The organism is Campylobacter canis, assembly GCF_045504005.1.
Taxonomy (GTDB): domain Bacteria; phylum Campylobacterota; class Campylobacteria; order Campylobacterales; family Campylobacteraceae; genus Campylobacter_A; species Campylobacter_A canis.
The window spans coordinates 1-57,671 of the sequence record NZ_JBJJXH010000004.1 but is presented as its reverse complement, the minus strand read 5'-3'; the positions used below and the strand labels follow the sequence as shown (position 1 = coordinate 57,671).

The following is a 57,671-nucleotide window of genomic DNA, read 5'->3' as shown; positions in this document are numbered from 1 at the left end:
TAGCAATACTATATCTTCGCTTGGAGCGGCAGGTGCTGCAGGAGCAGGTTCTTCTTTTGGTTTTTTAAGTGAATTTATAGCCTTGATAACACAAAAAATACAAAATGCGATTATTAAAAAATCAACCGTAGTTTGAATAAACGAACCGTAATTAACCGTTACGGCAGGCGCTTCGCCGGCAGCTTCTTTAAGCACAAATTTAAGATCGCTGAAATTTACTCCTCCGGTTAAAACTCCAACGATAGGCATGATCACGTCGCCAACCAATGATGAAACAATCTTACCGAAAGCCCCGCCGATAACGACACCCACAGCCATATCAAGCACGTTACCGCGCATCGCAAATTCTTTGAATTCCTTAACGAAACTCATTTAGTACTCCTTGTGATTAAATTTTATTAGATATAAAATTCGATTTAGTTTTAAGACGCTAAATGAAAATCAAACTAAATATTGCGTTATTATAAACAATTTTGTTTAACACATTATTTACATACAAAATGCTATAATCAAGCCCAAATCAACTTAAGGAAATGCTCAATGTATCGTTTTGCACCCTCTCCTACAGGAGATATGCATCTTGGAAATTTGCGCGTAGCCATATTAAATTATCTTTGCTCTTTACAAGATAAAAGTGGCTTTATAGTGCGCATAGAAGATACCGATAAAGAAAGAAATATAGAAGGAAAAGACCAAGAAATTTTAGAAATTTTAACTAAATTCGGCATTAAATGGGATCAGCTCTACTATCAAAGCGAAAATTTAAAATTCCACCGTCAGCTTGCTTCAAAACTAATGATAGATAAGCGAGCGTTTGCCTGCTTTTGCACCGAAAGCGAACTGGAAGCTAAAAAAGAAAACGCTAAAGCCAAAGGCATAGCATATCGCTATGACGGCACTTGCGAAAGGATGAGCGATGAAGAGGTTTTAGCCTGCGAAAAGCCTTTTGTAATCCGTATGAAAAAGCCAAAAGAAACGATGAAATTTACAGACGCTATCAAAGGAGAAGTAAGCTTTGAGCCTGAAAATGTCGATAGCTTTGTCATCATGCGTGCCGATAAAACCCCCACTTACAACTTCGCCTGTGCAACCGACGATATGCTTGAGGGCGTTACTTTCGTCATACGCGGAGAGGATCACGTAAGCAACACACCTAAGCAAGAGCTTATCAGAGAGGGGCTTGATTACACGAGTAAAATTCGCTACGCACACTTGCCTATCATCTTAAATATAGATGGTAAAAAGATGAGCAAGCGCGAGAACGAAAGTAGCGTAAAGTGGCTGCTTTCTAAAGGATTTATGCCGGAAGCCATAGCAAATTACATCATATCGCTTGGCTATAAAGCTCCTGTGGAAATTTTTACTATAAAGGACGCTGCACAGTGGTTTGACATCTCTAAAGTCTCGCCAAGTCCTGCAAAATTTGATATAAAAATGCTTGAACATATAAACAGAGAACATATCAAACTAGCTAGCAACAAGCGACTTGCCGCACTTAGCGGATTAGATGAAAATTTAGCGGATCTAATCAAATTTTACACCCAAGAGGCAAGCTTGCTAAATGAGATCAAACAAAAGATAGAGGCGATATTTGCGCCAAAAAACATTCCTGATGAGTTTAAAAACGAGTGTGAAATCATAAAAAGCGCTGCAAATTCATTGAATTTAGATGAATTTCAAAGCTTTGACGAGTTTAAAAAGGCTTTAATGAGCGCTACAAATTTAAAAGGCAAAAGCTTTTTCATGCCGCTTAGAATTTTGCTTACAAACGAACAGCACGGACCTGAGCTTAGCGAGCTATTTCCGCTCATCAAAGGCAATTTAAAGGAAATTTTAAAATGATTTTATCAACTCTCATCTCGGCCATAGCAAGTATTTTACAGATGGTTGTGCAAATTTACGTTTGGGTCATCATCATCTCGGCTATCGTTAGCTGGGTAAGACCCGATCCTTACAATCCTATAGTCCAGCTTCTTTATCGCTTAACCGAGCCCGTATATGCGCTTATAAGGCGCTTTGTGCCGACCGTATTTGGGGGCATAGATCTAGCGCCCATCATCGTGCTTTTGGCTCTTAAATTTATAGAACTATTTTTCATAAGGCTACTCTTTGAATTTGCTGCTTCGCTTTAGCCTTACCTTGGCCGCATTGAGCGCATTTGCTTTTGGCGGAGTAAAAGATTTTGAAGAGATAAAGGATAAGCCAAAGGGTTTGGCAAAAGATTACTATATATACCGATTAATCAGCGAAGGCAATTACACTAAAAAGCAAGTTGAAATTTTAAATGAAGATATTTTTAGGCGCTCTCCTACGATGCTAAAAGTGCTTGATACTATCATAAAGCCTAAAAAAGTCGCTTCAAACTGCGATAGCGTAAATGCCACAAACATAATGGACGCAAATTTAACCTGCCAAAGAACTCTGCTTAGAGTGCCTTTTATGATGAAGATAAAACAGGCCCAGAGGACGCTTCTAGCCGATAAATTTGATGATATAGATAAAAACGTCGCAAGAAGGCTAAGAGCGCTTAACGCTAAAAATGCCGCTTTAAAATTTGCCGATCAAAACGACACGGACGCGTTTATAGCGCTATTTAACTCAAGCAGTCAAAAAGACAAAGAGAAATTTAACGTCAAATTTGAGCCTCATTTTATGAATTTACTTTCAAACCAAAAATCATTTCAAAAGATCGCAAGCAGTCTTGTGATAGATAAAAAAATGGCTAAATTTAGGGAAAATTTCTTAAATATCGATGCTAACACTTCAACCCAACAGCACTCTTATATGCTAGGGCTTAACGCTATCTTGCTTGATTCGCCACATATTGCGCTTAAATTTTTTAAACAAGCCGAAGAGAGCTTTCAAAACCAAGGCGCAAAGGATGCCGCAATTTTTTGGCAATACCTCATAACTAAAAATCAAATTTTGCTTGAAAAGCTAAACAAAAGTAGCGACATAAACATCTACACTTTATACGCAAACGAGCTAACGGGCAAAGAAATTCCAAAAGTTTTTTCGCCGACACCTACCAAGCAAAAGCTCGAAGACTACGATATCAAAGATCCGTTTTTATGGCAAAAAACCTTTGCTATCGTAAAAGAGGTAAATGCAACTAAAGCTCTTGAATTCGCAGAGCTTTTTAATACCAAAGAGACACTTGGGCAGCACGCTTACTTCATGGAAAAAGCAAGCGGATATAAAGATCACTACTTTGTCATGCCGTTTTTAGAAGAACTTGAGGATATAAACGCAACCAGAAAGGCTACGATTTATGCTATCGGAAGGCAAGAAAGCAGGTTTATCCCATCTGTCATATCTACATCTTACGCGCTTGGAATGATGCAGTTTATGCCGTTTCTTGCAAATCACATCGGAAAAAAAGAGCTTATGATAGAGGGCTTTGATCAAGACGATATGTTTGATCCAAGGGTTGCTTTAAAATTTGCAGATCACCACTTAAACTATCTTGAAAAATTCTTGCACCATCCGCTCTTTATAGCTTATGCATATAACGGCGGTATCGGCTTTACCAAGCGCATGCTTCAGCGCGGAGATCTATTTAACGAAGGAAAATTTGAGCCGTTTTTATCGCTTGAGCTTGTGCCCTATGCCGAAAGCAGGCACTATGGCAAAAAAGTGCTCGCAAACTACGTTATATACTCGCACCTGCTTAATTCCAGTACATCGATTTTGAAACTTTTTGAAACTCTAAGCTTACCTGATTTGACGGATAAATTTCGAAAGAGAGATTAAGTCTATCCAAACTCTTTTCAGGTGCGCTTACTTCGATATATTTTCCCCACGGCATTTGAAAGGTGATGAGCTTTAAAAGCTCGTCATTTTCGTCTAAAATTCTGGTTTTAATACCGCTTATGTCGTTATTTAGACTAAAACTTTTTAAATTTACGTCAGCATCTTTTGGGTGTATAGCGATTATAAATTTCTCATCTTTATTTTCTTTTATAAGCTCGCTATGAACGGGGTTTAGATAGGTTCCTAAGACTAAAATTTTAAGATTTTTTTGGATTATTTCACTCTTGCTCGTATAAGCCAAAAGCTCGTTTTTAAGAGGTTCGTGAATGACAATTTTATTAGAACACCCTAAAAAACCCGTCATAAGAGCTAAGCATATCAGTAAATTTTTCATAATAATACCTTGAAATTTTTTCTTATTTTATCTTTAATTTGGGTAATTTTTGCTTTAAGAAAGCCTAAATTTGTTATAATCTTACGAAAATTTAGAAGTTGGAAATAGATGAAAAGATTGGCAATGGCGTTTTCAGGACCCTCAAATAGCGGCAAAACTACGCTTATATTAAAGGTGGGGCAAAAATTTATAAAAGACGGACTAAAGGTAGTTATCATTAAGCACGATCCGGGCGACAAGGCTCGCTTTGACGTAGAGGGCAAAGATAGCTATAGATTTAGCGAGATAGGTGCGGATGTGGTTGTGCTAAGCCCCACGCGCACGACATACTTTTCAAAAGAGCAAAAGAGTCTTGATGAAGTAGTGTCTATGGTGGGCGAATTTGACCTACTGTTAGTAGAAGGGCTTAAAACCCTACCGCTTCCTAGGTTAAGCGTGTTTAAAGACGAGATAAACGCTGAATACATCGGATTTTCAAACGCTATTGCAAGCTATAAAAAAGAGTGTGAATTTGATATTTTAAATATGAATTTAGACGATATAGACACTATTTGTGAGTGGATTTTACAAAACGCAAAGGCTTTATGATGGAAAGAATTTTTGAAACGATTAAACAAATCGCCGTTAAGATTGCAGAAGAGATAAAATTTGCCGATCTTGGCTACACCGATCATGCAAACGCTACTGGAGACACCCAGCTTAAACTTGATGTGCTAAGTGACGAGATAATCACGCGCGAATTTGCAAATTTAGAGTGCGTAAAAGCGCTGGTTAGCGAGGAAAAGGACGAAATTTTAGCGCTTAACGAAAATGCAAAATTCATCGTAGCATACGATCCGCTTGACGGCTCAAGCTTGGTTGATGTAAATTTTGCTATAGGCTCGATATTTGGCATATATGAAAACGAACTAAAGCCTGAAAATTTAGTAGCTTCGGCATATAGCGTCTATGGACCACGCCTTGAGCTGGTTATCTGCACGGATAAGCCAAAGCTTTATAGACTTAACAAAGAGGGCAAATTTCAATTTATCAAAGATTTGCAGCTAAAAGAAAAAGGCAAGCTAAACGCCACGGGTGCCACTCAAAAAGGCTGGAGCGATACGCACGCTAAATTTATAAGAGAGCTTTTTGAGCAAGGATACCGCTTAAGATATTCAGGCGCAATGGTAAGCGACTTGCATCAAATTTTATTAAAAGGCGGCGGACTTTTTAGTTACCCGTCTACCACCGATGCGCCAAACGGCAAACTTAGAGTGCTTTTTGAAGTGCTGCCTTTTGCCTTTATCTATGAGCGCGCAGACGGAGCTACGAGTGACGGCTACTCTGCGAGTCTTTTTGATATAAAGATAGAAAAAATTCACCAAACTACTCCATGCTTCTTTGGCTCCAAAGAGGAGATAAAGACTCTGCATGAATTTTACGGAAGCAAAAATGGCTAAAGAGCTTAAGCAAAAAGACAAATTCGAGCTTGAGCTTGATAACCAAATAGACATATTAAAGTCATGCCAATCTCAAAAAAACCTAACAAGCTGTTTTGCCTGCGAAAATTTATTTGAATGCGAAATTCGTAAAAATTATGTTGATGCCGTCTATAATTCGATGTCTAAAGGTAGCACCGGCGGATTTGATTTTTAATTAAGGAAGATTATGAAAGCTTATATAACAACACCGATTTATTATGTAAATGACGTTCCTCATATCGGACACGCCTACACTACGATCATCGCCGATACGATGGCTAGATTTGCAAGACTTAAAGGCGAAGAGACGTTTTTTTTAACAGGAACCGATGAGCACGGACAAAAGATAGAACAAGCTGCGCAAAAAAAAGGCAAAAGCCCAAAAGCATACGCAGACGAGATAAGCGCAAAATTTAAAGAGCTTTGGGATGAATTTGAGATAAGTTATGATCACTTTATCCGCACAACAGATGAGAGCCACAAACTAACCGTTCAAAACGCTTTTAACAAAATGCTTGAAAAAGGCGACATCTATAAAGGCGAATACGAGGGCTTTTACTGCGTTAGCTGCGAGACGTTTTTTACTCAAACTCAACTTTTAGATAACGAGTGCTGTCCTGACTGTGGGCGATCTACAAACTTAGTCAAAGAGGAAAGCTACTTTTTTAAACTATCAAAATACGAAGACGCACTGCTTAAATGGTACGAGCAAAACGAGCAGTGCATACTTCCAAAAGGTAAAAAAAACGAAGTCGTAAGCTTCGTTAAAAGCGGGCTTAAAGACCTATCCATAACTCGCACTAGCTTTGACTGGGGCGTAAAACTGCCTGCAAATTTAAATGAGCCAAAGCACGTGATGTATGTCTGGCTTGATGCTCTGATGAACTATCTCTCCGCACTTGGCTACACTAGAGACGGCGAGAAAATGGGCTTTTGGGAAAATGCGGTGCACTTAGTCGGCAAGGATATCTTGCGCTTTCATGCGATTTACTGGCCGGCGTTTTTGATGAGTCTTGATTTGCCGCTTCCTAAGCATATCGCGGCACACGGCTGGTGGACTAGAAACGGCGAAAAGATGAGCAAGAGCAAGGGCAACGTAGTCGTGCCAAAAGAGGTTGCAGACGCTTATGGACTTGAAAATTTCAGATACTTTATGCTGCGTGAAGTTCCGTTTGGCCAAGACGGGGATTTCTCGCAAAAAGCACTTATCGAGCGCATAAACTCGGAGCTCAGCAACGATCTTGGAAACTTGCTAAACCGCATAATCGGAATGAGTGGCAAATACTCAAACTACGAAATTTCAAGCAAAGATGTAAAAAAATACTATAAAGAAATCTTGGACGAATCAACCGCTCATCTAAAAGCAGCTTGTGAGAATTTAGAAATTTTTGCCACAAATCGCTACTTAGAGGAGCTTTGGCGAGTGCTAAATATCGCAAACGCAAGCATTGCAAAATTTGAGCCTTGGAATTTGATAAAAGAGGGCAAAAACGATGAAGCAAACGCTCTTGTAAGCCTTTGTGCAAATTTGCTTGCACGTGTAGCGATCTTGCTAAGTCCTGCAATGCCAAAGACTTGCGAGAAGATAGCCAGAGCGATGAAATTTGAAATTTCGACCCAAAATTATCAAAAGATAATACTTGGAAACGAAGTTTTAGACTTTGTTTGTGAGACTACCGCGCCGCTCTTTCCAAAGATAGAAAAAGAGCTTATGAGCACTCCTGCGCCAAGCGTAGCCGAACCTAGCAAAGACGAAACGCCAAAGATAAAGATAAAGATAGATGAGTTTAAAAGGTGTGTTATCAAAGTTGGAACTATCTTAGAAGCTTCAAATATCGAAGGCAGCGATAAACTGCTTAAATTCAAAATAGATCTTGGCGAGAGCGAGCCAAGACAGATCGTATCGGGAATTGCTAAATTTTATGATCCAAAAGAGCTTGTCGGTAAGCAAGTTTGCGTGCTGGCAAATTTAAAAGAGGCTAAGATATTTGGCAATATCTCTCAAGGCATGATACTTACGGCAGAAGACGGCTCGCTAGCGCTGTTAAGTCCTATCTCAAGCGTTAAAAACGGAGCGATCGTCGGCTAAATGATGAATATAGAAAACTTAAAACGTCTAATCAACGGCGACAGCATGAACACGCCAAGCGTAACAAGCGTTGTTGATTTTTCGTTTGAGGCTAAGAGTATTCGCCAAGGATACGCATATATAGGCATAGACGCTACGCAAGAAGACATCAATGAAGCTACGGCAAACGGGGCATACGCGGTCTTAGTCGATAAAGAGTGCGAGATTACCGACAAGGAAGTAGCATTTATCAGAGTTGATAATCTAAATACGGCCATCATGCGCTTAGTTCGCTTTGAGAGTAGCTCAAAAAGACTTAAATTCTGCTCCATAAATGCCGTTCAAAAGGCTATCTTAAAGCGTATGAGTCTAGCAAAAAACGCATCTATCCTTCCGACTGACATAAAAGAGCTCTTTATCAAAATTTTTCACGCCAAAGAGGCCGATACGTTCTTTTGCGACGATCTTAAAATTCTCTCCAAGGTTGCGCCTTTTTACGATACCGCATGGACAGATATGAGTGCTGAAGCCATAAATGAAGGCTCAATTTTCTTTACGACTCTTATTTGTAGCGGCATCTATTATCAAAATTTAGCCATATCCAAAGTCTTTAAAGGATTTTTAGCAGGACTCATAGGATATCTAAACAAAAACGAGATCGAATTTAGACTCGGTGATCTGCGAGGGATCGAGCACTTTGAGCCGATATTTATAGATAGAAATTTTAAAATCACTCCATTTGGAGCAAGCTTTAGGGCTTTTATAGTAGAAAACGACGAATCTCTTTTTGAGATGGAAGCAAATTTTTTAAGGCGAAATTTTAGCGAGATGATAGAAATTTGCGTTCCTGTAAATTTCAGATCAAATTTAGAAGCAACCTTTGTTTTTAATGATTTAAGTGAGCTAAAAGAGCTTACAAATTTCCGCTACGCGCTTGTTAAATGCCAAAAATCAGAACTGGAAGCGATGCTAAACAAGCAAGACAAAGAGGCGAATTTATTTGGATTTTAAGCGGCAATCCTGCCAAAACTAAATACAAAAAACTGCTTTTAATGGCCTAGTCTAATTAATTTTACTTGTGTATTATAAATTCTCTTATCGACACTATTGATAAATTTACTTACCGACAAGTTCTTGGCAAAGTTCTGGGTTAAAAGCAAATTTGTTTAGTTTGTTTTCTTGTATCTTATCTCATCTCTTACGCCCGCTTGCTTAAATCCTCTAAGCCTAAGCAAGCAGCTATCACACTGCCCGCAAGCTTCCTTCTCGCTCTCGTAACAGCTCCAAGTAAGCTCTAAAGGCACTTTAAATTCCAAAGCCTTTTGCACGATATCAGCCTTTGTAAGATTTACAAGCGGGGTTTTTATCTCTATCCTTGTTTTTATAGCCGTGCCTTCGTTTATAACCGCCGTCATCTTATCTATAAACTCGCTCGTGCAGTCAGGATAGCCGCTTCCGTCAGCCTCTATCACTCCGATATATATCGCTTCGGCACCTTCTTTTTCGGCAAGTGAGGCGGCGATTGATAAAAATATTCCGTTGCGATATGGCACGTAAGTTATAGGGATATCTTCTGCTAGGCTATTTTTAGGAACGTCTATAGAGGTATCGGTTAGTGCGCTACCTCCGATATGAGAGATGAAGCTAACATCAAGCACCAAGGATTTGCTTACGCCAAGATCGGCGCAAATTTGATAAAAAGCCTCGCGCTCTTTTTTCATGGTGCGCTGATTGTAATCAAAATGAAGCGCTATTATCTCATATCCGGCATGCTTTGCCATATAGGCACAAAGAGTGCTATCCATGCCTCCGCTTATGATACAAACCGCCTTTTTCATCTATCGCCTTTGGTCTAAATTTGATGTTTTTGCTTTAAATTTGAGTTTATAAATGCAAAATTTAGCTAAAATTATACTCAAATTTATCAAAGGAAGCCTTATAAATGATACTTTGCGAAGATGATTATCCTGAAATTTTAGATGAAATTTGCGAATTTTTAACAAGCGGCGACGTGGAGTTAAGCTTCGTTGATAATGAGCAGATGAGAGAGATAAATCTAAGCCAAAGGGGTATCGATAAGACAACCGATGTGCTTAGCTTTCCGCTTGTTTATCAGCTTCATTTGCCTCTTGGATGCGTTGTTATAAACACAAACTTGGCAGAGCAAAAAGCTGCCGAGCTAGGACACGAAAGAGATTCCGAAATAGCCCTGCTCTTTACGCACGGCTTGCTTCACCTGCTTGGCTTTGATCATGAGATAGATAGCGGAGAGATGAGAGCTAAGGAGTGCGAAGTGATAGAGAAATTTAGCCTTCCAAAAAGCCTGATAGTGCGCACTATGGATGAAGATTAAGAGGCTTTCTTTTTCTCTTTTTTCTTCTCCTCTTCGAGTTTCTTTTTCTCTTCTTTTTCAAGAGTGCTTTCGATAACGTATTTTTGATCTATGTAGCCAAGCTCTATAAGCTTGTTAAAAATTTTAGCCGTAAGCGGTCCTGCGGCAAGTCCGCCGTGTCCGCCATGCTCTATGATGACGGTTACGACATATCTTGGATTTTCATAAGGACCGTAAGTAGTCATCCACGCATGAGAGCGTTGAAGATACTTCATATCTTCTTCTTTCATACGTTTTTTTTCGGTTTGAGAGATCGCTACGACCTGTGCGGTTCCCGTTTTTGCCGCAAGCTTTAGCTTTGCCTCCTTAAAGTGCTTAAACGCCGTGCCTTTTTGGTGATTTGCGACCTCATACATCGCTTTTCTTATATACGGAAGCTGTTTTTTCTCAAAAGACGTAAATATATCATCGCTTTGCTCAAATTTAGCTACCTCTTCACCCACGCTATGCAAAAAATGCGGTGTGATATTTTTGCCGGTTGCAAGCATGGCAGTATGTCTTGCTATCTGCATAGGGGTTACTAAGAAATTTCCCTGTCCAATGGAGCTATTTAAAGTCTCGCCGTGATACCAAGGCTGACCGTATTTTTGCATCTTCCATTCACGACTCGGCACGATTCCTATAAATTCATTAGGTAGATCAACTCCCGTTTTTTGACCAAAGCCAAGGCGCTCGAGCACCGGTGCGATAGCGTCTATACCGATTTTAAGGCTGCCTTTGTAAAAATAATCATCACAACTTTCTCTAATCGCCGAGTTCATATCTACAAAACCGTGTCCATACTGGTTCCAGCACCTAAAATTTCGTCCGCCGACCTCAAGAGTGCCACTACAATAATACCCCGAGCTTTTATCCATCTTGCCAGAGTTTAAAAAGGCAAGCGCGACGCCCATTTTGATAACGGACCCTGGAGGATAATGCCCGTTTACCAGCTTATTTAAAAAGGGATGATCTATGCCATTTATCAGCTCGTCCCATTTTGCTTTTGAAATTCCCGTCACAAAAGGGTTTAAGTCATACTCCGGAAAGCTTCCGGCCGCTAAAATCGAGCCGTCTTGCACATCCATCACGATAACCGCGCCTGCGTCTTTGTCAAAAATTTCTTCCACATATCTTTGCATCTCAAGATCGATGCTTAGAGTGATATCTCTGCTTTTTGGATAGGTCATAGATATCTCTTCTACCTGCTCGTTTAGGGCATTTACCTTTATCTTCCTAACCCCCTCCTCGCCTTGCAAGATAGAGTTGTAAAACCTCTCTATACCGCTTTTACCCGTGTGATTGGTAAGCTTGGCGATAGGGTCGTTTAAAACGTCATCTTTGTTTGCTCTTCCTACGTAACCGATGATATGAGAAGCAAGGTGCGAATATGGATAATGCCTTTTAGAAGCGGGCTTGACGCTTAAAACTTCACGAAGCGAAAGCGAAGAGATGTGAGGTATCATCGTGTCATAATCGATAAAATTTATGATCTCGATGAAGTCTTGATTATAAGGTGAATCAGCTTTAATGTAATCGCGTTTTAGCTTGGTAACGTTTATATCTTCAAAAATTTGAGCCAAATTTAAAAGCTCTTCGTCTAAAATTTTACTCTTGCTTAAATGCGGCTTGATAGATACCGAAAACCCGAGACGATTTACCGCCACAGGATTTCCTTTAACGTCTAAAATTTGACCTCTTACAGGGGGAATGAATTGAGATTTTACTACGTTTTGCTCGGCAATCTCTTCGTAAATTTCGTTTGACTTGATACTAATGTGATAAATTCTAACAAGTAGCAAGATCCAAACGCTAAATATGACGGCAAAAACTATGCGCATTCTCATGCAAATCGCTCGCGAAATAAGATAGTCGCCAAAAGAGCTTCAAAGGCTATGTAAACAAAATACCTGTGGTCAAAATTTAGCATAGGTAAATTTGCGACGTATCGCAATAGTAAAGTGATCAAACAAGTCATAAAGTATCCGCTTGCGACAAAAACTATAAGCAAAATTTCACGCGATTTAAATGTTACAAGCAGCCAATCAGAAACCAGATAATAAAACAGCAAAAACCCTATCATCGTAGAAAAAAGCGCATATCCATGCACCTGCTCGGCAAAAATCAGATAAAAGATAGCAAAATACCATCTTTTGTCATACTTTTTGACTTTTTTATTTTTTTCGATATTTAAGATAATCATATAGGTAAAAAATATGCCTATAAGTGGCGGCAAGTAGGTAGCTACGCTTGTGGCGGCTTGATATACAAGCAAAAACGCCGTCCAAAGAGCGAATTTTAGAATTTGTAAATCAGAGCTATTTCGTCGCATACCGGAAAATGCTTGCATTTAATACAATCGGCCCAAATTTTTTGCGCAGGCAAATCAGACTTTGGAATTTCAACAAAACCAAGCTTTTCAAAGAAGCTTTTTCGGTAAGTTAGAGTAAAAACGGTCTTGATTTCATACTCTTTAGCCTCCCTAAGTATCTTTTGCACGAGCTTGCTTCCAACTCCGCCGCCTCTTAAATTTTTAGACACTACAAGGCTTCTAACCTCAGCCAAGTTTACAGTATGTATATGAAGTGCACAAAACCCGACAATCTCTTCTTCCTTGCCGTCTTCATGCAAACAAGCAAGCATATAAGACCTGATATTGGTTGAAATTTCATCGTCACTTCTTGGCAGGATAAGTCCGCTTGCAACCTCTTCACGGACAAGCTCTTGCATAGCTTTTATATCCTTTAGTTTAGGCTTTCTGAAGTTTATTGCGCCGTTCATCTATACACCCAATGCGTTTTTTACTATTAGCTCATTGGCTTTATCAATGCCTATTTTTTTAAGAACGGATACAAAGTGAGCGTTTGGATAGGCCTTTAAAGCTGCGCTTTTTTCGCTTTGATTTAGCTTATCCGCCTTTGTTAGGATGTTTAAAATTCTCTGATCGGCTCTTAAAAAGCTTTGCAGGTAGTCACTTACATTTTTATCTATCTCAAGATCAAAATGCCTACTATCTATAAGATGAACGAACAACTTGATATTAGATCTTTGTTTTAAATATTCGTCCAAATTCCTCCTCCATTCGTTATGCATACTTTTTGCCACTTTTGCATAACCAAAACCGGGCAGATCGACAAATACAAGATTGATTCTTTGCTCATCGTATTCGTAGCCTACTTCAAAAAAATTTATAAGCTGAGTTTTACCGGGAGTAGAAGAGCTTTTGGCTAAATTTTTGTGATTTACAAGAGCGTTTATAAGGCTACTTTTGCCCACATTCGATCGCCCCAAAAAAGCAACCTCGCTACCGCTAACAGGCGGAGCTAGGGAAATATTTGGCGCCGAGATTAAAAATTTGGCATTAAGCGCTCTAATCACTTGTTCTTACTCTTTTCTTCAACCTGAAAGATAAATTTAACCGGCTTTTTGTTGCCGCTATTTACATTATACGTTCCGCTATTTTGATTTACGGTTATCTTTTCGCCGTAGACTTTTTTATCGGTTTCTTCTTCGTGCAAAAAGCCGTTTCCGTTTATGGTGTATAAATTCGGCGCAGGCTCGTAAATCAGCTCGTTTCCGCTTCCGTTGTAATTTTTATTTTGTATGATGACTTTAAATTTTGGACTACCGACTGCAAAATACTTCAACGGATTCTTTTTCTCATCAAAATATACTATAACTTTATCTGCAGTTAAAATATCCTTATTCTTTTTTACTATTACATTTCCTTTAAATTCACTAATGAGCTTATTTTCGTCCGCAAAAAAACTATCAGCAGTTATCTCGACCTGTTCAGCCATCAAAGGTATTAAATATAAAGCTACAAGCAAAAATATTATCTTTTTTCCTCTATCCATGCTTTTATTCCTTTTGCATATATTTTTTTAGAATTTACATCATAAGTTACATTATTGCCTGTTATTTTATCACTATTTTGAGTAATAACAAAAGGAACTGTTGAACTTAAAATCTTCTTATTTATATCATACTTAGCCTCTTCGGACTTGAAATTTACCCTATCGCTATTAATGTAATTTACATTATTTTTAAACAAAAAAACATTACTCTTATGCATAGCATTTATAGAGCTTAAATTATGTTCCAAATCATCTTTTAAAATTTGAGCTTTAAACATTACAAACTCATCTCTATCTGAATATCTATTCCAACTTTGAGCCTCATATCTACCAGATATCAAAGTAGAATTTATCTCATAATCAACAACATTTCCCATTCTCATATTAGCGATATTTTTGTCGGGCTTTAAAAAATCGCTATGATACGGATCTTGGATAGTCAGATAAACCATCGCTACGCTAAAAATAGATATAACGAAGTAAAAAATCTTTATAACCAACGTTTAGACCACTCTTCATAAAGATTTTCATGCTTTATCAAAATTTCAATCATCTGCCTAATCGCCCCATTGCCGCCCTTAAAATCAAGCTTGGTTTTTACATCAAGTTCTTTTATGGCATTTTTTGGCTTGAAGCTCCACTTTACAGCCTTTAAAAGCTTATAGTCATTATAGTCATCGCCTATAGCGGCTGCATTTTCAAAGCTTAGTCCTTCGAATTTTAAAATTTCTTCAGCTACGGCAAATTTATCGCTTACGCCTTGATATACGTGATCTATCTTTAAATTTTCAGCTCTTCTTTCTACGATTGCGGATTTTCTTCCTGTTATGATGGCTACTTTTTTACCAAGCTTAAGCCAGCTTTCTATGGCGTATCCGTCTTTAACGTCAAAGAATTTAATCTCCTCGCCGTTTGCGCTATAGACTATCTTACCGTCGGTCATACATCCATCAACGTCTAAAAATATTATCTCTATCACAGCACTCCCTTTGTGCTTGGAACTCCGATTCTTTCGTTTTTAGCAAGCGCTCTTCTAAGAGCCACGGCTAGAGCTTTAAAGCTTGCTTCTATAATATGGTGAGAGTTTTTACCGCGAATTTTAGTTATATGAAGCGTGATATTTGCGTTAAATGCAAGAGCTTGGAAAAATTCATTAACAAGCTCGATATCAAAATCACCTACTTTGCCATCGCTAATACTTTCATAAACCAAAAAAGGTCGATTAGATAGATCAAGGGCGCAATTAACCGCTGCTTCATCCATTGCGACAGTAGCCTCTCCAAATCTTTCTATCCCGTTTACAGGATATATCATCTCTTTTAAAAGCGAGCCTATAACTATGCCCGTATCTTCAACCGTATGATGAAAATCTATATGCAAATCACCCTTTGCAATAAGCCTCATATCAAACAAAGCATGCTTGCCAAAAGCTTCAAGCATATGATCAAAAAATCCTATGCCTGTGCTTATCTCGCACTTTCCGCTTCCATAAATTTCCAAATCTAAGCTTATATCAGTCTCTTTGGTCTTTCTTATCTTTTGCACGCTTACTCCCTTGCGATAAATGCGCCTTCTATATGCCCTGCTTCAATGAAGTCTCTAGCCTCGTTTTCGCTTCTAAATCCTGTTAAGAAAACTCTATAAATCGGCTTATTATCAAGCGTATATTTTCTAATTTCGGCGGTATAGTTTTTAGTTGAGTGCTTATTTTTGTAAGTTGTAGCACCGCTTAAATTTCTAAACGCCCCGATTTGAACCATAAATTCTCCGCCTACAAACACATCTTGCGGTTTTTGCGCTACAACTACGCCTCCGGTTGTCTTTTGCTCTTTTGTTGTACCAGAAGCAACTGTGGAGCTATCGCTGATCTTGCCGTTAAATCCTATGACTTCCAAAAATACCGGAGCGGTTCCTGCGGCTATCATATCTATCTTTGAGGCAGCGGTTTTTGAGAGGTCTATAACTCTACCTGCCACAAAGGGTCCGCGGTCGTTTATACGCACCACAATGCTTTTTTTATTTTTTAAATTTACCACTCTAACCATTGTATTCATCGGCAAAGTCTTATGCGCGGCAGTCATATTGTACATATTATAAATTTCACCGTTTGAAGTTTTTTTGCCGTGAAAATCAGGACCATACCAACTTGCAATACCGCTAGCCGTATCTCCTACACTAACAACCGTAGGATAATAAGTCTTGCCGTTTATCTTATAAGGGCGCATAGTGGCTTCATGCACCTTTTTAGAGTTATTTATCTTTTCTTGTGTAGGCCCCTTTGGTCCGCTTGGTCCCAATATCCCGCTTACGACCGAACAGCCTGTAAAAAATATAACTATAAAAACACTAAGAAGCGTAAATTTTATACTATTCTGAGGTTGCAAGCTTTGCTCCGATAGAAGAATTTGAGCTCATCAAGCTATTTGCATCCTTTAAATCCTCAAAAGCGACATCAAATTTCTTTGCAACTTCACTTAAAGTGTCTCCACTTTTTACTATATATTCGGCTAGGTAATTAACATCTTGGTCGCTAGGAATGACTAATTTTTGATTTGGCTTTATCTCGTTTGAAGCAAGAGCGTTATACTCTTTGATGATCTTGTGACTTACGCCTGTTTTTTCAGCGATTGCAAGGAGCGTTTCGTTTTTGCCCACGGTGTAAATTTCAAATTTACGATTTTTAGCAACCTCGAAATTATTATCAAACATCTCTTTTTTATTTTTTGGTATATACATATAATACGGCTTATCAACAGGCGGAGTATAGACGAATTTAAGATGAGAGTTATACTCTTTCATTCTTTTTAGACTAAGTCCGATACTGTCGCCTACCTCCATCAAAGTAGTTCCTCCGGGTACTTTTATCTTCTCAATCTCCATGCCTTTTGCATTTGTTATAAGCTCGGCATCTTTTGAGCTAAGGAAGTTTTTATCGTTTGCGATATGAGCAACGGTTAAAATTTTCTTAACAAAATTTCTAGTTTCTTTTGGGATATAGCCTTTATTTGCATCAAGCAAGGTAGCCAGATCATCCGTTCCTGCCTTTTTAATAGCCGATCTTAGTTTGGTATTGCCGCAGTTATACGCCATCATAGCAAGATACCATTTCCCAAATTCGTCTTTTAAGCTCTGAAGGTATTTGGTTGCCGCGATAGTTGCCGCGATAGGATCTTTTCTCTCATCCGTATAGTTATCCACTCTAAGACCGTAAAGCCTTGCAGTAGGAGCCATAAACTGCCAAATTCCGATTGCACTCTTGCTTGATACGACATTATTGGAAAATCCTGATTCTATCATTGCAAGATATAAAAAAGATTCCGGAATACCCGAGTCTTTGATGATTTTTTGAAGAGTAGGTATGTGCCTATGTCCGTTTTTTAAAGTTTTTACGAATTCCTTCTTCTTGCTCTCTTTTATGCTATTTTTTATAGAGCTATAGTGTGGATTTTTCATAAATTTAGCATCTATATCAAACTCTTTTAATATCTTCTTTTGTATTTCTACATGATCTTTGTTTGCCGTTGATGCAGACAAAACTCCAAAACAGGTCATACACAAAAGAATTATCTTAAAATATCTCATTTTTCTCCTTGGTTTATGCTGTTTTAAAATGCCCAAAAAGCATCTTTGCATTCGATGTTGTTAAATTTATCAACCTCTCTTTATCTAAATTTAAAATTTCAGCCATTTTCTCAACAACCAGCTGAGTATATATCGGCTCGTTTCTTCTGCCTCTATACGGCTCCGGAGAAAGATACGGACCGTCTGTTTCAATTAGTAACTTATCTTGTGGAATTTTAGGCAAAATTTCCACTAAATTTTTAGCGTTTTTAAACGTCAAAACCCCGCCTATGCCAAAATAGAAATTCCCGAATTTATTAAGTTCCAAAAGCAAAGGAGATGCGTTATAACAGTGCATTACGGCACCCACAAGCCTACTTGCATACTCTTTTAGTATATTAAAAGTATCCTCATTGGCATCTCTAATATGTAAAATAACAGGCATTTTTAGCTCGCTAGCCAAATCAAGCTGAGAGATAAAAACTCTCTTTTGAAGCTCTTTTTCAGCTATTTTTTCACTATCGTCTTTTGGCAATCTAAAATAATCAAGCCCGCATTCCCCGATAGCTATACACTTCTCATGACTGGCAAATTTACGAAGCGTATCGATATCTAAATCCTCTTTGTGATATGGATGAACGCCTGCGGCAAAAAATACATTATCAAATTTCTGAGATATCTTAGCAGCTTTTGGTAAATCATTAATATCAGCCCCCGGGATTAAAACCCCTCCCACGCCTGCGTTGTAGGCATTTTGCATGACCGTATCAAGATCGTCATCATATCTATTATCGTCAAGATGGCAGTGAGTATCTATGATCACAGATTGATCTCCACGCGGTTTCTTCCGTTTTTCTTAGCGGCATAAAGAGCCTTGTCTGCAAGTTCCAGCATTTCATCTACGTTAGATTCGTTATCTCCAAATGCCAAACCGATAGAAACGGTCATTTGAATATTTGCTTTTTTTAGCATAACTACACTTGATGCTATAGCGGCTCTTAAATTGACAAAAAATTTCACGGCCTCTTCTTGGCGTATATTCTTAAGTGCCACACAAAACTCCTCGCCGCCAAAGCGAGCTACTATATCGCTTCCCTTTGTTGAGTCTATAAGTTTTTTAGCTAAAAATTTAAGCGCTCTGTCACCGCCGTCGTGCCCATATGTATCATTTATCTTTTTAAAATGATCAATATCTATCATTGCCAAAGCGTAATTTTCATTTTTTTCTGCGATTTTCTTTAAATATTCATCCATGTCGCTATAAAAATAACGCCTGTTGTAAGCGCCCGTTAAAAAGTCACAATTAGCAAAATTTGCAATTCTTTCTATATTTTCCATGGCTTCTATAGTGTTATTTACTCTAGATATCAGCTCCTCTTTTTCAAAAGGCTTTGCTATGAAGTCATTAGCACCGCTTTTAAGAAATACGGCTGCATTTATCTCGTCTTTAGGAGAGGTCATTACAATAACTCCCAAAGAGTTTTTATCCTTGTCTTTTCTTACTGCTTTTAAAACTTCAAGACCGTCTTTAACAGGCATTCTATAATCTGTAACAATAAGCTTTATATCGGGATTATCTTTAAAATAGCCAAGAGCTTCTTCGCCGTGAGCTGCGGCAAATACTTCAAACTGCAAGCTTTTTAAAATTTTTTTCGAGCTATTTCTAAACGTCAAAGAATCCTCAATGACCATTACTTTATATTGCCTATTTTGTCTAAGACGATTAATCATATGAAATATATAATTTATATCCTCCATATTGCCTTTATAAACATAATCCACAATATCTTTATGTATGAAAGTCTCTCTTGTTTTATTATCCATACTTCCTGTTAAAACTATGCTCGGCAAGCCTTTTGAAATCACATAATCAACAACCTCGCCGTTTGGAGCATCAGGCAAATTTAGATCAAGCAACGCTATAAAATAATCATTTGGATTTTTTAAAAATTCCTGCGCCTCTTTTAAACTATAAGCTATATCAACCTGCATATCGACGTTGTCTTCCATCTTTTTAGCTATTAGTTTTGCAAGTGATTTGTTATCCTCTACTATTAAAATTCTATTTTTTTCCATATTTTTTATATTACCTATTAAATTTTATATTTAAACTATATTAACTTTTTTCAAAAGCGTTAGATATTATCATCTTTTTTCTTTTTTAAAAATAAAATTTAGGACATAACTACCCGTCTAAAAGCTGCTTGGCAAATTCCATCGCCTCTTTGCTTACGGTCTCTCCGCTTATCATTCTTGCAAGCTCAGATATTCGTTCGCTGTTTTCAAGCTCTCTTACGATGGATTTTTCTTCAAGTTTTTCAACTAAAAAGTGAGAATTTGCCTTTGAGCTAAGTTGAGGCTGGTGCGAGATAGCAAAAATCTGATAGAATTTAGCTAAATTTAAAAGCACATTTGCGATACTCATCGCCTCTTTTCCGCTTAAATTCGCATCTATTTCATCAAGGATTATTACCCCTTCTCCGCTTCCTGAAATTTGCGTTTCACTTGCTATAAAGGCAAGTCGCAAACGATTCAGTTCGCCCGAGCTTAAATTTTTTAAATTGGTCTCGTTTAAGCTTAAAGCTATCTCGTCAACGCCGAATTTATCAAGCGGTTTTGGGCTTATCTTTAGAGTTATCTTACTCATATAAAGCTCTTTAAGATAAGAATTTATAAGGCTTTCAAGCTCTTTTAGATTTTCACTCCTTGCCTTTGTAAGCTTGCTTGACATATCGTTAATCTCGCTTTTTAAAGCATTAAATTTAGCTTCAAGCAAGTTCTTTTCAAAGCTTATATTTTCATATTTACCAAGCTCGGCTTTTCGTTTTTTTAAAGTTTCAAGCGCTTCTTCGATGCTTGCGTATCTGCGAATTAGCGAATTTAGTGCTTCGATCCTATCCAAAACGCCTTCTATATCGATATCTTCAAGCTCATCCATATTTAGGTTGTCGCGCGCTATTCTAAGCTCGTTCATGCACTCTTCAAAAAAGCTCGCATCTATATCGCTGATATTTAGCGCATCTATGACGGCTCTTTCAGCGTGAAATACGGCTTCGGCCCTACTCCAAGCTTCATTTATCTTATCTTTTTTACTAAGGCGTTTTTTTATCTCCATAAGCTCTTCAAATTCGCCTACTTTTGGGCTAACAGACTCTATTTTTGATATCTCAAAGCTTGCAAATTCCTTAAGCTCCTCAATCCTTCTTTCATCTTCCATTATATTTTGCAACTCTTTTGAAATTTGATCAAATTCCTTAAATTTTGCCTCAAATTCCTGCTTAAATTTTAAAAATTCTCCGTTTTTTTTACTTTCGGCGATATCAAGCAAATTTAAAAATCTCTCGTTTTCAAACTCGTTTATCTCTTTGGCGGACAGATATTTTATATGCTCTTTTGCGATTGAGGCGAGATTTTTCTTTGAAATAGCCTGAGAGTTGATAAAATACCTTGTCGCCTTATCTCTAAACAGCTTAAAAGTATTTATCTGCTCGCTCTCAATCGCATACTCCTCGGCACTGAATTTATACTCCACATCCGCTTCAATCAGCTTTGCGTCGCTATCCTTGAGTCCAAAAACCGCCATTATCGCACTCATCAAAACCGACTTGCCCGCACCGCTTACGCCGGTAAATACGCTAAGTCCCTCCTTAAATTTCAGCTCAACGCTATCAAAATTTAGATATTCCTTTATCAAAAGCCTCTCAATCATTATAACCCCAGTGAAGTTTTTCTTTTAAAATTTGAAAGTAATCCCTGCCGATATGGCGGATAAATTTTGCCGATTTTTCACTCAAAGCAACGCTAATGCTATCTAAATTTGACATGTTAAACCTATCTTGCCCATCAATAACCAAAACAGCATCGCTTTGGGTTTTAAATTTCATCTCAAACCCTCTTGGAAGCACAACCGGACGCTGAGTAAGCGAATGAGAGCATATTGGAGTAACGGCAAAAACATCGCTTAACGGATAGATGATAGGTCCGTTTGCGCTCATGTTGTAAGCAGTCGAGCCGATCGGCGTTGATATAAGAACGCCGTCGCCAAAATACGAGTTAAAATCTTTTCCGTTTAAAAGCGCATTGATATGAGCCATAGAGCCTGGCTTCAAGCTTAGTATCGCAGCTTCGTTAAAGGCTATCTTTTTTACCGTATCGCCGCTTTTTTTATGCATAAATACATCAAGCATAAACGGGGTTTCGATATCAAATTTTCCCTCAAAAAAGTCTTTAAAAAACCCTTCGCATTCATCCATCGTGATATCGGTTAAAAATCCAAGTCTTCCTGCGTGAATTCCAAGCACAAACGGCGAAATTTCTGCACTCTGTCTGCAAACGGATATGATCGTGCCGTCTCCGCCTAAAGAGATTAGAAAATCACAATTTTTAGCCAAATTTATTAGCTCAAAACCCTGCTTATCAACCTCTTTAGCGCAACTTTTTTCAAGCAAAATTTCTACACCGTATTTGGCTAAAATTTTCTCAATCCTCTTTAAATTTTTAGCCAAATCGGTATTTATCTTAGCTATAACTCCGACTTTTTTTACATCGGCAATATTTAAATTTCTCTCTTTTTTCATAGTTTTGATTGTAGCATATTTTGGTTTAAAAGCTCGGTAAAAGCAAAATTTGAGTATAATCAGGCTTTCAAAAACGAATTTTAAGGAGTATCTAATGCGAAGCCATTATTGCGCAGAGCTTAGTGCGGCGGACATCGGCAAAGAAGTCGATCTTTGCGGCTGGGTCAATACGTATAGAGACCACGGCGGAGTTATCTTTATCGATTTAAGAGATAGAACGGGGCTAATCCAGCTGGTTTGCGATCCTGCCGATAGCATAAGCGCTCATGAAATAGCGTCAAAAGTTCGCGACGAGTATGTTTTAAAAATTAAAGGCAAGATAAGAGCGCGTGGCGAAGGACTTGTAAATCCAAGGCTAAAGACCGGCGAGATCGAAGTCGTAGTTAGCGAAGTGATAGTTGAAAACCCAAGCGAACCGCTTCCGTTTATGATCAACGATAATTCGGTAAATGAAGATATCAGGCTTAAATACCGATTTTTGGACTTAAGAAACGAGCGCTTGCAAAATATCTTTAAAATGCGCTCAAAGGCTGCGATTGCCGCTAGAAACGCACTTGACAGGCTTGGCTTTATAGAATTTGAAACACCTATCCTAACTCGCGCCACACCTGAAGGCGCAAGAGACTATCTGGTGCCAAGCCGCGTATATCCGGGGCAATTTTATGCACTTCCGCAAAGCCCTCAGCTATTTAAGCAGCTTTTAATGTGTTCGGGCTTTGATAAGTATTTTCAGATAGCAAAATGCTTTAGAGATGAGGATTTGCGAGCTGATCGCCAGCCTGAATTTACGCAGATTGATATCGAGATGAGCTTTATTAAGCAAGATGATATCTTAAATATGGCCGAAGAAGTTCTAAAAGACATCTTTGCAGCCTGCGGATATGATGTCAAAACGCCGTTTAGACGCATGAGCTACAAAGAAGCTACCGAAACATACGGCTCGGATAAACCTGACCTTAGATACGATCTAGCTATGGTTGACGTGATTGATATATTTGCTCGCTCGACAAATGAAATTTTTAGCTCTATCGCAAAAGATCCTAAGAAAAACCGCATAAAAGCGCTTAAAGTGCCAAACGGAGATAATATTTTTAGCAAACGCGAGATGAATAGGTTTGAAGAATTTGTGCGCAAATTCGGAGCTCAAGGACTAGGATACTTCCAGATGAAAGAGGACGGATTAAAAGGTCCGCTTTGCAAATTCTTTGAAGAAAAAGACCTTCAAGAGATAGTTGATAGATGCGAGTTAAAACTTGGCGATGTCGTATTTTTCGGTGCAGGCAAGAAAAAGATAGTACTTGACTATATGGGAAGATTTAGAATTTTCTTAGCTGAGCAAATGGGAATAATCGATCAAGACAGAATGGAATTTTTATGGGTGCTAGACTTCCCTATGTTTGAGCAAAACGACGACGGAAGCTACTCTGCGATGCACCACCCATTCACATGCCCTAAAAATATAGACGAAGAGGACCTGGAAGATATCCTATCCATAGCTCACGATGTTGTGCTAAACGGCTTTGAACTAGGCGGAGGAAGCGTGAGAATACATAAAAATGACGTTCAGCAAAAGGTATTTAAACTTCTTGGCATAGATGAAGCGGAGCAAAGAGAGAAATTTGGCTTCCTGCTTGACGCGCTTAGCTTTGGAGCGCCGCCGCACGGAGGTATCGCGATAGGATTTGACCGCCTTGTGATGCTAGCTACTAAATCAACCAGTATTCGCGACGTCATCGCATTCCCTAAAACACAGCGCGCGCAATGCCCTATGACAAAAGCGCCAAGCGAAGCAAATTCCGAGCAACTTCGAGAGCTTGGACTTAGACTAAGAGAAAAAACCAACTAAGGAAATTTGATGAAAAAACTATTTTTGATAATCGGAGCACCTGGAAGCGGTAAAACAACGGATGCAAATTTGATCGCAAAAGGCGATGAAAGCTTTACTCACTACTCCACGGGCGATCTGCTTAGAGAAGAAGTTGCAAGCGGAAGCGAGCTGGGCAAACTCATAGACAGCTACATCTCAAAAGGAAATTTAGTCCCTCTGGAAGTAGTTGTAAATGCAATAATAAGCGCCATAAAAAGCTCAAAAACACCAAATGTCGTGCTTGACGGATATCCTAGAAGCGTCGAGCAGATGAGTGAGCTTGATAAAGTTCTCTCTGCACAGGATGAAATCGCGCTAAAAGGCGTTATCGAAGTGGCCGTTAGCGAAGATGTAGCCAGGGAGCGTGTGCTTGGACGTGCAAGAGGCGCCGATGATAACAACGAAGTCTTTAATAACCGCATGAAAGTATATCTTGAGCCAATCGGCGCAATTCGTGAATTTTATTCAAGCAAAAATTTGCTTCACGAGATAAACGGCGAAAGAACGATCGATGAGATCGTACAAGACATGAGAAAACTAATAAATTCACTTCTATAAAACTACTAAAATTTAATTTGCCACGCTTTGCAAATAGCGCGAAATGTGGCAAATTTACTATTTTTTAAGCAGTATTATTCCTTAACTTTTAATTAACAAATTCGCATTACAATTCGCTTCAGTTTATAACAAAATAATACTAGGTTATAAAAACTAAGTTTAGAAGGTTACTCTGATTAGCAGAGTTTAAAAATCAAAAATTTAAAAGGATTAAAAATGTTTAAAAAAATTACAATTTCAGCTCTTTTGGCTAGCTCGCTTCTAGCAAGCGGAGGATTTACGGGTGCTAACGCTAACACGACGCAAAATCAAGGCGGATTTACAGGCAAGGGAAGTGCGACTTTAATGAGCGTAAAAGAGGCTTTAAATTTAAGAGATGACGCCCCTGTCATACTTGAAGGTAAAATAAGATCGCAAATCAGAGCCGAACACTACGAATTTGTAGGTAAAAGCGGCGATGTAGTCGAGATAGAAATAGACAATCACATCTGGAAGGGCGTAACGGTAGATGAAAACACGCCTATAAGAATCACGGGCAAAGTTGATAAAGATCTTACAAAAACAACAATAGATGTAAAATCTGTTGAAATAATAAAATAATCAGCCATACACTCTAAAGCCCTTTTAAAACTCAAATTTTAAAAAGAGGGCTTTAGGGTAAATTTGATTTGTAGCTCACCAAAAGAGCCATGTAACTTATCATAGCTTTACAAGAGTTAATTTAAGACAAAACTTTAAAACCGCCTCATCTCAATTTTATTAAATTTAATCTCAAACCTGCTTTATCAAGTATCGTAAATAAACGTATACCAAAGCCGATATCAAGTGCAGGCTGTCAAATTTAACTTAAATAAAAGCCGCAAATAAGTATAATCACACGCAAATAAACCAAGGAGCAAACATGGATATATCAAAAATCAAAGCGGGTTCAAATCCCGATAAAATCAATGCCGTAATCGAAATCCCATACGGCTCAAACATAAAATATGAAATTTGCAAAGACAGCGGTGCGGTTTTCGTTGATCGCGTGCTGTATTCTGCGATGTTTTACCCTGCAAACTACGGCTTCGTGCCAAATACACTAGCAGAAGACGGCGATCCTGCCGATATATTAGTGCTTAACGAATATCCTTTGCAAGCGGGCAGTGTCATCCCTTGCCGATTAATCGGAGTGCTCGTGATGGAAGATGAGGCGGGAATGGACGAAAAACTTCTTGCGGTTCCTGTTAGCAAAATAGATCCGAGATACGAGAATATAAAAACATACAAAGATCTTTCTGAAGCGACGCTAAATAAGATAAAAAACTTCTTTGAAACCTATAAAATGCTTGAACCGAACAAATGGGTAAAAGTAAAAGAGTTTAAGTGTGCCGATACGGCAAAAGAAATTTTAGATAAAGCCATAAAAAGCTATAAATAATATAAGCCCCTAAATTTGGGGCTTTAAAAGGTAAAATTTGAAACAAATACTACTTATACTAACAGCTTGCGCCTCATTACTGACCGCTTCTCAAGAAAGAGGGGTTATAGATATGCACGGAGGCAAAACTCAAAAATATGGCGGATTTTCAAAGAAATTTGAGGACTCAAACTCTAGCGGATTTGGCAAATTTAAAGAGCAATCCAAAACTTACAAACAAGATAAATATCCGTCAAAATAAGCAAACCAAGCGCTAAATCATTTGCGTTAAAGAAATTTATCATGCCTTTTATATTATCAGGATCGCTTAGATAAATTATATATAAAATCGAAAGCCAAAATATCGTGCGTGCAGCACTCGCCACGCCACCAGGCTCAGTCTGAATCGACGGTCTAAACATATAGATAAAAGCGGTAAAAAACACTATTATAAGAGCAAGGACAAAAAGCTTTTTCATGGATTTATTATAACGAGTTATTTTATAAGACGTGATAAATATAGCTAGTGCTAATTAATTTGAATAGATCGCGTTTAAATTTTAAAAACTACTTAATGCCCTTTTTAAGCTTTCGTATCAAAAATCTAGCCGGATGAAGTGCGTCAAAAAGGCTCTTTTCTATACATAACGGTCGATCAAACATAAGATCGCAGATGAGCTCAGCCGCAAGCACGGCGGTACAGAGTCCGCGCGAGCCGTGAGCGGTATTGATATAGACATTTGGGATATATTTGGCACTTAAATTTTCGCTTTTATTTTTCGTCCAAAGAAGCGCTTTATAACTATTTTTATAAAATTCCTCGTCATAAAGCCTTCCTACAATCGGAAATCTATCTCCGCTATAGCTTCTATAGCCTACTTTTGAGCCTAAAATTTCAGGCTCTTTACCACTCAAAAACTCGTCTATATCGGCTAAATTTTTCTCATCATCGCTGCTTCTGGGCTCGTCTAGCTTTAAATTTCTATCATAGGTTGCGCCGATAACCTGCACGCCGTCAACCTCGGGGCAAACGTAGCCTTTTGCGCTAAAAGGCAAGCTTGTTTTGACAGCCTCTTTGATATGCGTAACCTGCCCGCGAACCGAGCTAAGCTGCATATCAAACTTCGCAAAGAATTCCATACTATCACTACCGATAGCAAGTATCAAAACGTCGCTAATTATGGTTTTTCCGTTTTTAAATTTCGCGGATATTTTACCATCTGGCAAATTTTCATAACCCTCAAACTCGTATCCAAGCAAGACATTAGCACACCTGCTTGCAACCTTACACATCTTGCGAGGTCTAGCCTTAGCACCCTCTTTTATAAATGCACTTGGATACGGCAAGCTGCTTAAATTTATATCAAAAACTCCATTTTGACTATCAAATTCCTGCCACTTTAAAAGACGCTCAAGCAGCTTATCTTCGTGTGCATAGTCTATAACACCGCTAAATTCACACTCGCTTGAACTCATCGTATCTTTATAAAACCTAACGGCCTGCAAAAAAGCGTTCATGTGCATTCTGCCAAGCTCTACTTCAGGCTTTGTGATAAGCGGCATTAAAATTCCAGCATGATTTCCAGAGCCGTTTGTGGCTATCTCTTCTTTCTTTTCAGCCAAAGTAACTTTTACGCCAAGCTCATTTAGCTTATAAGCACTAACGCAGCCTGCCACGCCCGCACCTATGATAAGCGCGGTTTTTGCCTCTTTAGAGTTATTTTGCGTGTCGTATCTACTAAACCATGGATTTTTTACTGCGCCGTTTTCACTCATAAGTCTAGCGCTTATCATCTCGCGCTTTTTGCCAAAGCCTTTTAGCAATGTAACTTCAAAATTATTTTTAGCAAGAGCGTCTTTTACGACCCTTGCGCTTGAATATGTTCGCAATATCGTATCTGTTTTGCTTAGATAACAAATTCCCTTAAAAACCTCATCGCTCCACATACTATCGTTTTTGCTCGGCGCAAATCCGTCCATAAACCAGATATCGGCTCTAAATTCAAGCTCGGGCAAAATTTGATCGATCTTGCCAAAGCAAAGATCAAGTGTGATACGTAAATTTGCAAAATTTAGTCGGTGAAATCCTTGTATAAGCGGCGGGTAGCTTTTTATAAGCTCATTTGAAAGCTCTTTAAAGACACCTAAATTTTGATAAATCCTAACAAGATCTTCCTTGCTAACAGGATTTGCCTCGATACTCACATAATGCAAAAATTTGCTTGAGTCTTTAAATTTGTTTAGTGTTGTTAAAAAATTTAGCCCCGCTCCAAAGCCCGCTTCAGCGATGATAAACCGATCTTGCCTGTCCCAAATTTCATCAATTGCACTTGCAAACACATACTCGCTCTCGCCGGCAGGATTATCGGCGCTAAAGTATATATCTCCAAAATCCTCGCTATAAGCAACTCCGTCTTTAAAAGAAATTTGAGCGGTTTTCATTGCTGATTTGCAAAATAGACATCAACGCCGTTAGCAATTCCTTTAGCGATAGCGTCTTGGTAGTTTGACTTACTTATTAGCTTGCCTTCATCAGGATGTGAGATGTAGCCCACTTCAAGCAAAACAGCGGGCATAAGCGCACCCACTAGAACCCAAAACGGAGCCTCTCTTACTCCACCGTCAACGACCTTTGAATTTATCTTTTTGGTTCTAGTAAGAACCTCTCTTTGGATATCGATGGCAAGCTTGTTTGAGGCTATGATCTTTTCTCTGTTTAAGAAATTTAAAAAAGTCTGTTTAGAGAAAAAATTCATCTCGTCTATGTCCGATTTGTTTTCAAGCGCGGCTACGTTTTTGCTACGCTCGCTTCTTGCAGGCGAGAGGAAAAATGTCTCGATACCTTGCATAACTTCGCCTTTTTGCTTATTTGGAGCGGCATTTGCGTGTATAGAGATGAAAAGATCGGCAAGCTTGTCGTTAGCAAGCTTGGTTCTGCTTCTGAGGTTTATAAATTTATCCTTTGTGCGGGTATAATACACCTTATATCCGCGTTTTTTAAGCTCATCGCCGGTCTTTAAAGCGATATTTAGCACGATATTTTTCTCTTTTAGTTTTCCGTTTATAGCGCCCGGGTCATCGCCTCCGTGTCCTGCGTCAAGCACGATAGTTTTACCGCCGGTTTTTTTAATAGGTATCGCGCCTTTATTTTCTTGAGTAGCATCTTTTAACACTTTGGTATCATCGTTCTTTATCTCTTTATCTTTTGGAATATCTTTTTTTACTACAAAAAAATGTATTGTGCTTTCTTCTATATAATAGTCCAACTTTTGAGGCTTCTTGTTATCAAAAACAACTCTAATAGTATCTTTTTGAAACTGTGCTACCCTCATATTATCCGATAAAGCATTTTTGAAAAAATGTGGCTTCTTGTCCCAGATACCGTAAAAATCATATATATTCTTATAGCCCTCTTTTGAAGTTAAAAGAAGGTGTCGTACATCTTCTTGCTCAATAGGACGGTTAAATTTAATCTGAACGTCATCTTTGTTTTTAACTATCGAAACTATTTTAAATAAATTTTTCTTGATTTTATCTGTTTTTTTAGAAACAATAGTATTTGATATAGTATTAGTTTCTTGTTTTATCTCATTTTTCTTAACTACGTAATCTTCTTGACCGATACTTTTGCCTTTTTCGATTGTAGCAAGTTCTTTTTCATATTGAATACCGTCAATACCCAAAGCTTTTGAGCTTTTAACAAGCCTTTTTAAGGACTCTATTTTAACTTGAATATCGTTGTCGATTATTGACTTGACATAAAGACCTTTCATATCGTGATGAAGCTCAAGCTTAACTTTTTTGCTCGCATTAGTAAATGCGCTGTCAAATTTCTTAAGCCTTGCACTATCGGCATATGAAAAACCGACAATCAAGAGCAATAATAGTAAAATTCTACCTATCTTCGCCATGTAAAAGTTTTGCAAAAAGTCTCTTTACGCTTATTATCTCTGTTAGTTTATATCCGTTAGCACCCGTAAAAAACAGCCCCGTCTCTTTTCGTCCGGAAAATGCGTCAAAAAGCCTATCCGCTATGCAGTAGCCAACCTCTTTTGCCTCTTTTCCTCTTTGGCAAGGAGCTACGCAGTTGCTTATGCAGCTTATCTTTGGCCCGGCCTTTTGATCGACTAAATTTATAAGATTTGTCCTAACTCCTCTAGCAGGATAGCCTACAGGGCTTTTTATAAGCTCGATATCCTCTTTTTTAGCGTTTAGCAAGACTTCCTTAAAGCCTTCGCTGGCATCGCACTCATGCGTTCCTATAAACCTAGTTCCCATCTGAACGCCGTTTGCACCAAGAGCCATAACTCTTTTGATATCGCTATTATCCCAAATTCCGCCGGCTACTATTAACGGGAAATCACCCCACTCTTTAATCTCCTCTTTTACCGGCTTAATCAAATTTTCAAGCTGATATTCAGGATCAAGGCACTGCTCGTAAGTAAAGCCCTGATGCCCGCCGCTTAAAGGACCTTCAAGCACAACGGCATCAGGCAAGCGGTTATATCTCATACTCCAGCGCTTACAGATGATCTTAAGAGCTTTAGCCGAAGATACTATAGGCACAAGCGCTACTTCTTTAAAATTTTGCGTAAATTCCGGCAAATTCGTAGGCAGTCCCGCTCCGCTTATGATGACGTTTATGCCGTGCTCGCAAGCATCCTTTACGATACGAGCATAGTCGTTACTCGCACAAAGCACATTTATACCAAGCGGCAAATTTCCGCAAATTTTTCTTGCGTTATCAATGACAGCCTTAAGTCCCTCGCGAGAATAGAAATTCTCGCTTCCCAAAGGCTTTGAATTAAGCTCTTTTGTGATATGCGTTCTGTTTTCATAATACCCTGTTCCAACCGAACTAATCACTCCAAGTCCGCCTTCTAGGCTAACATTTCCGGCAAGTCTGTCCCAGCTTATACCAAGCCCCATTCCGCCTTGAACTATCGGATACTTTATCTCGTATTTTCCGATTTTGATCGAGCTAAATTCCATTAAATTACCTTTAGTCTTGCAAATTTTCTCTTACCGACTTGCAAAACATACTCGCCCGAGTCAAGTTTCATCTGCTCATCACCTATTTTTATCTGATTTACACTAACGGCATTTGCCGCTATATCACGTCTTGCTTGCGAATTAGTAGAGCTTAGCTTGCAATGAGCAAGAGCTTCTACTATCCAAACAGGCGCTTTTAGGCTAAATTCCTCTATATCGGTTGGAATTTGATTTTGCGAATGCACTCTATCAAATTCAGCCTTAGCCTCATTGGCTTGCTCTTTGCCATGATATCTAGCAGTGATCTCAAGAGCAAGAGCCTCTTTAACCGCTTTTGGATGAGCCTTGCCGTTTGCGACTTCGTCTTTTAAATTATTAATTTCACTTAAGCTTTTTTCACTTAAAAGCTCGTAATATCTCCACATAAGCTCATCGCTCACGCTTAAAATTTTACCGAACATATCGTTTGCATTGTCAGTCACACCGATATAGTTTTTAAGGCTTTTACTCATTTTATTAACCCCGTCAAGACCCTCAAGTAAAGGCATCATGATGACAGCTTGCTCTTTGCCGACATTATAAATTCGCTGCAAAGTTCTTCCCATAAGAAGGTTAAATTTCTGATCCGTTCCGCCCATTTCGATATCGCATTTCATCGCTACGCTATCATATCCTTGAAGCAACGGATATAAAAATTCGCTTATCGATATTGAAGCTCCGCTTTTAAATCTCTTTTCAAAGTCGTCTCTTTCAAGCATTCTAGCTACAGGAAACGTGCTTGTAAGCTCAACTATGCCTGCTGAACCAAGCTCGTTTAGCCATTTTGAGTTAAACATTATCACCGTTTTTTCGGGATCTAAAATTTTAAAAACCTGTTCCTCGTAGGTTTTAGCGTTTTTTGCTACGGTATCCTTATCAAGCTTCTTTCTTGTTTCGCTTTTGCCTGTCGGATCGCCGATTTGCCCCGTAAAGTCGCCTATTAGAAACTGAACGATCGCACCGTGTTTTTGCAAAAGCGCCATCTTTTGAAGCACTACCGTATGACCAAGGTGTAAATCAGGAGCCGTCGGATCAAAGCCGGCTTTAACGTAGAAATTTTCACCCTTTTCGTAGTAGTTTTTAACTAAATTTACAACCTGCTCTTCGCCGATTATCTCCGCAATACCCTTTTTAATCTCTTCTATTATCTTTAAAATTTTCTCTTGCACTGCCTCTTTCCTTAATTTTGATGATAAGCATCATCAAGCGATATAAATTCCATTATCTTATAGCGATCTTTTAATCGCTCTTTTATCTCAGCCATATCTAAATTTTCTCCGATTTCTACGGTTAGATCAAAGAGATCGGCCGTAGCGTCGTGAGTCTCTAAAAGAGTTATTGTAGCTAAATCAACTTGCATTCTAGCAAGATATGTTAAAAATTCAGCCAAAGAGCCTCTGCGATTTTCAAGACTTAAGATGATCTTGTATCTATGCGGAGCATTGCGAGTCCATTTGACAAATATCATTTCGTTTTTATCCTCAACAAGCTTCATCGCTCGCTCGCAAAGCTTATGATGAACTGTTACGTGAGATCCGCTCCTAAAGCCAAGGATATCATCGCCTCTTTTTGGATTGCAACAATAATCAAACTCAACGGTTGCTATTTTGTGATTTGAGTAGATAACTATATGATCAAATTTTTGCTTTCTAACAAGATATTTATCCGTTAGCCTAAGCGCAAATGGCCTATCTTTTCTTATGTATTTTTTAAGTGCATTTACGACATCTTGCAGATACACCGAGTCATAAGCGGCTTTAAAAATTTTCTTAGTTAGCTTTTCGCTCTCTAGCCAAACCAGAATTCTATTTGTAGAAACTCCGAAAATTCCGCTTAAAATTTCAAGCGCTACGAGATTGTTTATGTCTTTTATCTTTTGTTTGCAAAGCGATCTTATAGTGGCTTTTGCCTTGCCTGTCTTTACGCTTCCAAGCCAAGAACAGCGATATTTAGGCTCATCTCCGGTTACTATATTTACTATATCGCCGTTTTTAAGCTCAGTTAAAAGCGGCACTCTCATGCGATTTATGTAAGCTTCTTTTGCGTGAAGCCCTATCTCGGTGTGAATTTCATATGCATAATCAAGCGCCGTAGCGCCACGTGGCAGAGTAAAGATATCTCCCTTTGGCGAATAAACGGCTATATCCTCTACATAAAGGCTATCTTTTGCGTATTCGTATAGCTCTTCGGGATTGTTTTCAGTCTCGTTTTGCATGCCGATATCGCTTAACCAGTCAAGCTTAGGATTTAAAAACCCGCCGTTTTTATACTTCCAGTGTGCGGCAACTCCGTATTCTGCGGTTTTATGCATATCAAATGTGCGAATTTGAACTTCAAATATGCTTTTATTATCAAAAATCGTAGTGTGGATTGTTTGATAGCCGTTTTGTTTAGGAAGCGCTATGTAATCCTTAAATCTTGAAATGAGAGGGTTGAAATTTATGTGCAAACTTCCAAGAGCAAGGTAGCAATCCTTAGGCTGCTTAACTAAAATTCTAGCCGCCAAAAGATCAAGCACCTCTTCTATAGAGATACCCTTTCTTTGCATTTTTAGGTATATGGAGTAGTGATGCTTAACCCGCTTTTGTATCTCAAAACTGCCTTCGGTAAAGCCGTTTTGCAATAAAATTTGACTAAGTTTATCAATAAATGAATTTAGCTTAAGCTGAAGCTGCTGCTTATGCTCGATTATGTAGTCATCTATCTTCTTATACTCTTGCGCAAGCGCATACTTAAAGCTTAAATCTTCAAGCAAATTTTTAATCGAAGAAATTCCAAGCCTGTGCGCGATAGGAGCATAAACCATAAGAGTTTCTTCGGCGATTCTTTTTTGCTTATCAAGCCTTAAGGCATCAAGAGTAAGCATATTATGAAGCCTATCGCAAAGCTTAATCACAAGCACACGCACATCTTCAATCGACACTAAAAGCATCTTGCGAAAAGTCATCGCCGAGGCAGCAAGTCGCTCGTTAGAACCAGAACTTGCAAGCTTATCTTCTCTAATCGCAACAATCTTAGTTAGCCCCTCAACCAGCTTAGCTACCTCTTCGCCAAATTCTTCTTGTAAATTTTCCGTAGAGCATTCGGTATCTTCAACCACATCATGCAAAAGCGCAGAGATGATCATGCTGTCATCCCCACCCATATGAGCAACTATGGAAGCTACTAAAATAGGATGTATCGCGTAAGGTTCTCCGCTCTTTCTAAACTGTCCCGCATGAAAAGTTATACACCAATCAATAGCTTTTTCGACATTTGGAGTAACTTCAAACAAAGAGTATAGTATCTCTTTTGCTTTTGTAACATCTCTGCAATCAGAAATTTTATCAACGAGTTGCTCTAAAAAAAGCCCGCTACTTGTTATCTTCAACTATACCCTCTAAGCCGATTTTTCCTTCGGCTATTTCGCAAAGCGCAATATCTGCAAATTTCATCTTGCTTACATCTCTATCAAGCAGACTTTTAGCTCCCGCAGCAAGCGCTTCAGCACGCTTTGCCACTACCAAAGAAAGCTTATATCTATCGTTTCCTACTGTTTTTAACGCTCTTGCGGCTACTTCTTCTAGTCTCATCATCTCTCCTTAAATTTAGTTTTTAACTACCGAACAAAATGCCGATTCGTCTTCGTTGATAATGCTTAATAAATTTCCGTCCTTAAACATATTGCATACTAAAATCGGTAGCTTGTTATCCTTAGCAAGGGCTATGGCAGTATCATCCATAACTTTTATATTGTCATTCATGGCCACTTCATAGCTAAGCTCTTTTAGTAGTTTGGCATCATCAAATTTCTTCGGATCTTTATCATAAACACCATCTACTTTAGTAGCTTTTATGATCATATCCGCATCAATCTCAATAGCCCTTAGGGTCGCAGCCGTATCGGTCGTAAAGAACGGATTTCCGGTTCCTGCTGCAAATATAACTACGCGTCCTTTTTCAAGATGCCTTTGAGCGCGTCCTACGATAAAGGTCTCGCAAATCGCCTCCATCTTGATAGCGCTTTGAACACGCACGCTTAAGCCTGTTTTCTCAAGCGCCTCTCTCATGGCAATTGAGTTTATCACGGTAGCAAGCATACCCATATGATCGCCGCTTGTGCGCTTTATAATGCCGTCTTTTGCCGCACTTACGCCTCTTATGATATTTCCGCCGCCTATAACTATACCTACCTCAACGCCGTTTTCAACAAGTCCCTTAATCTGATTTGCGATAAATTTCAAAATTCCGTTATCTATCCCAAATCCGCTCTCGCCCGCTAACGCCTCGCCCGAAAATTTAACCAACACTCGCTTTTTACGTTCCATAAATTCTCCTTAAAATTTACGCATTTTAGCAAATTTGTGTTTAAATTTTACTAATTCTAAGCCCCAAACAGCTATTTAAGGCTTATCATCTCAAGCGGATTTATGTGGTAGTTTTTCTGTGTAACTTCAAACGTAAGATCTCTTGCCACGCGTCCTATGACGTATCCTCTAGGAACTTTTGAGCCGACTTTTATCGTAGGAGCTATCTGGCTTAAATGAGCGTATATAGTGTGAATTCCGTTTGCATTTTCTATGATCACCACCTTATCAAGCATCGCCGTATCTTTAGCAAAGACTACCTTGCCGCTTAGCACGCTTTTGACCTTGGCATTTGTCGAATTTGAGCTAAGAACTACCGATTCGTTAAAAATTTTGATGTTATATATAGGGTCTATATAGTTGCCGAATTTTTGCTTTACGGTAAAGCTATCAAGCGGAGCTATGGTCTTTTCGCCGCTATATTTTTTTACTTTACTTGCCTGATAACTTGATCCTATCTGCTTAACGTCGCTGTCATCAGGAGTGGTTTTATTTATCACTATTTGAGTGCTTCCGTCTGATTTTTTATCTTTGGATTTTTTAGCCGCCTCTTTAGCCTTTTTCTCAGCCTCTTTTTTGGCTACTATTTTAAGTTCCTGAAGAGTGTTTCTTATCTCTGTTTGCTCTTTATGAATTATGGAAAGTTGATTTGAATAGTTATTTTTATCTTTTTTTAAACTTGCTAAAGTTTTTGACTGTAAATTTTGCAAAGATGCCAATTCGGTCTGTTTTTCTTTGTGCTCCATTAAGCGAGATTTAATCTCTATTATTTTGTCGTCTTGGTTCTTTATTAGCTCCAGTGTTTTGTCATAGTCTTTAGCTAAATTTTTAAAATCGTCTTTTAAAACAATATCTAGTTTTTGCAAAACTTCATCCGCAATCAAACTCTGCATTTCATCATCATATTCTTTTGAAACAATTAAATCGTAAGCAAAATGATCGGATACTATACGAACTGCATTTTGCTCTATGTATTTTTGGTTTTCAAGTAACTTGCTATTTTGAAGGTGTAATTTACCAAGTTCTTTGTTTGCTTCGCTAGCATTTTTTTCAAGCTCGGCAATCTCTGCTATGACATCTTTTATCTTTTTATTTGTTTCGTCAATAACTCGTTCGCTTTTAAAAATATCTTGTGCTAAGTTATCAAGCTTTTTGTTAAGCTGTACTTCTATCTCTTTAGAGCTCTTTAAAGATAAATTTTGAGACTTAATTTTATCATCAACGGTTGAAGCAAAAATATATAAAAATGCAAAAAACAATGTTGCAAAAAATTTCATACACTATCCCTTTTTGCACGTCTCATAACAATACTAACACAAACTATACTTAAAGATAGGGATACTACAAGCAACTTAACAAAGTCTACAAGTATATCATTTTTAGGCATCAAGATACCTATATCGCTTATTACCAATTTAATTATTTCTAAATCAGGCAATACAAAATAAATGGCAACAACCAAGAAGGTAGCTATAAATGAGTCTATAACCGCCATCTTATAAAGAACTCCCGATTTTAACCAAAAGGAAGCGCCAAAAAGTGTCATGATATCAATCCTCTCTTTGTGCTCATAAAGCCAAATTCTCATCTGCTTAAAGAGCAACATAAGTCCTAAAACAAGTATTAAAATAGAAAAAATTTGAGATACGTACTTTATAAGATTAAGCATCTTATAAACCTTGTCGTGAGTTTTTGAAAAAGTTTCAACCTTGCTCACTCCGTCTATTTTTAAAATTTTATCTCTTATTTCATTCATGTAACTTGTATTTGGAAAATTATTTAGCTTGAGCGAATAAAATTTCGGCAAAGAACTTTGAAGAGCTAAAATATTTTTGGCGGAAATATCCTTTGAAAGCCTATCAAGGACAACTTTTGTGCTTATAGTTTCAAGAGAATCAAAAGTATTAACCATAGCCTTCATCATAGTCGCATCAAGCTCCTTTGAGCTCACGATCATGATACTGTAATCCTTATTCATCAATCCTTCATAATCTTTGATCGTATTTTCAGTAAGAGTTATAAACTGAACGCAAAATAGCAAAACAATAAGCGGAAAAATAACCCCTAAATGATTTTTAACCGATCTCATGCATACTACCATTTTCTATAACAAAATGCCTATAAGGTATACGCAAATTCGCTGGAATTTTGTGGGTTACAACCACAATACAAGTTCCCAAAAATTCTTTTGCCGATCTTAATAAAGACCAGATCACATCGCTTGAGTAATCATCCAAATTCCCCGTAGGCTCGTCACATAAAAGCAAATAAGGATTATGTGCTAAAGCCCTTGCCATGGCTACCCTTTGCTGCTCACCGCCACTTAGCTCAAGAGGATATTTATGAGATTTATGAAGCAAATTTACATGCTTTAGCAGCTTTTGAGCTTGGTTTTTGCAAACGTTTTGCGAAAGTCCTTTTATCATCAAAGGCAGCATGACGTTTTTTTCCACACTCCATTCATTGATAAGGCGGTAATTTTGAAATATAATTCCTATTTTTCTTCTTATATCTGTCAGTTTTCCTCTACTAATACCGCCCATGTCCGCAAGACAAACGCTCAACGAACCGCAATTGGGCTTAATTTCTCCATAAAGCGACCTAATTACGGTTGATTTGCCGCTTCCGCTTTTGCCTGTTATTATTACAAAGTCACTCATAGCTATGTCAAAATTTGCATCTTTTAAAACAAACTCTTTGTCATCATAGCTCAAAGACAGGCCTCTTGCGCTAATTATTTTTTGCATTCGCCAAATACTCCTTTAACGCCAGATGCGCCTTTAAATTTTCCCTTGTAACAAGCGGCTTTTTGATTAGATATTCACACTTTTGATTTCCAACCAAGACATAGCAATGCTCCGGTGAAGCAAAAGCTCCAAACGCCACACGAATTAAAATTTCACCGCTTTCTAGCTCAAATTTCTCCTCTAAATGCAAAAAGCAATCATCCATTTTTATAGTGAAATTTTTAAAATTTGAAGCTATTTTTTGCGTATCGTATCCATGCTCAAATTTTAGTTCATCAAGCATTTCAAGCTCAGGACTATAAGTCTCGCACTCAAAAACAGCGTCATAGATGTCCTTAGACTGCTTTTTCCATCTGTCTTCATATTTACTACTGACGGCTAAATTTCTATTTTTATAAATGCTTAGCTTTGCACTTGTAAGATTTAAAATTTGCTCTATCGTGTAGTCGGTATAAGCTCTTGAATCACTTCTAAGCTCAAATTTACCGCCATTTTTTAGCGTTCTTTCACACTCTTTTATAAATTTTTCAGACACTACCCTTCTGTGAGGTGCATCATCCCAAGGCACGGGAAAATGAAGAAAAATTCTATCTATAAAATTTGATTTTATAAGAGATAAAAGCAATCTCGCATCGGTATTTATAAGCGCTACATTGCTTAAATTTTTAGCTTTAGCAAGCTTTGCAACCTGCTCTAACGAGGGTTTATAAACCTCTATGCCGATTACCAGCGTATCCGCGTTAGTTTCGGCTTGATAGAGCAAGTGTCTGCCGGAGCCAAAGCCGATCTCTATAAAAATTTTGCTAAATTTAGACTCTTTTAAAATTTCTAAAATTTCATTAGTATCAACGATAGCTGATGATTTTTGAGTTAGATGAGTTTTTTTAACAGCCATCGCTTCGGTTAAAATTTCTTTACAATTTAGCTCTTTAAATTTAACCAAAGCGCGTTGCAAAAGCCCTATTTTGGCTGGCTTTGTAAGCTTTTCACCCTTTATCACAAAGCCTTCTTTTTCGCGCTTTTTAATAACTATAAAAAACTCCTCGCCACCGCTTTTAGTGTAGATCAAATTTGAGTTTCTACCCTTTGCTTCCCACTGAAATTTGATATCTTCATCGCCGAAAGGCAAAGGGTTAAATTTTAAGTTTTTGGCTACGAAATTTGGCATTATTCGATACTTACCGATGCCTTTTTGGACTCGTCTGAATTTATGCCGTATTCATCTACGGCGATTACCCTATAAGTGTATTTAAGTCCGTAAGCTACGTTTGTATCGATAAATTCGTTGCCTGTTATATTTGTAAATTTTTGCTCCCCGTTATCGCCGCCCTCTCTTATGACCGTATAGCTTCTTGCCTTTTCGGAACTACTCCACTGAAGCTTCACCGCAGAGCTATCCGCAACGATTGAGGTTACTACCGGAGCTTCCATTGCCGCTAACGTAGATCCCACTACGGCTTCTTCCGGACGCTTTGACTCAAGACCGTCTTTATCTACGATAGTGATCTTATAGTATCTTGTGGCGCCGTTTTCGTTTATTAAATCCTCGTAGCTATTGGTTTTGGTTTTAGCAAGATAGGTGTAAGGCAGAAATTTATTTGAAGCGCTGTAAATTTTATAGTATCCAAAATCATCGCTTGCTACGCTATCCCAAGTTAAGATGATCTTTTTAGGAGTGTTGTTGCTGGCTTGAATGTTTGTCACCGTGCTAGGAAGCGGCTTGGTCGTAGAATCAACTATGGCACTTGGCTTTGAGATGGTTCCCGTGCTTGTTTTTACAAAAACTCGGTACTTATAAGCTCTGCCCGATTTTACGCTATCGTCTATGTATTCGGCATTTAACCTGCCTTTAACCTCTGCGATCTGTCGCCAGTTTTCCTTGCCGATGCCAGCTTTTTCGACTATATAAGAAGCTACGCGAAGATCGGGGTGCGGTCTCCATATAAGCTTAACGCGCTCTGGCAAATTTGTAAGCGCTCTAACGAACGGCACCGAGTCCATAAGAGCTTTAGTGCTTGCGCTTATCATGACACCGGAGTTTGAAATTTGCTTATTTGCGTTATATGTTCTCATTTCGTATGAATATGTCGTTTCAGGAGCCAAATTTGAATCCACGTGGTGGCTTGCGAAGCGGTCTTTGATGTCTGCTACCACTTTCATCTTGCCGTTGTTTTCGTTCGGATTTGAGCGATACAGATAATACCCCGCCACTTCAGGGCTTGGCGTAGGCGTCCATTCAAAGCCGATTTCGGTCATATCGCTTATGGTTTTTAAATTTTGGATAGTCGGCAAGCTTGCATTGACTTGCGTAGGCGTGCTAGGAGATACGCAGCCACTTATCACAACCGCTAAAAGCGTCAAAGAGCCCTTTAAAATCAATTTTTTCATCAATAATCCCTTTCTCAAATTTACTCAGTAAAATTTCTTCAAAATCGCCCCAAATAGAAGCGACAAAACTCATATGCTCACCGCTACTGGGATGCTTGAAATAAAGTCCGTAGGCGTGAAGCATAACTCTTTTGATTTTATCATTTTCGCTCTTAAATCCGTATAAAGTATCGCCTAAAATATGGCGGTTTATGCTTGCAAGATGAACTCTTATCTGATGAGTTCTGCCTGTAAAAAGTTTAGCCGCGATCAAATTTACATTTCCGCTTTCCGCCAAATTCAAAAAGGCGCTTTTAGCCTCTCTTCCGTCTTTAGTAATGGCTTTTTTAAGACGGTTATTTGGATTTCTGCCTATCTTTCTTTCAATTACGCAAGCTTCTTTTAGCGGTAGATCAGTGATAGCAAGATAAATTCTGCCCATTGTTTTATCGCTAAGCTGAGCAGAAAGTGCCGCGTGAGCGCGGTTGTTTTTAGCAACCACTATCGCTCCGCTAGTGCCTTTATCCAGCCTATGAACAATTCCTGCCCTACTCTCTCCGCTTAAGGTAGAGAGCAAAAAGCCCTTTTTGCCAAGCCAATCCACAAGAGTAGCTTCCTTAACGCTTGGTGCTCCGTGCACGACTAAATTTGCAGGTTTATTTAGCACGATAAGATCATTATCTTCATAGATGATCGGCACATCAAAATCAGCTTCAAATTCTAAATTTTCACTCACGGCTTCTTTGAACTCAACTTCGATAACATCATCTAAATTTAGCTTAACCGAGCCTTTTAAAACAGGTTTTAAATTTAGCTTTACACATTCGTTTTTGATTAAATTTGAAATTTGATTTCTTGAAATTTTAAGCTTTAAGGAAAGATAACTGTCGATTCTTTCGTTTATATTAGGCACCTCTACGACGATAGTTTGGTTCAATCCATTACCTTTTTGTGTTATAATTCGGCTAAAAACAAGGCGAAAATTTTGATAAGACTTGATAGGCGAATTTTAACTCATTTTGATTTTGTGCAGCCCATTTTAATACTGCCTATTATAATTTTATCATATATTTTAGTACTCGAAGCAAACAGCGTCTTAGCCAGTAAGCAGATAGTTTATTTTGCGGTTGGCTTTTTGGCTTTTGGATTTTTTTTCTTGCTGCCGATTAAAAAGATCGAATGGATAATTCCGATGTTTTATTGGATTTGTATCATACTTTTAATAAGCGTTGATCTCTTTGGCGTAACTAAGCTTGGCGCAAAACGTTGGCTTGAAATTCCATTTGTCCACTTTACTATCCAGCCTTCAGAGATCATGAAACCGTCATTTTTGCTTATGCTAGCATACCTCATCAAACGTAGACCGCCTGACATCAAAGGATACGGGCTTAAGGATTTTTTGATATTTAGTTTTTACATACTTTTGCCTACATTTTTGATTATGAAAGAGCCTGATCTTGGCACGGCTCTTATACTTCTTATCGTCGGATACGCCGTACTTTTTGTGATCGGGGTTAATAAAAAAATTTGGATTACTATCTTTGTAGCTATCGGAATTTCCGCACCTCTTATCTATGAAAACGTCCTTCACGACTACCAAAAAAAGCGAATAACCGATTTTTTAAGCGAAGAGTCAAGCTATCACGTGCGCCAAAGCATCATCGCCATAGGAAGTGGCGGACTTACGGGCAAACCAAAGGATGAAGCTACCCAGACTCACTTTAAATTTCTGCCGATTTCTACGAGCGATTTTATCTTTGCTTATACGATTGAGCGATTTGGTTTTATAGGCGGTCTTGGCTTGCTTATGCTTTATGGCTTTTTGATAGCTCACTTGCTTAGTCTAAATTACGGTCTTAAAGATGATTATTTCACGCAGGTTATTACGACGGGAATTGGAATTTTGATATTTATCTATGTAAGCGTAAATATCATGATGACTATCGGATTTGCGCCTGTTGTGGGCGTACCGCTACCATTTTATAGTTACGGCGGAAGTAGTTTTGTGACGTTTTTAAGCCTGTTTGGGATTTTACAAAATTTGCTTACATTTAGGTTTGATCCGACATACCGCTTTGTGAAGATCAAATTTTAATTTAAGCCAAATTCATGGCTTAAATTTAGGCTTTCTTTAAAAACTCGGTTTTAAGCACGATGACGCCCATTTTATCGATCTTGCACTCAACTTCTTTATCGTTTCCCGTTAGCTTGATGTTTTTAGCCATTGTTCCGCGCTTCAGAGTTGCGCCCGCACCTTTTACCTTAAGATCTTTAATCAAAGTTACGTTATCTCCTGCGTTTAGTTCTGTTCCGTTTGCATCTTTTGGCATGTTTTCTCCTTGTAAAATTTCAGCCATTATAGCAGGTAATTTCCATAAGCTCAAAAACTTATCTTAAAAAGCTAAAATTTACTACTCCTTAAGACTTCCGTCGGCAAAACTCCGAATTTCTCCTTAAATATCTTGGTAAAATGACCGAAACTACTGTATCCAACTATCTTTGCAGCCTCTTTTACGTTTATATCGTTTTGCTCAAGAAGGCTTTTAGCTATCTTTAGGCGCTCATCCTGTAAGGCTCTATGAATTGTTGTGTTAAAGCAGTGTTTAAACCCGTTTTTAAGCTTAAATTCGTTCGTGGCACAAAGGTTTGCAAGTTCTTTTATGGTAGGTGGATTTTGTATATTTTTAAGCAAAATTTCTCTTGCTTTGTGTATCATCTTTAAATCATCTTCGCTATATCTAAATTTGTCGCTCTCTTCGGTCTTTACCTCTGCAAAACTTTTATAAACCATTTCTAAAATTTTAGACTCTATAAAAATTTCTCTCATCTTTCCGCTATAAATTTTAGAGTTTGCGAGCTCTTTTAGTATCAAATTTTGAGTCAAATTTGTATCTATTATCCTAGCGCAAAATTCATCATCGCTACTTAAAATTTTAAAAATTCCAAGCTCTTGGATGAGCGAATTTTCAATTATTATCGACTGGCTCTTATAGCTTTTGCCCTGATGTTTGCTTGTCGCCATAAAGCTATCGTTTATACTGCCCATACACAGCTGTCCCGGCTTTAAAACAAGGCTATCTTTTGACCAGCTTAAGCTGTTTGCACTCTGCCCCACATTAAAGCATAAAAAGGAGTGCGGGCTCTTCTTTGAGAGATACCTTAAATTTTCGCTATATCTTATATCGTAAGAGCAGTAACCAAGCCCGCTTCCCGTCTCGTAATACTCAAGTTCGCAGTTTAAATTTTCATCTTTAAATGAAATTTCTTTATATTTTTTCTCTTCGCCAAATTCGACTCTACACTCAAATTCATCAAAAAATTTATCAAGCTTTCTGCTTTCACTCATAGTCTCTCCACAAATTTGAAAATAATCCAACTAACGCTATCTTTTAATCCTTTTAGCGATATTTTTGTATTGATAATAATTATCCCATTATAGTAAAATGAAACTTAAATATTTTTACAATCAGGAGTTAAAGTGAAAGCTAAATACTTAAAAGTTGCAGCCGTTATCTCTTTAGCGGCATGCCCGTATATCTTTGCAACAGAGAGCGTATCTCTTGGCGAGGTTAAAGTAACAGCAAACAAAATAGAGGAAAAACTAAAAGATATCCCACAAAGTATCAGTGTGATTGACGGTATAGAAGTAGAAGAAAAAGGTATAAAAACCATAGAAGACTTGCTAAAAAGCGTGCCTAGTATATCAACCACAACGGGGCTTCACGGAGGAATTTTTACAAGAGGGCTTAACGGCTCGATATTTACTAGAACAAATCCTGTAACGATCTTCATAAACGGCGTAGCGCACGGTAATCAATTTGGAGCATACGTGCCTATCACAAACATAGAGAGAATCGAAATCCTAAAAGGTCCGTCAAGTGCGATCTACGGTAAAGACTCTATCGGCGGCGTTATAAACGTAGTCTTAAAAGATCCTAGCAACGAGTGGTCTGGAAGTGTTGGCGCAGAGTACGGCTCATATAAATATAGAATCGGCACCTTTGAGGCAAACGGCGCACTTGTAGATGACGTGCTATATCTTGGGCTAAATGGCTCAGTATCCAAAGATCAAGGCTGGATCACAGACGAGATAACAGGCAAGAAATCAAACGGCAAAGAGCTTAATAACTTCGGGCTAAATTTGAAATTTATGCCTACAGATAGGCTATCTTTTAAGCTTTTTGCAGATAGATACTACAAGAAATTTAACGGCACGGACGGCATAGTCATCCCTCACGACAAATTTAAAAGCTTCAAAAGAGACGATGTCAAAACAACAAGGCTAGAAAGTGAAACATACTCTCTTGAAAAGTCAAATTCTGTAGCTTTAAACGCCACTTATAATTTTGACACAGTGGATCTAAGCTCGATCACCACATATAAAAAGATAGATCAGTCAAGCAACTACGACTTAGATGCGGGAAGCAAGTATTTTCCGCACAACAACAATCTAATCATGTTTTCTGATATGAGAATTAAAAATTTATCTCAAGAATTTAGGCTCTCAAGCAATGAAGAGCAAAATTTAAGATGGATAGCCGGGCTTTTCTTTGAAAACGAAAAGATAGATATAAGAAAAATGGGCATGCAGTTTATGATGATGGGAACGCCTACGGAAATGGACGCACCTGCAAAGATGAACAGCAAAACAGCTTCAATCTTCGCTCAAGCCATATATCCTATTACCTCAAAGCTTGATCTAACGCTTGGCGGAAGATACCAAAAGATCAAAAAAGATATCAAAGTAGATACCTATATGTATCCTGTCGGCTCAAGTAAAACTGCACCGTTTTACTCGTTTGAAAACGATGCAAGCTGGAACAAATTCCTGCCAAAGATAGCTCTTGAATACGCCTTACAAGATGAACTTAGCATTTACGCGATGTATGCTAAAGGCTATCTAGCGGGAGGATTTAACTCATTTCCTATGGGAGGAACAAAAGATGAGAATAAATTTGAGTCACAAACCAGCGACAACTACGAAATCGGCATAAAAGGGGCCTATGATAGCTTTAGATTTTCAGCGGCTGCCTTTTATATGGATATAAAAGATACCCATATCTACATGATAGATCCTAAAAACCCAGCAAATTTCATAACAGGAAACGCCGATAAGGCAACCTCAATGGGCATTGAGCTAGAAGGTGTAGCAAGAGCTACAAAAGAGCTTGCTATAAACATGGCTGCAAGCTTACTTAGAACAAAATACGGCAATTATATTAGCCCTAACGGCAAAAACAACAAAGGCAACAAAATCGAATACAATCCGGAATATAAATTCTCACTTGGAGCTTCGTATTATGCGCCGTTTGGACTATATGCAAGGATAGACGGTAACCTCATCGGAAAAACATACTTTGATCCTCAAAACTCAGTCGCTAGGGCAAGCTACTTCACGGCTGACGCTAAGATAGGCTATATGAAGAAAAATTTCGACGTATATCTATACGCTAAAAACATAGCCGACAAAGAGTATCCGATGAATGTCTTTGATAGATCTTACGGCGTGCTTGTAGAGTATGATAAGGGCAGAACTTTTGGGCTTGGAGTTAAATATAGCTTTTAAAATTTGGCGTTAAATTTGATGCCAAATTTCTTTAATCTAAGGAATAATCATGATAAATAAAATTTTAGCTACGCTATTTACTCTCGCAATACTAAACGCAGCGTACGCTCATGACTTTTGGGTGTTTGGAGAAAATTCGGATAAATTTAGAGCCGATATAGGCTACGGACACAACTTCCCTCATCAAGAGATGATACCCAAAGATGAGACTAAATCCTTTGCTCCGCTTACAATCATCTCAAAAGACGGAGGCAAAACAGAGCTAATCCAAACAGGCGAAAGCTACCACTACGAAGGAGAAAAGCTTAAAAAAGGAAGTTATATCCTAGCAGGCGAGTATAAAAGCACATTTTGGTCAAAAGACGCAAATGGCAAATGGTATATGGACAAGACAAAAGATCGGATAGCAGATGCCGCTTACTGCATGCAAGCTTCAATGTATGCAAAAGAGGTTGTAAATATTGACGGCGAACAAGATGAGTTTGTAACTAAAACCATAGGGCAAAAGCTGGAGATAGTGCCGCTTGAAAATCCTGTAAATTTTGATATAAATAAGCCTTTTAAAATTCAAATTCTGCTTGAAGGAAAGCCGCTTAAAACGGCTAGAATAGACGGAACATTTGATAAATTTTTAAAAGATAAATTTGCATTTTCGGCAACTACTGATTTAGAAGGTATAACCGAAGTTATGGCTTTAGCACCCGGCAAATGGATACTAAAAGTCATGCACAAAAGAGCCTTTGGTGAGAGTAAAAGATGCGATGAGGAGATACTGATCGCTTCGTTTACTTTCAAGATAAAGTGATATTTGTGTGCAAATTTTAAAAATTCATACGAAACAAAATCAAACGTCCCCTAAATTTAGGGGATATTTTAACTATTAATAAAAGCCGCTTGGTTTTCCCGTTAGATCGATCATGATATTTTTCATCTGAGTATAGTGCTCAAGTATGATTTTATGAGTCTCTCTGCCTATGCCTGAGTTTTTATATCCGCCAAATGGACTTCCGGCAGGGATTTGGTTATAGCAGTTTACCCAGACGCGACCTGTTTCCATCGCGCGTGCGGTTCTTAGCGCTTTTGTGATATCTTTAGTGAAGACCCCGCCGCCAAGGCCATATTCACTATCATTTACCATCTTAATAAGCTCTTTTTCATTCTTAAATTTGATGATAACGCCTACAGGTCCAAATATCTCCTCTTGAGCCACCCTCATATCGTTTGTTACGTTTACAAGAAGAGTAGGCTTCACGAATGACTTGCCCGCACTTGCAAGCTCTCCGCCGACCGCTACTTTTGCGCCTTCTTTTTTGCCGATTTCTATGTATTCTAGTATTTTTTTGGCTTGCTTTTCATTTATCTGAGAGCCCATTTGAGTCTTTTTATCAAGAGGATCTCCGACTTTTATCTTTTTAAATTTCTCAACAGCTGCGGCTACAAATTTATCGTATATACTCTCTTCGACAAAAATTCTACTTCCGGCACAGCATACTTGACCTTGGTTAAATAAAATTCCTATCTGAATTCCATCAATTGCTAAATCAAAATCAGCGTCGGCGTAGATGATGTTTGCCGACTTTCCGCCAAGCTCAAGTGTCGCAGGTATGATCTTCTCTGCTGCGGCGATAGCGATATCTCTACCTATCTCGGTTGAGCCGGTAAATGCTAACTTATCTAGACCGTTATGCTTTGTTATATATTCTCCCGCCTTACTGCCTTTTCCTGTGATTACGTTTACCACGCCTTTTGGCAAGACATCCTTAATCAGCCTCATAAGCTCAAGCACGCTAAGACTAGTTTCTGAAGATGGCTTAAACACGCTGGTATCGCCAGCTGCGATAACGGGAGCCAGCTTCCATGCCGCCATCAAAAACGGAAAATTCCAAGGGACTATCTGACCCACAACTCCGATAGGCTCCCGCAAGATCACGGAAAGCTGCTTTTCGTTAAGGACATTTGCACTTCCCTCTTCAGCTTGTATAACGCCGGCAAAATACCTAAAATGCTCTGCTGCGTAAGGGATATCTACGTTCATAGTCTCGCGAATCGGCTTACCGTTTTCCATAGTTTCAACAGTCGCCAAAAACTCTTTGTTTTCATCTATAATATCTGCGATTTTTAAAAGAATTTTTGAGCGCTCCGCTACGGTTGAGCGCCTAAACGTCTCAAACGCCTTTCTTGCAGCCTTTACCGCAGCATCGACATCTTTTTTAGCTGCATCGGCTATTGAGGCTAATTTCTTGCCTGTTGCGGGATTAAAAGTATCCAGAGTTGCACCGTCGCTAGCAGGCACAAATTCGCCATTTATAAACAGCTGATATTTATCTTGCAGTTTAACCATAACACAATCTCCTTTAGTAGAATTTAACAAGAAAATTATATTACTCAAACTTAAATACTCGGATAACTGGATAATATTTATTAATAAATTTTTATATAAAAATATCAATTTTACTTCCAATATTTTTATATAAAAAGTTACTAATGGATAAGAATTAGCTTAAAAGACTTATTGTAAACAACAAATACAAAAATATTTTTTGACGATTTGGAAATTTAAAAGATGAGTAAATTATAAGATGGTGGGTTCACCAGAAGCCGAACCATATCGTTTTAAGTCAATATAGATAAGGGTTTAAGGTAAGTAACCAAAGGGCTAGTCACCTAATTAGTCACCTAATAAAATTAGGTGAAAGTATGGTAAAAGGAAGTTAAAAGTATGTAAAAAACGGTTATGTGCATTTTTACTAAAAAAGAGAATACATTTTTAAACGAAGCAATAGCCTAAAAAATAGCACTACTTAAATTTACTTATGCTATAATTGTATACAAATAAATACAAAGGAAATACAAATGACTACACTTATACAGTTTAGAGTTGATAAAGAGCTAAAAACCGAAGCCGAGAATTTATTTAAGGATATGGGACTTGATCTAAGTACCGCTTTAAAATTGTTTTTAAAGCAGTCTATTAATAAGCGTAAAATTCCATTCCCTATCACTACCGCAAATGATGAATTTTATAGCGATAGTAATACGGAGTATCTAAAAAATATATTAGATAACATAGACAATAAAAAAGTAAAGATGATAAGAAAAAGTATAGATGAGCTTGAGGCATTAGACAATGCTTAATATAGAGTTTTATCCCGATGCTTGGAGTGATTATTTAGAGCTAATCAAAGATAAGAAAATATTGGCAAAAATCAATACTCTTATTAAGGATATAGCCAGAAATGAAAACGATAGTAATCTTGGTAAACCGGAAACTCTAAAAGGTGCCTTGGCAGGTTGCTACTCTCGCAGGATAGATATTAAAAATCGAATAGTTTATAGAATAAGAGATAATAGCGTACAAATTTTACAGGTCGGGACGCATTATAAGCAGAAATAATCAAAGATTGACAAATTCCGAATGGATGAATAAACAAAAATATAGTCTTTTTTTTACAATTCTAATATACTAAAAACTATCTAAGCAGGTATAAAGCCGGTAGCTTAGAGTTGTAAAGAAACATATTTTCTTTAACGCAAGTCCAAAAGAGCTTGGCATATGCAAGATATTTTATAGTTTTTTAAATCCAAAATTTATTATGCCTTGAAATTTCAATTGGCAGTACTTCAAATTTTTCTTTAAAAATTTTACTAAAATGCGCCAAAGATCTGTATCCGACAATGCTAGCCGCCTCTTTTACGCTTACATCATTTCTTAACAAAAGCTCCTTGGCACTTTTAAGCCTTTCCTCTTGTAGCATCCCATAGATAGTTATGCCAAAATACTGTTTAAAGCCTCTTTTTAGCTTAAATTCATTTATAGCACAAATTTTGGCAAATTCTTTGATGGATGGCGGATTTGACATATTTTTGAGCAAAATTTCTTTAGCCTTTTTTATAGCGGCTATATCACGGTCGCATAAATTTAGTCCTTTACAGCAATCACAATTATCAGAAGTTGAGAAACTTTTATATATCATCTCTAAAATTTTAGACTCAATAAAAATTTCCCTCATTTTATCTCTATATATATGAGAATTTTCTAAATCCTTGAGAATAAGTTTTTGTGCTAAATTCGTAGAGCTTGCTTTAATGCTTATAGTTTCGGATTTTTCTATTTCGTTAAATATTGGAAAATCTTTTATTAAATTATTATCCATAAAAATGCACTGGCTTTTAAAGCGTTTTTTACGCTCATAAACAACCCTGCCCCTAAAAGGCTCTTTTATAACTCCTATCCAAGCATCATTTGGTCTAAATATACCATCATTGGCACTTTGACTGTTCATACAAACCGAACTATTTCCTGTATTAAAATACATAAAAGAGTATTTGCCTATATCAGCGGAATTAAATACCTTATCATCATCAAAATACATGTCAAATATTCCATAACCAAAACCGTTTGAGTTATTAAATATCTGAGTATTTAAAACCATATCATTGGTTTTTATACTTAACTCCTTTAAGCATCTCTCGTTATTACCCCATGTTTCGTTAAAAAATCTCTCAAGTTCGGGGAAGCTACTCATAAAATCCCTCCATCGTTAAATTTAATCCCTCTGCCATTAATAAAGTAATAGTAATAATTATCAAATTATAGTAGTATTAAGCTTGAATAAATTTTAAGGAGTGTTACATGAGTTCAGGTTATATAAAATTTATAGGCATTATCTCTGTTATGGCAAGTACTTGTTTATTTGCAACCGATAATATTTCGCTAAAAGAAGTAACGGTATCGGCAAATAAAATGGAAGAGAATATCAAAGATATCCCTCAAAGCGTAAGTGTCATAGATGAAAACGAGATAGAAGAAAAACGCATTAAAGATACCGATGGTATAATGCGTCAGATTCCAAACCTAAGTGCCGAGCATTTTATATATAAAACAAGAGTAAATTTTCGCGGTATAAATCACTCCGATTTTACCAATTCAAACCCTATTACCGTATATATAGACGGTATCGCCAGCAGTAACAACATGGGCAATTATAACTCTATTTTAAATAATGTCGAAAGAGTTGAAATTTTACGCGGTCCTCAAAGCACAATTTATGGCAAAGACTCGATCGGAGGCGTTGTAAACGTAGTATCAAAACAGCCTAAGAACGAGTGGAGCGGTGCCGTGGGAAGCGAATACGGTTCATATAACTATATGATGGGAAATTTTAACGCAAACGGTGCCTTAATAAATGATATTTTGTTTTTAAATGTCGGAGGATACGCTTCAAAAGATGACGGCTGGATAAAAAACGAATATAACGGCGATAAAAAAGCAAACAAAACAAACGATCATAAATTTGACGCAACCGTTACGGTTAAGCCTACCGACAGGCTGACTGCAAGATTAACCTTGGTTGAAGAAAGAAGCAAAGAGTATTTTTATAGGGGCGGCACAGGTCTATTTGGCACTATAAATTTAAAAGATGCCAAAAGAGCAAATTTTGAAGTGCCTACCGATAGTTTAGTTAAGACATTTTCTCAGGCGCTTGGAGTTGATTATGAGTTTGATAGAGTTAAATTTTCGTCCGTTACCACTCATAAGAAATCAAAGGCAAGCGGAATTTACGATAGCGACTTTACTTATGCACCGTCGCTTCCTTCTAACGGCTTAATCCAATTTCAAGATGTGCATTTAGACACTTTATCGCAAGAATTTAGACTAAACAGTATAAATACAGATAAATTTAAGTGGGTAAGCGGTCTTTATTTTGAGCGAGAAAAGACTCAAAATAAAAGAATGGGACAGCAGTTTAATCAAGGCGGAATGAAGATGGAGATGGATGCTCCCGCAACCATCAAAGCAGATACCGCTGCTGTATTCGGACAGGGAAGCTATGAGTTAACCGATAGTTTTTTACTAACTCTTGGAGGAAGATTTCAAAAGATCAAAAAAGATATAGATATGGCAGCTTTCATGACACCTCTTGGCATGTCTAAAGGAGCTCCTATCAATACCTTAAAAGACGGCAAGTCATGGAATAAATTCCTTCCAAAGGCGGGATTGACATATAAGATAAACGATGATTTAAGCGCTTTTGTTTCATACTCTCAAGGCTATTTGGCCGGCGGACACAACTACTATGCATTCATAAAAGAGCAAGCCTTTGATGCACAAAAGAGCTACAACTATGAGATAGGTCTTCGCGGAAATGCTTTTGACAATCGCCTTAGATTCAGTCTTTCCGCATTCCATATGGATATAAAAGACATACATCTATACTCAATCCTACCGGGAGGAATATTTATTACAAGCAACGGAGGTAAAGCAAAAAGCGATGGAATAGAGCTTGAAGCTCTTTATAGAGTTAGTAGCGAGCTTGATATAAGCGGAGCGTTTGGTATAAATAAAACTAAATACAAAGAAAATATCCAGTATCCAAACGCAGTTAATAAAAGGATAGAGAATACTCCAAACTACACTTTTAACCTAGGTGTTGCTTACACTCATCCAAGTGGAATTTATACAAGGCTTGATCTAAGAGGTAATGGTGATAAGTATTTTGATGCGGAAAATAAATTTAAACAAAAATCTTGGATGACGGCGGACATTCGAGCCGGCTATAGGTTCAAGGCATTTGACATCTACGGATACATAACAAATATCACAAACAATTCTCATGTGGTAACATTTATGCATCACGGAGGAATATCGGGTATGAATCACTTCGGTGATCCAAGAAGATTTGGCATGGGCGTAAGATACTCTTTTTAGGATTTAAACTCTCAAATTTAGGCTTAAAAACTTAAGCCTAAATTTTAACTTTGTATAACCAAAATCAAGGAATTTGTCATGAAAGAGAAGCAAGGAATTTTAACTAGGATTATGAATCCGGTTATAAAAGATATAAGGCTTGCAATGATACTTGCAGGCATCGCTTCGATTTGTTACGTGCTAGCTTTTAGCACCTTTGCTTTTGTAGTATCGTCTCTTGCCAAAGGCGAAGTAAATTACACTCTGATGTATATTGGAGCAGGCTTTATAATAGCAGAATATCTTTTCCGCTCAAACGCTTTTAAGACTTCTCACGTAGCCGCTTTTAGACTGGAACAAATTTTACGAACCAGACTTTCTGAGCATATAGCCGCAATTCCTTTTGGTGAAGTTATAACCAAAGGAAGCGGAAGGCTTAAAAAAAATATGCTGGACGATGTAAAAAACTTGCACTCGTTTGTAGCCGATACTACTCCTATGCTGGCAAGAGTAGCTATTACTCCCGTAGCGTGCTTAATCGCGCTTGGATTTTTTGATTTGAGGCTTTTATCGCTTAGTCTGGCTTTAGTTTTTGCAAGTGCGGCATTTATGAGTCTAGCGTTTAAAGATAATGAAAAATACAGAAGAGAGTATGACGACAATCAAGCTCTTATAAACGCTTCCATAATAGAATTTGTTCAAGCTATGCCCGTAGTTCGAACATTTAGTGATGGAGCTAGCTCTTTTAAGCGCTACAACGATGCTCTCAATGCATACTGCAAGAGTCTTAAAGAGTGGATAGCACTTACTACCACAGCCTCAAGAGTTGCTATAATGCTAGCCAGTCCTATTATAACTATTGTTGTAGTAGGCGTTGCCGGTAGTTATTTTTATATAAACGGCAGCTTGGAATTTGGTAAATTTATCGGAGTATTGATACTTGCGGCAGGCATTATAGAGTCTATGATGCCGCTTATGTGGGTAAATAATTTTGTTCAACAATCAAGAGCCGCAGCAAGCGGAATTTTAGAAATTTTAGACATAAAACCTCTTAAAATTTCAGATTCTTTCAAAGAGCCGGAGGATAGCTCGGTAGAATTTAAAAATGTAAGTTTTAAATACGAAACAAGAGAGGAATTCGCTCTTAAGGATGTTAGTTTTAAGGTTGATGCAGGAAGCGTAACGGCACTCGTTGGTCCAAGCGGTGCGGGCAAGAGCACGGCGGCACAGCTTATCCCTCGTTTTTGGGATGTTTGTAATGGTGAAATTTTAATAGGCGGAGTTGATGTAAGGCAAATTGAGCCTATGAAGCTTATGAATTTTGTCTCTTTTGTATTTCAAGATACGTTTTTATTTAACGACACCATCTATGAAAATATATCAATGGCAAAGCCGAGCGCTACAAAAGATGAGGTGATAAATGCAGCTAAAGCGGCGCAAATCGATGAGTTTATAGATGCTTTGCCAAATGGATACGATACCCTGTGCGGCGATAGGGGTACGAATTTAAGCGGAGGGCAAAAGCAACGCATAACCATAGCTCGGGCAATATTAAGAGACGCTCCCATAATAGTGCTTGATGAAGCTACGGCATTTGCAGATCCCGAAAATGAAGAAAAGATCATAAAGGCCATTTCAAATCTCATAGTAGGCAAAACCGTAATTATAATAGCTCACCGCCTATCAACTATCAAAAAATCCGACCAAATAGTAGTCTTTGATAAAGGGAAAGTCGCAGAAAAAGGGCTTCACGAAGAGCTTTTATCAAATAATAGTTTATATGCCAAGCTCTGGGATAGTTATACGCAAACTCAAATTTGGAACATATATAAAAGGGCAAATCATGAGCAATAATGTAAAATTCGCCTCTATCAAAGAGCTTTATAATATGTTTTTAGAGATTGCAGGCTCGTATCAAAAAGAGTATAAAAATAGTCTTTACTCCGGCGTAATAGCAATAGCAACTCAAGCCGTTTTGCTTTGTTTATTTTACCCTCTGCTTGTTTTTGCTTATCATGGAGATAAAAGCTCTTTAAATTTCGTTGCTTTATCCATGGTAGCGCTACTTATAGTGTTTATGATAGCCAAATTTAAAAGCTCTTATTACGATCATGCCGGCACCTTTGTGGATGTAGGATACGATCTTCGCTTAAAGCTTGGCAAGAAGCTAACCTCAGTACCTCTTGAAAGCCTAGCTAAATATAAAACCGGCGAACTAAATGCGGTATTTGCAAGCAATGTTGATTCTGCCGTAATGTTTATGAACATGATACCTCTTATGTTTTTAGAGCCGATTTTAATCTGCTCTTTTGTCATCATCGCTACTATTTTTGCAAATTTCAAGATCGCCCTTATACTTATTTTTATACTGCCGCTTGTTATACCGCTTTATAAGCTAAAACGTAAGATGGCGGTAGAGGATAAAAAGATATTCACGGATGCAAATGCAACTCTTGAATCAAGCATAATAGAATATATCCAAGGTATAGGAGTGCTTCGCTCGGTAAATTTGATCGGCAAAAATTCACAAAAGCTACAAAAAGAGATAGCAAACGTAAGACAAATTCAGCTTAATGAAATGAAAGGCTCAAATTTACCAACTTTGCTAACGGGAAGCTTGATTATATTTACTACTTTGATAGCGGTTTTTACGGGAGTTTATCTAAATATAAATAGTGAAATTTCACTTGGTCTATTTGCGGCATTGCTTGTCATACTTCCAAGACTAAATGAGCCGTTTTCTATCCTTTTAATAGTAGCTAGTGTATTTGATCTTAGTGAAAACGGCTTTAGGCGAACGAAAGAAATTTTAAACATGAAAGAGCTTGAATTTTATCCGCCCATAGCGATACCCGATAAATTTGATATCGAATTTAATAAAGTTGATTTTGCCTATTTTGGTGCCGATAAAAATTCTCTCAATAATGTCAGCTTTAAAATTCCCGCTAAAAGCATGACCGCTATAGTAGGAGCCTCCGGAAGCGGTAAAACAACAGCGATAAAGATGCTTATGCGATATTCAGATGCACAAAAAGGCGAGATAAAGATAGGCGGAACGGATATAAGACATATAAAACAAGAAGAGCTTATGAAGTGTCTATCCGTAGTCTTTCAGGATGTCTATTTATTTGACGATACGGTGCTAAATAATATCCGTATGGGTAGAGCAAATGCAAGCGACGAAGAAGTAAGAAATGCAGCCAAAACCGCACTTTGCGATGAATTTATCACAAGGCTTCCGGACGGCTATGAAACTAGAGTCGGCGACATAGGAGGGAATCTTTCAGGCGGAGAAAAGCAACGTATCAGCATAGCCAGAGCGATACTAAAAGACGCTCCTATAGTTATTTTAGACGAGCCTACGGCGGCTCTTGATACTGCAAGCGAGCTTGCGGTGCAAAAGGCGATTGATACTTTAGTAAAGGATAAAACCGTCATAGTAATAGCTCATAGGCTATCTACCATCGTAGGAGCGGATCAAATTTTAGTATTTGACAATGCAAATTTGGTCGAAAAAGGATCTCACGAAGAGCTATTAAGCTACAAGGGCAGATACTACAATATGTGGCAAGCTCAGCAGAATGTAAAAATTTGGCATGCTAAAAATAAAGATGCGTAATAAAAATTTAATAAATTGCACTTTGGCCAAGGTATGCTTAATAAATTGCCAATACGACCTTATCTTGCGCATAAAATTTAAGCTATCTATAAGGCAGGGCTTTGAATTTGCCTATTAAAATTTTAAATTTCAAAGCCCGAATCGCTTTCTTAATAGTCTGCTTGAATATGGCTCAATACATAAGCATTGGTTTTTTCTCCGAAAGCTTGGCGGCTATACTTAGACAAGACGGACTTAGCTTAGAAAAGATAGGCGCAGTATATTTTATAGGTTTATTTTACGGGTTTAGATTTTTGTGGGCTCCGTTTGTAGAATTTGCAGTTGCAAAAATGGGCGGAGTTTATAAAAATTTTATTACGGTTGTCTTAATGCTAATGATAGTATCTCTTGGGATAACTGCATTTTTAAACGTGAGAGAAAATTTGAGCTTTATTCTTGCTATGGCGGGTATGCTTGGCTTTTTGTCCGCCACTTCGGCTATAGCTTCAAGTGCTTTAATTATTAAAATTTCAACTCCTCAAAATTTAGCAGGCGCAAATTCGCTAGCCGCTAGCGGAAATTTCATAGGTCATGTTTTAGGAACAGGCGTTACGCTGATCATATATTCAAATTTTGGCTGGAAAGCTTCAACTATATTTTTGATATTTCTTACCATTGTTGCTCTTTTTATGATTGCAACTTTTAAAGAGCGACCAAGAGAACTTGAAAGAGGGCAAAATAGAGTTAGCTTTAAAAGTATGGCGTTGTTTTTCAAAGATAAGAAATTTTGGCTAAGTGTGCTGATGATACAAGGCATCGGAGTGTGCATGTCTTTTGGACTAATCAATCCTATACTTGTCGATAGCGGACGAGGTCTTGACGAGATAGGCAAAGTAGTGCACATATACGGGCTTTGCGGTGTTATCATAGGTAGCATTACGGCAAGCTATCTTATAAACAAATTAGGCAATATTAAGACTATGATTTTGGCTATGCCTATTCAAGCTTTTGGGATTTTAACACTACTTTTGCCGATTTTAGGATATGCGAATTTAATAATATTAATCCTTGTGTGTCAAATTTGCTTTGCCGTATATACTATAGGCGCCGTAAGCATCTCAACTATGATAATGAGCAAAGCCACAAAATCTCCGGTAAGCGAGTGCGCCTTGCAAAGTAGCATAAGTATGTTATTTCAGTATTTGTCGTTTGCCCTTGGCTTTGTTATCGCTTCTTTAGTTGGCTACAAAATAACTGTTATTTTTTCGTTTGTTATCTGCTTTATTGTTTGTTTATATCTTTTAAAATTTAAGAAATTGATGTAAATATTACTTGATTTTAATTTAACCCAAACACAAACATCCTGCAAGAATTTCTAAAGGCGGAAATCAGTCCAAAAATCCTACCTCTAAGACTCCATCTGTTTTTATACATATCCATCATTGTGCCTGTTTTTAGATGTT

The 57,671-nt window shown here is 37.9% G+C and carries 57 protein-coding genes (1 of these 57 running past the window's edge); 23 read left to right on the top strand and 34 right to left on the bottom strand.

Annotation, left to right across the window (positions count from 1 at the left end; all coding sequences use genetic code 11):
- On the bottom strand, positions 1-372 hold the 5' portion of the coding sequence (gene mscL, locus ACHJH3_RS05100; RefSeq protein ID WP_407063859.1) for a large-conductance mechanosensitive channel protein MscL. 30 nt of this gene lie to the left of the window's left edge; the window shows 372 of its 402 coding nt (coding positions 1-372); the start codon lies at positions 370-372; its stop codon lies beyond the left edge, outside the window.
- Between the two features lie 168 nt (positions 373-540).
- Between mscL and gltX the strand changes: the two genes are divergently transcribed.
- From gltX to ACHJH3_RS05085, 3 genes are read left to right on the top strand one after another with little or no spacing between them, the layout of a single operon-like run.
- On the top strand, positions 541-1,842 hold the full coding sequence (gene gltX / locus ACHJH3_RS05095; protein ID WP_407063858.1) for a glutamate--tRNA ligase: 1,302 nt from the start codon (positions 541-543) through the stop codon (positions 1,840-1,842).
- Positions 1,839-2,132, top strand: coding sequence for a YggT family protein (locus ACHJH3_RS05090; RefSeq protein ID WP_169942518.1), 294 nt, complete (start codon positions 1,839-1,841; stop codon positions 2,130-2,132). The genes gltX and ACHJH3_RS05090 overlap by 4 nt, the downstream gene beginning before the upstream one ends.
- Entirely contained in the window at positions 2,110-3,753 is a 1,644-nt protein-coding gene (locus tag ACHJH3_RS05085) for a lytic transglycosylase domain-containing protein (protein ID WP_407063857.1), read from the top strand. Before ACHJH3_RS05090 ends, ACHJH3_RS05085 begins: the two co-directional genes overlap by 23 nt.
- On the opposite strand, the gene ACHJH3_RS05080 is transcribed toward ACHJH3_RS05085, so the two are convergent.
- On the bottom strand, positions 3,671-4,147 hold the full coding sequence (locus ACHJH3_RS05080) for a beta/alpha barrel domain-containing protein (RefSeq protein WP_407063856.1): 477 nt from the start codon (positions 4,145-4,147) through the stop codon (positions 3,671-3,673). The genes ACHJH3_RS05085 and ACHJH3_RS05080 overlap by 83 nt on opposite strands.
- A gap of 108 nt (positions 4,148-4,255) precedes the next feature.
- Here ACHJH3_RS05080 and mobB point away from each other — a divergent pair, with 108 nt between their 5' ends.
- Genes mobB through ACHJH3_RS05055 form a run of 5 tightly spaced genes read left to right on the top strand, consistent with a single transcriptional unit; the run spans position 4,256 to position 8,686 of the window.
- The gene (gene mobB / locus ACHJH3_RS05075; RefSeq protein WP_173031312.1) at positions 4,256-4,735 is read left to right on the top strand and encodes a molybdopterin-guanine dinucleotide biosynthesis protein B; all 480 of its coding nucleotides are present in this window, start codon (positions 4,256-4,258) and stop codon (positions 4,733-4,735) included.
- Positions 4,735-5,586 (top strand): class 1 fructose-bisphosphatase, encoded by an 852-nt coding sequence (locus ACHJH3_RS05070; protein ID WP_407063855.1) that lies wholly within the window; start codon positions 4,735-4,737, stop codon positions 5,584-5,586. The genes mobB and ACHJH3_RS05070 overlap by 1 nt, the downstream gene beginning before the upstream one ends.
- Entirely contained in the window at positions 5,579-5,782 is a 204-nt protein-coding gene (locus ACHJH3_RS05065; RefSeq protein WP_407063854.1) for a hypothetical protein, read from the top strand. The genes ACHJH3_RS05070 and ACHJH3_RS05065 overlap by 8 nt, the downstream gene beginning before the upstream one ends.
- A 12-nt stretch (positions 5,783-5,794) precedes the next feature.
- Entirely contained in the window at positions 5,795-7,696 is a 1,902-nt protein-coding gene (metG, locus tag ACHJH3_RS05060; protein WP_407063853.1) for a methionine--tRNA ligase, read from the top strand.
- A gap of 3 nt (positions 7,697-7,699) precedes the next feature.
- Positions 7,700-8,686, top strand: coding sequence for a ferrochelatase (locus ACHJH3_RS05055; protein WP_407063852.1), 987 nt, complete (start codon positions 7,700-7,702; stop codon positions 8,684-8,686).
- 155 nt (positions 8,687-8,841) lie between these two features.
- Here the strand turns inward: ACHJH3_RS05055 and queC are convergent, their stop codons facing one another.
- On the bottom strand, positions 8,842-9,513 hold the full coding sequence (gene queC, locus ACHJH3_RS05050) for a 7-cyano-7-deazaguanine synthase QueC (RefSeq protein WP_407063851.1): 672 nt from the start codon (positions 9,511-9,513) through the stop codon (positions 8,842-8,844).
- Between the two features lie 104 nt (positions 9,514-9,617).
- Between queC and ybeY the strand changes: the two genes are divergently transcribed.
- Positions 9,618-10,028, top strand: coding sequence for an rRNA maturation RNase YbeY (gene ybeY, locus ACHJH3_RS05045; RefSeq protein ID WP_407063850.1), 411 nt, complete (start codon positions 9,618-9,620; stop codon positions 10,026-10,028).
- Here ybeY and mrdA read toward each other — a convergent pair.
- The 14 genes from mrdA to ACHJH3_RS04975 all read right to left on the bottom strand — a co-directional run bounded on the left by mrdA (position 10,025) and on the right by ACHJH3_RS04975 (position 22,041).
- Entirely contained in the window at positions 10,025-11,893 is a 1,869-nt protein-coding gene (mrdA, locus tag ACHJH3_RS05040) for a penicillin-binding protein 2 (RefSeq protein ID WP_407063849.1), read from the bottom strand. The genes ybeY and mrdA overlap by 4 nt on opposite strands.
- Positions 11,890-12,378 carry a hypothetical protein gene (locus ACHJH3_RS05035; RefSeq protein WP_407063848.1) on the bottom strand — a complete coding sequence of 163 codons (489 nt, stop codon included), beginning with the start codon at positions 12,376-12,378 and terminating at the stop codon, positions 11,890-11,892. The genes mrdA and ACHJH3_RS05035 overlap by 4 nt, the downstream gene beginning before the upstream one ends.
- Positions 12,345-12,827: an N-acetyltransferase gene (locus ACHJH3_RS05030; protein ID WP_407063847.1), complete on the bottom strand. Its 483-nt coding sequence runs from the start codon at positions 12,825-12,827 to the stop codon at positions 12,345-12,347. Before ACHJH3_RS05030 ends, ACHJH3_RS05035 begins: the two co-directional genes overlap by 34 nt.
- Positions 12,828-13,424 carry a ribosome biogenesis GTP-binding protein YihA/YsxC gene (gene yihA / locus ACHJH3_RS05025; protein WP_407063846.1) on the bottom strand — a complete coding sequence of 199 codons (597 nt, stop codon included), beginning with the start codon at positions 13,422-13,424 and terminating at the stop codon, positions 12,828-12,830.
- Positions 13,421-13,903, bottom strand: coding sequence for a lipopolysaccharide transport periplasmic protein LptA (gene lptA, locus ACHJH3_RS05020; protein WP_407063845.1), 483 nt, complete (start codon positions 13,901-13,903; stop codon positions 13,421-13,423). Before lptA ends, yihA begins: the two co-directional genes overlap by 4 nt.
- A complete protein-coding gene (locus ACHJH3_RS05015) occupies positions 13,882-14,403 on the bottom strand; it encodes an LPS export ABC transporter periplasmic protein LptC (RefSeq protein ID WP_407063844.1) in 522 nt (173 codons plus the stop codon). Before ACHJH3_RS05015 ends, lptA begins: the two co-directional genes overlap by 22 nt.
- A complete protein-coding gene (locus tag ACHJH3_RS05010; protein ID WP_169942549.1) occupies positions 14,394-14,882 on the bottom strand; it encodes a KdsC family phosphatase in 489 nt (162 codons plus the stop codon). The genes ACHJH3_RS05015 and ACHJH3_RS05010 overlap by 10 nt, the downstream gene beginning before the upstream one ends.
- The gene (gene hisB / locus ACHJH3_RS05005; RefSeq protein ID WP_407063843.1) at positions 14,879-15,448 is read right to left on the bottom strand and encodes an imidazoleglycerol-phosphate dehydratase HisB; all 570 of its coding nucleotides are present in this window, start codon (positions 15,446-15,448) and stop codon (positions 14,879-14,881) included. Before hisB ends, ACHJH3_RS05010 begins: the two co-directional genes overlap by 4 nt.
- A 2-nt stretch (positions 15,449-15,450) precedes the next feature.
- Positions 15,451-16,287, bottom strand: coding sequence for a septal ring lytic transglycosylase RlpA family protein (locus ACHJH3_RS05000; protein WP_407063842.1), 837 nt, complete (start codon positions 16,285-16,287; stop codon positions 15,451-15,453).
- Positions 16,271-17,485, bottom strand: a complete 1,215-nt coding sequence (locus ACHJH3_RS04995) for a lytic transglycosylase domain-containing protein (RefSeq protein WP_407063841.1) — start codon at positions 17,483-17,485, stop codon at positions 16,271-16,273. The genes ACHJH3_RS05000 and ACHJH3_RS04995 overlap by 17 nt, the downstream gene beginning before the upstream one ends.
- 13 nt (positions 17,486-17,498) lie before the next feature.
- On the bottom strand, positions 17,499-18,287 hold the full coding sequence (locus ACHJH3_RS04990; protein WP_407063840.1) for a TatD family hydrolase: 789 nt from the start codon (positions 18,285-18,287) through the stop codon (positions 17,499-17,501).
- A complete protein-coding gene (locus ACHJH3_RS04985; RefSeq protein ID WP_407063839.1) occupies positions 18,284-19,540 on the bottom strand; it encodes a diguanylate cyclase in 1,257 nt (418 codons plus the stop codon). Before ACHJH3_RS04985 ends, ACHJH3_RS04990 begins: the two co-directional genes overlap by 4 nt.
- A 109-nt stretch (positions 19,541-19,649) precedes the next feature.
- Positions 19,650-21,173, bottom strand: coding sequence for an AAA family ATPase (locus ACHJH3_RS04980; protein ID WP_407063838.1), 1,524 nt, complete (start codon positions 21,171-21,173; stop codon positions 19,650-19,652).
- Entirely contained in the window at positions 21,166-22,041 is an 876-nt protein-coding gene (locus tag ACHJH3_RS04975; RefSeq protein ID WP_407063837.1) for an NAD(+) kinase, read from the bottom strand. Before ACHJH3_RS04975 ends, ACHJH3_RS04980 begins: the two co-directional genes overlap by 8 nt.
- Positions 22,042-22,135: 94 nt before the next feature.
- On the opposite strand from ACHJH3_RS04975, the gene aspS reads away from it, so the two are divergent.
- The 5 genes from aspS (at position 22,136) to ACHJH3_RS04950 (ending at position 26,127) form a co-directional block, all read left to right on the top strand.
- Positions 22,136-23,887: an aspartate--tRNA ligase gene (aspS, locus tag ACHJH3_RS04970; RefSeq protein ID WP_407063836.1), complete on the top strand. Its 1,752-nt coding sequence runs from the start codon at positions 22,136-22,138 to the stop codon at positions 23,885-23,887.
- Positions 23,888-23,896: 9 nt separating this feature from the next.
- A complete protein-coding gene (locus ACHJH3_RS04965; RefSeq protein WP_407063835.1) occupies positions 23,897-24,466 on the top strand; it encodes an adenylate kinase in 570 nt (189 codons plus the stop codon).
- Positions 24,467-24,682: 216 nt separating this feature from the next.
- Positions 24,683-25,066 (top strand): YgiW/YdeI family stress tolerance OB fold protein, encoded by a 384-nt coding sequence (locus ACHJH3_RS04960; protein ID WP_169942566.1) that lies wholly within the window; start codon positions 24,683-24,685, stop codon positions 25,064-25,066.
- A 301-nt stretch (positions 25,067-25,367) separates the two neighbouring features.
- Positions 25,368-25,886 carry an inorganic diphosphatase gene (ppa, locus tag ACHJH3_RS04955; RefSeq protein WP_407063834.1) on the top strand — a complete coding sequence of 173 codons (519 nt, stop codon included), beginning with the start codon at positions 25,368-25,370 and terminating at the stop codon, positions 25,884-25,886.
- Between the two features lie 37 nt (positions 25,887-25,923).
- Positions 25,924-26,127 carry a hypothetical protein gene (locus tag ACHJH3_RS04950; RefSeq protein ID WP_407063833.1) on the top strand — a complete coding sequence of 68 codons (204 nt, stop codon included), beginning with the start codon at positions 25,924-25,926 and terminating at the stop codon, positions 26,125-26,127.
- A gap of 305 nt (positions 26,128-26,432) precedes the next feature.
- Here the strand turns inward: ACHJH3_RS04950 and mnmC are convergent, their stop codons facing one another.
- The 13 genes from mnmC to ACHJH3_RS04885 all read right to left on the bottom strand — a co-directional run bounded on the left by mnmC (position 26,433) and on the right by ACHJH3_RS04885 (position 41,281).
- Positions 26,433-28,307 (bottom strand): bifunctional tRNA (5-methylaminomethyl-2-thiouridine)(34)-methyltransferase MnmD/FAD-dependent 5-carboxymethylaminomethyl-2-thiouridine(34) oxidoreductase MnmC, encoded by a 1,875-nt coding sequence (gene mnmC / locus ACHJH3_RS04945; protein WP_407063832.1) that lies wholly within the window; start codon positions 28,305-28,307, stop codon positions 26,433-26,435.
- A complete protein-coding gene (locus ACHJH3_RS04940) occupies positions 28,304-29,791 on the bottom strand; it encodes an N-acetylmuramoyl-L-alanine amidase family protein (RefSeq protein WP_407063831.1) in 1,488 nt (495 codons plus the stop codon). The genes mnmC and ACHJH3_RS04940 overlap by 4 nt, the downstream gene beginning before the upstream one ends.
- Positions 29,760-30,857 carry a nitronate monooxygenase gene (locus tag ACHJH3_RS04935; protein WP_169942572.1) on the bottom strand — a complete coding sequence of 366 codons (1,098 nt, stop codon included), beginning with the start codon at positions 30,855-30,857 and terminating at the stop codon, positions 29,760-29,762. Before ACHJH3_RS04935 ends, ACHJH3_RS04940 begins: the two co-directional genes overlap by 32 nt.
- A complete protein-coding gene (tyrS, locus tag ACHJH3_RS04930; protein WP_407063830.1) occupies positions 30,857-32,065 on the bottom strand; it encodes a tyrosine--tRNA ligase in 1,209 nt (402 codons plus the stop codon). Before tyrS ends, ACHJH3_RS04935 begins: the two co-directional genes overlap by 1 nt.
- A gap of 11 nt (positions 32,066-32,076) precedes the next feature.
- Positions 32,077-34,266 carry a RelA/SpoT family protein gene (locus tag ACHJH3_RS04925; protein ID WP_407063829.1) on the bottom strand — a complete coding sequence of 730 codons (2,190 nt, stop codon included), beginning with the start codon at positions 34,264-34,266 and terminating at the stop codon, positions 32,077-32,079.
- Positions 34,250-34,468 (bottom strand): DNA-directed RNA polymerase subunit omega, encoded by a 219-nt coding sequence (locus tag ACHJH3_RS04920; RefSeq protein WP_172201885.1) that lies wholly within the window; start codon positions 34,466-34,468, stop codon positions 34,250-34,252. Before ACHJH3_RS04920 ends, ACHJH3_RS04925 begins: the two co-directional genes overlap by 17 nt.
- A gap of 15 nt (positions 34,469-34,483) precedes the next feature.
- Positions 34,484-35,203 (bottom strand): UMP kinase, encoded by a 720-nt coding sequence (gene pyrH, locus ACHJH3_RS04915; RefSeq protein ID WP_169942578.1) that lies wholly within the window; start codon positions 35,201-35,203, stop codon positions 34,484-34,486.
- Between the two features lie 71 nt (positions 35,204-35,274).
- Positions 35,275-36,519, bottom strand: a complete 1,245-nt coding sequence (locus ACHJH3_RS04910) for a murein hydrolase activator EnvC family protein (RefSeq protein ID WP_407063828.1) — start codon at positions 36,517-36,519, stop codon at positions 35,275-35,277.
- Complete coding sequence (locus ACHJH3_RS04905) at positions 36,516-37,331, bottom strand: FtsX-like permease family protein (protein ID WP_407063827.1); 816 nt, start codon at positions 37,329-37,331, stop codon at positions 36,516-36,518. The genes ACHJH3_RS04910 and ACHJH3_RS04905 overlap by 4 nt, the downstream gene beginning before the upstream one ends.
- Positions 37,318-37,989: a cell division ATP-binding protein FtsE gene (locus tag ACHJH3_RS04900; protein WP_407063826.1), complete on the bottom strand. Its 672-nt coding sequence runs from the start codon at positions 37,987-37,989 to the stop codon at positions 37,318-37,320. The genes ACHJH3_RS04905 and ACHJH3_RS04900 overlap by 14 nt, the downstream gene beginning before the upstream one ends.
- On the bottom strand, positions 37,973-39,157 hold the full coding sequence (trmB, locus tag ACHJH3_RS04895; RefSeq protein ID WP_407063825.1) for a tRNA (guanosine(46)-N7)-methyltransferase TrmB: 1,185 nt from the start codon (positions 39,155-39,157) through the stop codon (positions 37,973-37,975). The genes ACHJH3_RS04900 and trmB overlap by 17 nt, the downstream gene beginning before the upstream one ends.
- Positions 39,157-40,377, bottom strand: coding sequence for a fibronectin type III domain-containing protein (locus tag ACHJH3_RS04890; protein WP_407063824.1), 1,221 nt, complete (start codon positions 40,375-40,377; stop codon positions 39,157-39,159). Before ACHJH3_RS04890 ends, trmB begins: the two co-directional genes overlap by 1 nt.
- A complete protein-coding gene (locus ACHJH3_RS04885) occupies positions 40,307-41,281 on the bottom strand; it encodes an RluA family pseudouridine synthase (protein WP_407063992.1) in 975 nt (324 codons plus the stop codon). The genes ACHJH3_RS04890 and ACHJH3_RS04885 overlap by 71 nt, the downstream gene beginning before the upstream one ends.
- A 60-nt stretch (positions 41,282-41,341) precedes the next feature.
- On the opposite strand from ACHJH3_RS04885, the gene ACHJH3_RS04880 reads away from it, so the two are divergent.
- On the top strand, positions 41,342-42,451 hold the full coding sequence (locus tag ACHJH3_RS04880) for an FtsW/RodA/SpoVE family cell cycle protein (RefSeq protein ID WP_172201892.1): 1,110 nt from the start codon (positions 41,342-41,344) through the stop codon (positions 42,449-42,451).
- A 25-nt stretch (positions 42,452-42,476) separates the two neighbouring features.
- Here ACHJH3_RS04880 and ACHJH3_RS04875 read toward each other — a convergent pair whose 3' ends face one another.
- Together ACHJH3_RS04875 and ACHJH3_RS04870 are read right to left on the bottom strand one after the other, a co-directional pair.
- Positions 42,477-42,686 (bottom strand): alkylphosphonate utilization protein, encoded by a 210-nt coding sequence (locus tag ACHJH3_RS04875; RefSeq protein WP_169942593.1) that lies wholly within the window; start codon positions 42,684-42,686, stop codon positions 42,477-42,479.
- 71 nt (positions 42,687-42,757) lie between these two features.
- Positions 42,758-43,702 (bottom strand): helix-turn-helix domain-containing protein, encoded by a 945-nt coding sequence (locus ACHJH3_RS04870; protein ID WP_407063823.1) that lies wholly within the window; start codon positions 43,700-43,702, stop codon positions 42,758-42,760.
- Positions 43,703-43,834: 132 nt separating this feature from the next.
- On the opposite strand from ACHJH3_RS04870, the gene ACHJH3_RS04865 reads away from it, so the two are divergent.
- Entirely contained in the window at positions 43,835-45,922 is a 2,088-nt protein-coding gene (locus ACHJH3_RS04865; protein ID WP_407063822.1) for a TonB-dependent receptor, read from the top strand.
- 49 nt (positions 45,923-45,971) lie between these two features.
- On the top strand, positions 45,972-46,727 hold the full coding sequence (locus ACHJH3_RS04860; protein ID WP_407063821.1) for a DUF4198 domain-containing protein: 756 nt from the start codon (positions 45,972-45,974) through the stop codon (positions 46,725-46,727).
- 75 nt (positions 46,728-46,802) lie between these two features.
- On the opposite strand, the gene ACHJH3_RS04855 is transcribed toward ACHJH3_RS04860, so the two are convergent.
- On the bottom strand, positions 46,803-48,263 hold the full coding sequence (locus ACHJH3_RS04855; protein ID WP_407063820.1) for an aldehyde dehydrogenase family protein: 1,461 nt from the start codon (positions 48,261-48,263) through the stop codon (positions 46,803-46,805).
- A 512-nt stretch (positions 48,264-48,775) separates the two neighbouring features.
- On the opposite strand from ACHJH3_RS04855, the gene ACHJH3_RS04850 reads away from it, so the two are divergent.
- Positions 48,776-49,057 (top strand): type II toxin-antitoxin system RelB/DinJ family antitoxin, encoded by a 282-nt coding sequence (locus ACHJH3_RS04850; RefSeq protein ID WP_172202112.1) that lies wholly within the window; start codon positions 48,776-48,778, stop codon positions 49,055-49,057.
- A complete protein-coding gene (locus ACHJH3_RS04845; protein WP_407063819.1) occupies positions 49,050-49,316 on the top strand; it encodes a Txe/YoeB family addiction module toxin in 267 nt (88 codons plus the stop codon). The genes ACHJH3_RS04850 and ACHJH3_RS04845 overlap by 8 nt, the downstream gene beginning before the upstream one ends.
- A gap of 181 nt (positions 49,317-49,497) precedes the next feature.
- Here ACHJH3_RS04845 and ACHJH3_RS04840 read toward each other — a convergent pair whose 3' ends face one another.
- A complete protein-coding gene (locus tag ACHJH3_RS04840; RefSeq protein ID WP_407063818.1) occupies positions 49,498-50,448 on the bottom strand; it encodes a helix-turn-helix transcriptional regulator in 951 nt (316 codons plus the stop codon).
- 107 nt (positions 50,449-50,555) lie between these two features.
- Here ACHJH3_RS04840 and ACHJH3_RS04835 point away from each other — a divergent pair, with 107 nt between their 5' ends.
- From ACHJH3_RS04835 to ACHJH3_RS04820, 4 genes are all read left to right on the top strand, one after another.
- Positions 50,556-52,631, top strand: a complete 2,076-nt coding sequence (locus tag ACHJH3_RS04835; RefSeq protein WP_407063817.1) for a TonB-dependent receptor — start codon at positions 50,556-50,558, stop codon at positions 52,629-52,631.
- Between the two features lie 78 nt (positions 52,632-52,709).
- Positions 52,710-54,464 (top strand): ABC transporter ATP-binding protein, encoded by a 1,755-nt coding sequence (locus tag ACHJH3_RS04830; RefSeq protein WP_407063816.1) that lies wholly within the window; start codon positions 52,710-52,712, stop codon positions 54,462-54,464.
- Complete coding sequence (locus ACHJH3_RS04825; protein ID WP_407063815.1) at positions 54,454-56,229, top strand: ABC transporter ATP-binding protein; 1,776 nt, start codon at positions 54,454-54,456, stop codon at positions 56,227-56,229. Before ACHJH3_RS04830 ends, ACHJH3_RS04825 begins: the two co-directional genes overlap by 11 nt.
- A 101-nt stretch (positions 56,230-56,330) precedes the next feature.
- Positions 56,331-57,533, top strand: coding sequence for an MFS transporter (locus ACHJH3_RS04820; protein WP_407063814.1), 1,203 nt, complete (start codon positions 56,331-56,333; stop codon positions 57,531-57,533).
- Positions 57,534-57,671: the final 138 nt, after the last annotated feature.

Bases quoted from the DNA above. Each gene is read 5' to 3' on its own strand.
- gltX (WP_407063858.1), top strand. From the start codon at position 541: ATGTATCGTTTTGCACCCTCTCCTACAGGAGATATGCATCTTGGAAAT.
- ACHJH3_RS05090 (WP_169942518.1), top strand. From the start codon at position 1,839: ATGATTTTATCAACTCTCATCTCGGCCATAGCAAGTATTTTACAGATG.
- ACHJH3_RS05080 (WP_407063856.1), bottom strand. From the start codon at position 4,147: ATGAAAAATTTACTGATATGCTTAGCTCTTATGACGGGTTTTTTAGGG.
- mobB (WP_173031312.1), top strand. From the start codon at position 4,256: ATGAAAAGATTGGCAATGGCGTTTTCAGGACCCTCAAATAGCGGCAAA.
- ACHJH3_RS05070 (WP_407063855.1), top strand. From the start codon at position 4,735: ATGGAAAGAATTTTTGAAACGATTAAACAAATCGCCGTTAAGATTGCA.
- ACHJH3_RS05065 (WP_407063854.1), top strand. From the start codon at position 5,579: ATGGCTAAAGAGCTTAAGCAAAAAGACAAATTCGAGCTTGAGCTTGAT.
- metG (WP_407063853.1), top strand. From the start codon at position 5,795: ATGAAAGCTTATATAACAACACCGATTTATTATGTAAATGACGTTCCT.
- ACHJH3_RS05055 (WP_407063852.1), top strand. From the start codon at position 7,700: ATGAATATAGAAAACTTAAAACGTCTAATCAACGGCGACAGCATGAAC.
- queC (WP_407063851.1), bottom strand. From the start codon at position 9,513: ATGAAAAAGGCGGTTTGTATCATAAGCGGAGGCATGGATAGCACTCTT.
- ybeY (WP_407063850.1), top strand. From the start codon at position 9,618: ATGATACTTTGCGAAGATGATTATCCTGAAATTTTAGATGAAATTTGC.
- mrdA (WP_407063849.1), bottom strand. From the start codon at position 11,893: ATGAGAATGCGCATAGTTTTTGCCGTCATATTTAGCGTTTGGATCTTG.
- ACHJH3_RS05035 (WP_407063848.1), bottom strand. From the start codon at position 12,378: ATGCGACGAAATAGCTCTGATTTACAAATTCTAAAATTCGCTCTTTGG.
- ACHJH3_RS05030 (WP_407063847.1), bottom strand. From the start codon at position 12,827: ATGAACGGCGCAATAAACTTCAGAAAGCCTAAACTAAAGGATATAAAA.
- lptA (WP_407063845.1), bottom strand. From the start codon at position 13,903: ATGGATAGAGGAAAAAAGATAATATTTTTGCTTGTAGCTTTATATTTA.
- ACHJH3_RS04995 (WP_407063841.1), bottom strand. From the start codon at position 17,485: ATGAGATATTTTAAGATAATTCTTTTGTGTATGACCTGTTTTGGAGTT.
- ACHJH3_RS04985 (WP_407063839.1), bottom strand. From the start codon at position 19,540: ATGGAAAAAAATAGAATTTTAATAGTAGAGGATAACAAATCACTTGCA.
- ACHJH3_RS04980 (WP_407063838.1), bottom strand. From the start codon at position 21,173: ATGATTGAGAGGCTTTTGATAAAGGAATATCTAAATTTTGATAGCGTT.
- ACHJH3_RS04975 (WP_407063837.1), bottom strand. From the start codon at position 22,041: ATGAAAAAAGAGAGAAATTTAAATATTGCCGATGTAAAAAAAGTCGGA.
- aspS (WP_407063836.1), top strand. From the start codon at position 22,136: ATGCGAAGCCATTATTGCGCAGAGCTTAGTGCGGCGGACATCGGCAAA.
- ACHJH3_RS04965 (WP_407063835.1), top strand. From the start codon at position 23,897: ATGAAAAAACTATTTTTGATAATCGGAGCACCTGGAAGCGGTAAAACA.
- ACHJH3_RS04960 (WP_169942566.1), top strand. From the start codon at position 24,683: ATGTTTAAAAAAATTACAATTTCAGCTCTTTTGGCTAGCTCGCTTCTA.
- ppa (WP_407063834.1), top strand. From the start codon at position 25,368: ATGGATATATCAAAAATCAAAGCGGGTTCAAATCCCGATAAAATCAAT.
- mnmC (WP_407063832.1), bottom strand. From the start codon at position 28,307: ATGAAAACCGCTCAAATTTCTTTTAAAGACGGAGTTGCTTATAGCGAG.
- ACHJH3_RS04935 (WP_169942572.1), bottom strand. From the start codon at position 30,857: ATGGAATTTAGCTCGATCAAAATCGGAAAATACGAGATAAAGTATCCG.
- ACHJH3_RS04920 (WP_172201885.1), bottom strand. From the start codon at position 34,468: ATGAGACTAGAAGAAGTAGCCGCAAGAGCGTTAAAAACAGTAGGAAAC.
- pyrH (WP_169942578.1), bottom strand. From the start codon at position 35,203: ATGGAACGTAAAAAGCGAGTGTTGGTTAAATTTTCGGGCGAGGCGTTA.
- ACHJH3_RS04910 (WP_407063828.1), bottom strand. From the start codon at position 36,519: ATGAAATTTTTTGCAACATTGTTTTTTGCATTTTTATATATTTTTGCT.
- ACHJH3_RS04905 (WP_407063827.1), bottom strand. From the start codon at position 37,331: ATGAGATCGGTTAAAAATCATTTAGGGGTTATTTTTCCGCTTATTGTT.
- ACHJH3_RS04900 (WP_407063826.1), bottom strand. From the start codon at position 37,989: ATGCAAAAAATAATTAGCGCAAGAGGCCTGTCTTTGAGCTATGATGAC.
- trmB (WP_407063825.1), bottom strand. From the start codon at position 39,157: ATGCCAAATTTCGTAGCCAAAAACTTAAAATTTAACCCTTTGCCTTTC.
- ACHJH3_RS04890 (WP_407063824.1), bottom strand. From the start codon at position 40,377: ATGAAAAAATTGATTTTAAAGGGCTCTTTGACGCTTTTAGCGGTTGTG.
- ACHJH3_RS04875 (WP_169942593.1), bottom strand. From the start codon at position 42,686: ATGCCAAAAGATGCAAACGGAACAGAACTAAACGCAGGAGATAACGTA.
- ACHJH3_RS04870 (WP_407063823.1), bottom strand. From the start codon at position 43,702: ATGAGTGAAAGCAGAAAGCTTGATAAATTTTTTGATGAATTTGAGTGT.
- ACHJH3_RS04860 (WP_407063821.1), top strand. From the start codon at position 45,972: ATGATAAATAAAATTTTAGCTACGCTATTTACTCTCGCAATACTAAAC.
- ACHJH3_RS04855 (WP_407063820.1), bottom strand. From the start codon at position 48,263: ATGGTTAAACTGCAAGATAAATATCAGCTGTTTATAAATGGCGAATTT.
- ACHJH3_RS04850 (WP_172202112.1), top strand. From the start codon at position 48,776: ATGACTACACTTATACAGTTTAGAGTTGATAAAGAGCTAAAAACCGAA.
- ACHJH3_RS04845 (WP_407063819.1), top strand. From the start codon at position 49,050: ATGCTTAATATAGAGTTTTATCCCGATGCTTGGAGTGATTATTTAGAG.
- ACHJH3_RS04840 (WP_407063818.1), bottom strand. From the start codon at position 50,448: ATGAGTAGCTTCCCCGAACTTGAGAGATTTTTTAACGAAACATGGGGT.
- ACHJH3_RS04835 (WP_407063817.1), top strand. From the start codon at position 50,556: ATGAGTTCAGGTTATATAAAATTTATAGGCATTATCTCTGTTATGGCA.
- ACHJH3_RS04830 (WP_407063816.1), top strand. From the start codon at position 52,710: ATGAAAGAGAAGCAAGGAATTTTAACTAGGATTATGAATCCGGTTATA.
- ACHJH3_RS04825 (WP_407063815.1), top strand. From the start codon at position 54,454: ATGAGCAATAATGTAAAATTCGCCTCTATCAAAGAGCTTTATAATATG.